This is a genomic window from Burkholderia sp. Bp8963 (assembly GCF_003854275.1).
Taxonomy (GTDB): Bacteria; Pseudomonadota; Gammaproteobacteria; order Burkholderiales; family Burkholderiaceae; genus Burkholderia.
Genome location: NZ_QTQP01000019.1, coordinates 57,672 through 113,961 on the forward strand (window position 1 = coordinate 57,672; position 56,290 = coordinate 113,961).

Here is a 56,290-nt window from a genome sequence, read left to right on the forward strand (position 1 = left end):
CAGCATGCGCGGCAAGCGCACCCGCCACGCCGCATGGCGGACGAATGCGACACCCGCAAGTTGCGATGCGCGCGCGTCATCCTGCGCGCTGCCGCACTGTTGCGGCATCCCCGTTGTTCTATTGGCCATCACTTATTTTTCTGTCGTTACGCCGGCTGTATCGCCATTGCCGCGGCTCGTGCGCCGCTTGCCCCGTGTGCGCAGATCGGCCCACAGGCGCGAGACGAGTCCCACGAAGCCTTGCACGCCGACCTGCAGCACATGCAGGAACGCGCGCGTCGGCGAATCGGGGCGACGCCCGGCCGCCCAGTCGGTCCAGGCGTCCGCGCGCGCGAAGGTGGAACTGATGAGGTCGAACTCCTGCCGCTGCGACAGGTTCGCGAACCGCATGCCGACGTGCCCCGGCGCTGCGTACTCGATCGTTCCCGGAAACGCGTATTCGTCGACGCCGCGGAACAGCGACACGGTCACCTGGGCGCCAACCGGCACGTCGATGTCGGCGGGCACGGCCACGCCGATGCCGCCTTCCGAGTAGTCGCGCGTTTCGCATGACAGCGTGCGGCCGTTCGCGAAACGAAGCATCACCGGAATCGTCATCGCGACGCGATGCGCGACGCGCACCTGCCGGCGCTCGTTCGCCGCCGACACGGCGACGCCGAGAATCAGCACGTTGTAGCACGTCCACGCGAGGTTGAACGCGGTCGTCTGCACCACGCTGCGCACATGCCAGCTGAACCCGATGTGCGCGATGCCCGCCGCGAGCCCGATCACGTTCAGGACCAGCAGGATCAGGTAGGGCTTCGAGATGGCCCAGTCGAAATAGCCCTCGTCGATTCGCCCGCCCTTTGCCGTGACGTTGAACTTGCCGAGCTTCGGATTGATCAGCGCGAGCAGCGTCGGCAGCATGATGTACGACGCGAGCACCGACTCGTAGACCTCCGCCCAGAACGAATGCCTGAACCGGCTCTGCATCCTCGAGTTCGTGACGTTCGCGTGCAGCACGTGCGGCAGCGCGAACAGCGCGATCGACATCGCGGACGCCTGGATCACGTGTGCGCCGAAGAACAGGAACGACAGCGGTGCCGTCAGGAACACGAGCCGCGGGATGCCGTAGAAGAAATGCATCATCGCGTTCAGGTAGCACAGCCGCTGGCCGACGCTCAGGCCGCGGCCGAACAGCGGATTGTCGATCCGGAAGATCTGCGTCATCCCGCGCGCCCAGCGGATCCGCTGGCCGATGTGTCCCGTCAGGTTCTCGGTGGCGAGCCCGGCCGCCTGCGGAATCGCCAGATAGGCCGTCGTATAGCCGCGACGATGCAGCTTGAGCGCGGTATGCGCGTCTTCCGTCACCGTCTCGACCGCGATCCCGCCGATCTCCTCGACCATCGAGCGCCGCAGCAGCGCGCATGAGCCGCAGAAGAACGTCGCATTCCACAGATCGTTGCCGTCCTGGACCAGCCCGTAGAACAGCTCGCCCTCGTTCGGCACCTTCCGGAACGTGCCGAGGTTGCGCTCGAACGGGTCCGGCGAGAAGAAATGGTGCGGCGTCTGCAGCATCGACAGCTTCGGATCGCGAAGAAACCAGCCGAGGCCGATCTGCAGGAACGAGCGCGTCGGAATATGGTCGCAATCGAAGATCGCGAAGTATTCGCCGTCGGTGAGCTTCAGCGCCGCGTTGATATTGCCGGCTTTCGCATGGTGATTGTGCGTGCGAGTCGTCCAGTGCACGCCCACCGATTCGCAGAACGCCTCGAATTCAGGGCGACGTCCGTCGTCGAGCACGTGGATCGACAGCTTGTCGGCCGGATAGTCGAGCGCGAGCGCCGCATAGATGGTCGGCTTTACCACCGACAGCGGCTCGTTGTAGGTCGGGATGAACACGTCGACGGTCGGCCAGTCCGCACGCGACACGGGCATCGGCAGCGGCTTGCGCCCGAGCGGCCACGCGGTCTGGAAATAGCCGAGCACCAGCACCAGCGCCGAATACACCTCGGCCAGCACGAGCAGCGCACCCCACGCCGCATCGAGCGGATGCGACCACACGATCGTCTCGGTCAGGCGCCAGTAGATGTAGCGCCCGGACGCCGCAATCGACAGCACGATCATCACGAGGGTTGCGTAGTGTCCTTCGAAGCGCCGGATCATCAGCGCGAACGCGAAGCAGCAGGCCGCGAACACGAGTTGCTGGACATTGTCGAGCGGCACCGTGCAGACGAAGAACAGCGACACGAGCGCGAACGGCGTAAGCAGCAGCGCAACCGGCAGGCCCTGCCGCAGGTGCGAGTCGATGAACCGGTCGACGCGTGACGGTCGCATGGCATCCGCCCGCGCCGTCATGCAACGCTCCGCATCGTGCCGGGCGCGCCGATCGCGCGAGCAAGCCACGCCCCGCACGCATTCAGGTCGGCAGCGGCCTGCGAGCGTGAATCGTAGCGATTCACGGTAGTCTGGTGCGCGAGCGATTCGGCCACCCCTTCGTCTGCGTGGATCACCCCGCCGAAGCGCTCCGCACCGAGGCGATCGCGCAGCACGCGCAGCACGTCCCGGCCCAGATCGCGCGACTGATCGACCTGATTGATCACGTAGCCCTCGCCGTCGAAATCCGAACGTTGCGTCGCATACTCGTCGATCATCCGGCGCATCTGCGGAATCGCCGCATACGAAGCCGCATCGGCAAGCACGACCATCACCGCGAAATGCGCGGCCGTCAGCGCGGCGCGCATGTAGACCGAAGTGCCGGGCGGCGTGTCGACGATCACGATGGCGTCGTCATCGAGCCCGAGCGCCGCGAGCCCCTGCGTGAACCACGACGGGTTCCAGTCGAGCAGGCGCTCGAAGCGGCGCTGGTCCGCTTCGCTCACCACGCCGAACGGCAGCACGGTGATCCCGTCGACGATCGTGGCCGGCCAGCGCTGCTCGTTGAGCGCGGCGCACGCAAGCCCGTCGCTCGCCTCGAGCGGCACGCCGAAATGCAGCCGCAGCCCGTTCTGCGGATCGAGGTCCACAACGGCGACACGCCGCCGTCCCGCCGCGGCAATCACCGAGGCGAGGTTTGCAGCCAGCATGGTCTTGCCGACACCGCCCTTTGCGGAAACGATCGTGACGACCTTCATGAACGGCCTGCCCGCGCCGAAAACCACGAGGTTGCGTTCGTCGAGCCGCTGCTCGCTGCATCGCCACGCAGCCGATCGAACAGCCGGTCGAGCGGCACCGACGAGTCGGGCGCACGCGCCGCTTCCGCCGCCGGTTGACTGAACATCTTTTTCAGTAACCCGAAGGGTTCACCCGACGCATCGGCACTGGAAGCCGCGACTTGCGCCCCGGTGTCGGCAGGCATCTGTTCGGATTGAGTCGGCCGGGCGGGCGCACGCTGGGGCGCTTCGGCGCTGTCGCGCAACCGGTCGTCTTCGACCGTGAGCAGCCGATACCTCGACTGCCTCGGAAAGGTCGCCTCGGACACGGCAGCGTCGCGATCGCGTTCAGCTGACGGGTCCGTCACGCGCACGGTCGCCATGATGGCATTGCGCAGGCCCGGACCCTCGCCCGGCGCTGCGTAACCCGGTTGCTCGTCACGCGCGCTCTCGCCCGGATCGACGAGGCCGAGCAACGGCCAGCGCGCACGTGCCCGTTCGGCCTCCGCCTCGGCGCGGATTTCCTGATAATGTTCCGCGTCACCGCCAAAACGCCTGAACAGCGATTCGATATCCCGTGAGGTCGACATAGCGTGCCTTTTAGTTATGGGGCGAACTTCCGCCAATCAAACGCGCTCAGTCCTTCGCACGTGCGTTCCCGTGTGCCCTCTCACGTACCGTCTGACGTGCTGCCGTTTGACGTTCAATACGCAGCTCGATCCTGGAATCGTTTTCGGGAGAAGCCTCCTGGGCCACACGCAGGCCGGCCGCGCCCAACGTATCGAACCAGGCCTGGTAAGCCCCTTGCAGGAACGCAGGGGACCACTCCAGCGCACCATCGCCAAACGCACGCAGCGGCGCCGCGTAGTGCGTGATCCGCAGGAAATCGTGCTCGTCGACAAGCTCGACGTAACCCCATTGCGCTTCGCGCCACTGCGCATTCAATGCACTCGCGAGATCGTTCGTCGATTCGCAGTGCGGCAGCGGACGCGCTGCCGCGAACCGCGCACCGACGCGCGCCATCAACTGTCGCAACTCGTCGTGATCGAGCTGATCGGCAAATTCGGTTGCCAGTGCTTCCAGGAATCCACGCCATTGCGGCGACACTCGATGCTCGAGAAGATGCTCCAAAATACCTTGCATGGCAGGCGTACTCTCCCGTTGAGCGCCGAACGACACGGTAAGACAATCAAGCTGACGATGATCGGAGTGGACCGCATTGCGCTGCGGCGGGCGAGGCACTGTTAGCGTTTTCCCGAATCTTATCGAATCGGAATTTCCGAATGTCACCCGATATCTAGTCGAAAAACGCCAAACTGTTTGACGTGAGTCAAACAGTTGTCATTGATCAAGCGCGACGGGAGAAATTCGCCTATCGCAATCTGGCTGATTGCGAAGGCGATCGCGAGCATCAGTGCACCGTTCTATGCGGCAGACGCGAGACGTTCCCGCCAAAAATCGCCGTCAGCCCCAAATACCTTGCTTTGCCACTTGGTGCCGTCCCAGTAGACCGGGAACCAGCATGGGTTACCGGGCCATCGGCCTTCACACCACATCGGTTCCGCAGGCGGATTGGTGCACGGGAGCCACGTTCCTTCCCGGATAGGACGCTGTTGCAGATCGGCTATGTTCATGGTCTCGGCTCGCTCTAATTATGTTTCCACATGAACACTATCCTACCGTTATTTTTCAATTCCATTTCAATTAAGAAATAATATCTATATTGTTGTTTTTGTCTGACAAACGTGCATCCGGGCTTGCATCCCGATCCGGTTGTAGCGAATTTCCGGCGACGCGCGTTGCATTCTCATCGCATTGGCAGTTTCGTACAGGTGTTTGGCGGCAGCCGCAGTTCGGTGTGCCATAGAATCCACTCGACACCGCCATGCCTCAGGAACTATCCCAGATCCGGGGGCACCCCGATACGGCGGCTCTTGGCCCGGCACGAAGGTGTGCCGGGCTTTCTTTTTTGACAAGCCGGCATACCGAACGACGTATCGCGCACACCGTACGCCACTTCCGGCCGGCGCGGCTACATCGCAGTCCTATATAAGTAAATGCTACATGATGCCTGGCAATGCAGGCTGAAACCTACTTCAGCCGGCAGTCGCTGTAGTAGGCCGTAGCGGATTCAGGCGCGCCCGGGAACGGCCTCGGCACGCAATTCGCATACCACCTCTCTGCTGCTGGCCAGTTCTTCGATCTGGGCCAGCGTCAGTGCGGCAATCCACGATGCGGTCTTGTCAGAGATGCCCAACTGACGGATGGCCTCCTCGCGATCGATACGCAGCATCTGCTGCACGAGCCCGAGGTACGACAGATTGAATGATTCAATCGCGTCGAATATATCGTCCTGTTCGGCCATGATCGTTCCTGATCGGACAGCGGTTGTGTTCGGCCCATCACGCACGCGGGCGCGTATCCGCCGCGTGTCCGGAATTCGCAGTCGGCTTTTCATTATTAAACTGTACGTCATACGAATGCGCGCTCGCCGACAAAATCTAGACGATATTCGCCACTTCACGCCACTTCGCGCTGCATCCGCGACACGCGTGATCGGGCTGGCCCGCAAACGTTTCAACCCCCGTTCCGTCTATCCATTCCGATGACCCGACGTTACGCGCCACGCATGCCGCTCGACCGGCGCGGATACGAACCGACTGGCGGATTTGCACTAGATTCAGTCGCTGCCCTGTTTTCGAACGCCCCTAGGATTTCCCGAATTGCAGTCGGGCCGACTGTGCGACTGCTCTCGTGCCGCGCCGAACGATTCGGCGCACACGGACAGCCGCGCCGGATATCGACGTTGTCAGCCTTTCATTTCGAACAGATGGAACCCACCACTATGTTGAAAGTGACGAAAGCTGTATTTCCGGTCGCCGGCCTCGGCACCCGCTTCCTGCCGGCCACCAAGGCAAGCCCGAAGGAGATGCTGCCCGTCGTGGACAAGCCGTTGATCCAGTATGCGGTTGAGGAAGCGATCGAAGCGGGCATCACCGAGATGATCTTCGTGACGGGCCGCAGCAAGCGCGCGATCGAGGATCACTTCGACAAGTCGTACGAGATCGAGGCGGAGCTCGAGGCACGCGGCAAGGAGAAACTGCTGTCGCTCGTGCGCAGCATCAAGCCGAGCCACGTCGATTGCTTCTACGTGCGCCAGGCCGAAGCGCTGGGGCTCGGTCATGCGGTGATGTGCGCCGAGAAACTGGTGGGCGACCACCCGTTCGCGGTGATCCTCGCCGACGACCTGCTCGACGGTCCGACGCCGGTGCTGCGCCAGATGATCAACGTATTCAACCACTACCACGCGTCGGTGATCGGCGTCGAGGAAATCGCGCCGGAAGATTCGAAATCGTATGGCGTGATCGACGGCAAGCGCTGGGAGGACAACCTCTTCAAGCTGTCCGGGATCGTCGAGAAGCCCGAGCCGGCGAAGGCGCCGTCGAATTTCGGCGTGGTCGGCCGTTACGTGCTGAAACCGAAGATCTTCGAGCATCTGCGCGGGCTGAAGCCTGGCGCCGGTGGTGAATTGCAGCTGACCGACGCGATCCAGTCGCTGCTCTCCGACGAACAGGTGCTCGCGTACCGCTACGACGGCACGCGATACGACTGCGGCAGCAAGCTCGGGTACCTGAAGGCGACGGTCGAGTTCGCGCTGCGGCATCCGGAAGTCGCGGCGGACTTCGAGCAGTATCTGCTCACGCGCATGTCGGACCTGCTCGTCGCCTGACGACGAGCATGCATCCCGCCCCTGCACGAAGCGCGGCGCGTTGCCGCATTTTGCGCGCCGCGCATTTGACACGACCGTTTCGACCAGCGGGGATCCGGGATGTGGCTCGCCATCGGCAACCTCGGTGACGCGGCGCTGACGCTGCCGCTCGCCGCCGTCTGTTTCGTGTGGCTCACGCGCTCGCTGTACGGCTGGCGAATCGCACTGTCGTGGCTCATGCTGCTTGCCGCAGGCATGCTGATCGTCGGACTGACGAAGATTCTCTATGCCGGCTGCGGGCTGGAGATTCGGTCGATCAACTTCCGCGTGATCAGCGGTCACACGATGCTTGCCGCCACCGTCTGGCCGATGGCGTGCCTGCTGATGCTGCATGACGGGTGGAACGTTCGCACCGGCCCCGCGTTGCTGCCGGGGCTCGCGCTCGCGGCAACGATCGGCGTCGCGCGCTTGTGCAATGAAGCACATACGGTGTCCGAAGTGATTGCGGGCTGGATGCTCGGCGTGGCCGTGACCGTGCTGTTGCTGAAGCGGTGGAAGGACGCGCCGATTCTGCCGCCATGGCTGCGCCCGTTTGCGGCCGGCTCCGTGCTGGTGGTGTCCGGTATCGCTTACGGACACCACACGCCGATTCAGGAAGCTATCGAGATGTATTCGCCGATTGTCTGCAACCGATTTTTGTGAATCTAACGAGCACGAAAGCGTCCACGGCATCGGACGCGCCTGCGGTCAATCAAGGCGAATCGGGCATATTGACAATGCTCGAACCACTGACACACGATTATTATTTTACGATAATTCCATCAAATTCTCAAAAATCTCAGCAAGTCAAATAAAATTCACACACCAAATTTTGAATTTCACAGCCTGACATCCTGAAATATTAATAAATTCTTGTGGAGCACCAAGCCATGAAGGTTAGCGTAGCAGCATGTGGCCGATTTCACTTTCACAACTACGTTGAACGGCTTGACGAACTTGGAATCCTTGACACGTTTTACTACTCTCACAAAATACGCAATACTGCATTCTCGTTAGTGCGTGGCCGCGCCGTCAATATTTGGGCGAAAGAATATGCTGTGCGAGCGCATGCAAAACTCCTCAAGGGCCATTTTAGCGACCTGCTCTATCCGACATATCATGATCTTTGGCAACTCGGGGTTCGATTGAACTGGCGACCGACACCATTGTTGCACGTGATGGCACATGGCACATCACGACAAATCGTCGAAACCGCGAAGCGAGAGGGTTCGACTGTAATCGGTGAGGTTGTCAACACGCACCCAATCTATCGAGACAATATCCTAACCGACGAAGAGAATAAACGAGGACTCGAGAAAGAAGCAAGAATCAATCGCCAACAACGAAGATTGATTGAGGAACTAAAAATGTACGACTACGTACTCGCGCCGTCCGCGATCGTACGAGAATCGTTTATACAGCACGGCATCTCTCCAGACATAATCAAGGTGATCCCCTACGCCGCCAACGTGAAAAGATTTAAACCATTAGAGAAGGACAAAAAATCAAAAGATCGCTTCAACATAATTTGCGTTGGACAAGTAAGCATTCGAAAAGGCCAACTCTACCTACTCGAAGCAGTCAAGCAACTTAACGACAAGCGCTTACATGTCACGCTAATCGGCCAAATCGAGCCACGGATCGAATCTTTATTGACTCCCTATCGACATCTCTTCACGCATATTCCACGCGTCGACAACGCCCTACTAAACGAATACTATAACGCGGCCGATCTTTTCGTCCTGCCCTCCCTAGAGGAAGGCTTGGCGGTAGTGTTATGCGAAGCCTTAGCTACTGGACTACCCATTGTCGCCACTCGAGAATCCGGTGCTGCGGAAATTATCGATCATGACAGAAGTGGCAAGATTATCCACGCCGGCTCCGCAACCCAACTGGCCGATGCGATAAACGAGATGGTTAGCGATCCAGATAAAATCAATGAATTTTCGCGTCAGGCGACTCTCGCCGCCACCCATACTCACAATTGGAATCAATACGTCGATAAACTGCGCAGTGTCTACTCAAGTTGCCTGCGCTAGCCGTTGCAAGTGACAGGACGAGGGGCTTTCCGCTGCAGAGTCAGCTATTCCTTAATTTTTATCCTGTCTCGCGCCTTTAATTCGCGTCGGGAACACGACAGCCAGGCAGCCGATGAGCAGCACGACGGTGACGGTCGGACGCACCCAGTCTTTCGGCTGCTGCGCGGCGAGCCGGCGTGCACCGTCGCGGTCGGCCGCCTCAGCGGTGTAGATGTCCTTCTCGTAGGTGAGCTGCGCCTGCTGCGTCTGCGCGCTGATCTGCGCGAGCTGCGCCTGCTGCTCGAGTACGGCTTTCTGGAACTGCAGAGCGAGATTCGGATCGGCCTGCAGCGCGGCAAGTGCGGCATCCGGGGCCGACTGCCCGGTAACAGCCTGCGCAACGCCGACGACCTTCGTCGCCACGTCTTCGGCTTTCGAGCCGCCGAGCCAGCCGGCAATCATCGGCGCGAACTGAGCGAGCGCCATCGCGATAGGGATCAAGGGCATCATGCGGCTCCTGTCGTGAGATTTGCGGCGATCCTGCGCGCCCAGCCTTTGCCGAACGTCACCCACGTCGCCAGAGAGGTGAAATAGGTCAGGCGCAGCGCGTTCCAGCGCATCATGAAGCGCAGCGGGTCGACCGCCTTCACCGCGGCGATCGTCGCGGGCCCGAGCACGCCATCGACGCGCACACCGGCCGCGCCCTGCATCCAGATCACCGGATGGCCGCCGTTGTAATTCGCGTCGAACACTTGGAAGGCCACGCGCGGGTCGAACTCGTCGAGGTGTAGCGGATCCCAGTACAGCTTTTTCGCGATCTGCTTGGCCGTGTCACGCGGCAGGCCGCGCATCGCGCCGGTGTAGCCGGCCGCCCGCGCGACGCGCGCCGTGACGCCCCACATCGTCTCGCCGCCCGGGTCGCGCGGGTTGTTCGAGTAGCCGCCCTCGTTTCCGATCAGGGCGTCGAATGCATCGTCGAAGCTGCTCATGTCATTCCCTCCCGATGACTGCCTTCGCCTTCCGGCGAAGCAGGATTTCGATGTACTGCGACCCGACGATGCCGAGCGCGCTGCCAATGCCGAGCAGCGCGAGCGGATCGAGATTCGGGATCTGCAGCAGCGCGATGCCTGCCACCATCGAGGTAGCAGAACCCATCAGCGCGCGGCCGACGATCACGCGAAACGTGAGTTGCTCGCTGCTGACGAGTAGTTTGGCGATGCCGATGAGTGCGCCCATGATGATCAGCTCCAGAATCGTTTTTTCATGGTCTTGCATCAAATCTCCCTGGAAATGAAAAAGCCGCTCATAGGCGGCTTTCATGAAGCGAACCAGATCAGGCTACGTGACGGAAATACGAGCCCTTCGTACCCTGAACGCTGCCAGCCTCTAAGCCAGACTGGAATGCTTGCGCATTGGTGACCCATGTCGCGCCTGATGCGGCCGGCACGGTCGAGCCGTTGATAGACACCGCGTTCGAATTGCCATGTGCCGTATATGTGTTGTTCGACGCCGTCATCCGAACCGGTGAACGTGGCATGCTGCGCAGCAGTTCCATGGCGAATCTTCAGTACGTTGCTGGCGGTCATACGATCGCTCCCATATCGAAGGTTTGCAGCGGGGCGTCGGTGATCAACCCGAGGTCGGTGACGCCCGCCGTGAAGAGATTCGCAGCCGCCGCGCTTGACGCTGCGCTCGCAGCGCTGGCCGACGCTGCATCTGCCTTCGTCGATGCGGTCTCAGCCGCTGACGTGGCCGTTGACGAGCTTTCGGCCGCAGCAGTTTGGCTTGCGGCTGCCTGTGATGCGGCCTGTTCCGCGCTCGCCGCATCTTGCGACGCACCGGACGCCGCAGCCAGCAACGCAGCCGCGGTTGCATCGGAAGTCCCGAGGTTGAAAATCTGAGTTTTGGTGCCAACCGTTACGCTTATGCTGCCCATGAATCAGATCCCCTTCGTTGCGCTCGGGGCGAGATAGGCATCCCCGGCAAATGGCCGAACGCGGCGCCCGTCTGGCGACTTGAGAAACAGATCCCACGCACCCAGCCTCAGGGCGCGCTGCCCCTCGACTACATATTTGACTTGCGTGTAATCGACGCTGAGAGCATTCGAAAGCGCGGCGAAAATAGTCGCCGCGCCACCGCCATTCGCGCCGAGCGTGATGCCGTTCCCATTGCTGATCGAGATGAGCGGAGTTGGCGATCCGTAATCCGCTCGAATCTCGAGCTTCGCTGTCCACGTCGACAAGTCGGGATTGGTCCCGTCAGCATCTGCATGATGCCGCCGAGCGCCATCGACGCGCCGAGGCCGAAGAAAGCCGCAGATGCCCCCAACCACAATGCAGCATTCAGGCCGGGAATGAACGATGCCGCGATCAGTGCGGCGCCAAGGATGAACTCGAAGAAGCCGCCCTTTGCGCCGGAAATGATCGGCGCGATCCGGATGTCGTCGTCGCCGGCCGGACGGTGAATTTCGTCGATGCTCTGGTTGCGCCGACCGTTGAAAACCGCGAACGTCAGGCCGTTGTCCTTGGCGTTCATCATGAACTTCTCGAAGCCTGGCACGACGACGCAGAGCGCGCGCACTGCCTCGGCAGTCGACCTCACGGCGAGGCGATGGACGCGCCCGAACTTCGCGCCCAGCACGCCATAAAGGCGAATGGTTCTCAGCTTTTCAGACATGGCCCATCTCCTGCATATCTCAGCACCGTGCGCAGGCAGTGCGCCCACATTCCGCCCCACACCACGCGGCCGGACAGGCGCCCGTACATGTGATGCAGCATCATCCCGTCACCCAGATAGATGCCGGCATGATTCGGCACGCCGTTCTTGCTCCGGATTTCCATCAGCGGCACATCACCAACTTCAAGCGTCGCGTCTTGCCCGACGTCGACAAAGCCGGCCTTCCCGAATTTCTCGAGGTAGAGATTCGACCGGCCGTCTTCCCACCAGCCGTCCACGCGCTCGAAATCGGGCAGTTCGGCACCTCGCTCGAGCTTGTACCAGTCCCGAACGAGTGCGTAGCAGTCGAGCGCACCATGCGAGAACTCGCGGCCGATCAACGGTGCGACGTAACCGCTCGGGGCAAACTCGCACCAGTCCTCGACGCCGATCGAGCCGCCTGCCTGCACGCCGACCGATACGATCACCCACGCCGGAATTCCGCTGCGCTCGCACATCGCCTTGTCGGCCATACTCGGCCGCGCCGGCGCGCCCGGATGGGAGTGCACGAGCGCGATGATCTCGCCGCGGTCCTTGGCGTTCGCGTAGTCCTCGGGCGACAGCGCGAAATGCTCGGACGGCGTTGCCGCGACATTGCGGCATGCGACGTATGCCTCGGTCTCGCCATTTCCTGCAATGCAGGAGATTCGATCACGCCGCGCGCAACGAGGCGCTCGATCGTCACCTTCACGTTGTCATGGCGGGATTCGACAAGATCCGCAATCTCCCGGCTCGACATCGTCAGCACTGCAGGTTGCAGGATCGCGCCCATTTACTGCCCCTCCGCCATGCCTTCGATGCGACCGACCAGGCCGAGCAGCACTTGGAAGTGTTTCCACGTGCGATCCTTCACGCGCACCACCTCATGCGGCTCCACGCGGCCATCCTCGAACGTGCGGATGATCTCCTTGCCGATCTCGCCGTTCGTCTCCCACGTTTTGGCCATTAGCTCGACGATCTCGCCGTCCGAGCAGTTCTCCGGCGACGGGATCTTGACGAGGACGTAGCCGCGCTCGCGCGCCCATGCCTCGAGGATCCGGTCATCGTTTGTCTTTTCCGTCATGTCGACGGCGTTCTTGAGCGTCAGGTGGTGCGTGTCATTGTTTGTGTTCACCTTGTTGCGCAGAACCTGAGCCGACATCCCAACGCGCGGCGCGAGCGATTCGCAGCCGCCTTGGTAGTCGAGCGCAACCGAATGTGCCGCATCTAGGATGTTCACTAATAGCTCCAAAAAAACGTGTTTATTCGTGATGAGGACTACTACAGTGCAGTCACAGATGTTCAGGGAGATAAAAATGAAACGACCGCACTACCCGGCGGGAGCCGCTTGCGTCTATGCGGCGCCCGCCGTCACTTCTCTTTTGCTGCTGGCGGCGCTGCAACCGCTTTCAGTGCCTCAAACTGCGTCGTCAGGCTCTGTCGGACCTGATCCAGCTCCTGCGGGAAGCGCGCGCCTCGAATTGCAATCGCGCAAAGTGCCTCCCGGATCTGCTTCTGTTCTGCGGCGGTGACAGCCATGTCACGCTGCCTTGGCTTGCGGCACGTAATGCTTGATGAAGCCCTTCATCGGCAGCGGTCGAACCGGTTGATCGAAGAACACTCGCGTCGACAGCGTTTCCTCTGCACCCGGCGTGCCGAGATCGACGTAGAATGCTTTGGGGTTCTCTGCGGTGATTTGCGCGATCTCCCGGAGGCGCCGTTCTTCGTCCACTACATCTACGGCCCGGATCGCTGTACCGGACCGTGAACTCATACGGGTACGACTACGCGCTCGCGCGGCACGAGCGGATCGTCGAGTGGCTGAGGAGGCGGACCGAGCGCCGGAAATGAGAAAGCCGCCCGGACTCCCTTGGCGCATTGGATCCGGGGATAGGCATCAGCACGGCGTCGGATTCGGCCAACCTTTTGTCAAGTGGACACGGCCGCCCTCCGTATTCTGGCCAGTGATCCTAAGGTGGCATCCGGCCACCAATCCTGGCGAAAAGATGAATACAGAGAACACAACACGACGAAACGCGACCCTCGACTTGATACGGTCACTGGCCGCCGCCGAGGTCGCAATAGGCCACATGCGAAACCTCGTAATGTTCGATTTCGTTTCTGGCGGCTTCGCTGCGAAGGCCTTTTATCTGCTGACCGCATTTGGAAAGCAGGCCGTCATCGTATTCTTCGTGCTTTCTGGGTATTTGGTCGGAGGATCCGTTGTTAGAGACGTACGTCGCAATTCTTGGTCGTGGCAGAAATATTTGCTCGACCGATTCACTCGGCTGTGGATTGTATTGATTCCAGCCCTTCTTCTCACGCTGTTTTGGGATCACATCGGAATATCTATTGCCAATGGATCATTTTACAGAGGAACAGAGGGGAACTGGGTCACTCGCGTGGATATATCCGAAAATCTAGGATTTAATCAGCTTATCTGTAACGCTGCATTTTTGCAAACGCTCGCCTGCAACACATTTGGATCAAACGGCCCACTCTGGAGCCTTGCCAACGAATTTTGGTATTACATGTGGTTCCCGGTTTTCTATGTTGCCGCATCGAAGGCGAGGACGCCAAGGGGGATAGCACTCATCGTTCCTGCGATCGTCGCAATGGTTGCATTCGCGGGCCTACTTGAAGGATTCTCATATTGGCTGCTCGGCGTTGTTGCATACGAAATACGCCTGCGCGTATCCATCAAGAACGGCACACCATATATCATGGTGGCAACCGCAGCCTTGGTTATCTCTCTGGTTATCGGGAAAACCAGCTCATACGGCCACGCAATAACGGCAGCCGGATTTTTCCTCCTCCTGGTTGCAATTACTACAAGCGGCGCGCAGATTATCTCGCCGACCATATCGAAAATCGCGTCAGGATTTTCTGATATGTCGTACACGCTCTATTTGACACATCTTCCACTCACAATGTTCTTGGTTGCTGTTTTATTCGGCGAACGCGTTCCGCTTGGAACGACAGGCCTTATTCGGCTCGCGGCGATCGCTATAGGTTGCTTCGCATACTCGTACGCCGTTTACTATCTATTCGAAAGAAATACGACATCACTGCGAGCAATTCTCGCCCGCGGAGTATCTATCAACAGCAAAAAGGCTGGATGATGGAATCGGGGTGTCGATCGCGCCTCGCCGAGCCAACATCAATAGCTCGCGAGGCGCTGTCGCCCCATTCAATTTGCTGGTTTCGATGCCGTCGTGTCCGGCGTTACGCTGCCCTGTGAAACCGCGAACTGAGTGATCGCCTGCGTCTGCGTCGATGCCTCCTTCGTCATGCCGAAGTCGAAGTAGAAGCCAAGCGCGGTCTTCAGCTCGTTGAACAGGTAGCCGATCACGATGCCGCGCGTCCCGGCGGCGGTCGGGTCCTTCATGACCTGCTCGGCCCGGCCCTCGAGCATCAGGAAGCCACTCGTATTCAGATTGCAAATTGAGTGCCGACGAAGTGGACGGCATGCTCGAATCCATCTTTAGACTCAGCGTCAAGGACATGGCTACCTGCCCCACCTTGATCGTTCGCGGTTCCGATCTTACCAAGTCCACCGAACTAGGCCAAGTCGCACGCACCATAGACCAATCTGCAAGATCTGACGGCGCGGATAGGATAGATGCTCGCCATCGGACACATGGGCTCCTGGAGCGCTCCCCCATCTAGCGGTCAAGGTTACAACCGCGCGCTGCGATCGCGATTGAACACGGCAGACATTGCTGTTTCCGCAGACATGTACACCGAAATCGCCATCGAAAAATTGACCGAATTGCGCAGTTCGCAAACGAGATTTGGCGGCTTGCACCAACATTCTGTCTGTCTTTCGAGTCCCGCATTGCCGACAATGCGTTTGTTACGCAGTACATCATTTCTTCAATATCGTTCCGGGGCCGATGAAGATCCTAGTCTACGGCATCAACTACGCACCAGAGCTCACCGGCATTGGTAAATACTCGGCTGAGATGGCGGAATCGCTCGTCGCCAAAGGCCACGCGGTACGCGTCGTTTGCGCCCCGCCGTACTACCCGGAGTGGCGCATCGCCAAAGGATACTCAGGTCTGCGTTACGCAACCGACAGTCGGCGCGGCGTGGAGATGTGGCGCGCACCGCTATGGGTACCGAAGCGGCCGAAGGGTATCAAGCGCATCGCACACCTTGCAAGCTTCGCGATCTCGAGTTTTCCCGTCATGCTGCGCCACACGTTCTGGCGCCCCAACGTTGTAATCTGCGTCGCGCCAAGCTTGATGAATGCACCCGCGGGTTGGCTCGTCGCGCGACTGACCGGCGCTCACGCATGGATTCACATTCAGGACTATGAGGTTGACGCTGCATTCAGCCTCGGCATGCTCAAAGGTTCGCTCCTAAAGCGCACCGCGCTTGTGTTAGAGCGCTTCCTGTTGAAGCGCTTCGATACTGTCTCGACGATTTCAGCAAAGATGGTCGAGCACGCGCTGCGCAAGGGTATCGATCCACGGAAGGTGGTCCATTTCTCGAACTGGGCCGATACCAATTCGATCTATCCACTGACGCGGATCAGCGGCCTGCGCGCCTCCCTGAACATTCCGAATGAGGCGACCGTGATTCTCTATTCGGGAAACATGGGCGCGAAGCAGGGCCTCGAAGTGCTCGCAGCCGCTGCGAAGCAGCTCGCGTCACGCAGCGATTTGATCTTCGTATTCTGTGGCAATGGCCCAGCGCGCGACGAGCTAATCGCGTACTGCTGCGACATGAGAAACTGCCGCTTCATCGATCTTCAGCCGGTCGACAAGCTCAACGAGCTGCTGAACCTCGCGGACATTCACGTGCTGCCACAACGCGCGGACGCCGCGGATCTCGTGATGCCGTCCAAGCTGACTGGAATGTTTGCGAGCGGCCGCCCGGTGATCGCGATGGCGAACCCTGGTACCGAGTTGCACGATGCGGTGTCGCGACGTGGTGTCGTAATCCCGCCCGGCGACCCGAGCGCGCTCGCGTCAGCCCTCGATCGCCTAGCCGCCAATACGGCTGAGCGCGCGCGGCTCGGCAAAGCCGGGCGCGATTTCGCTCAAGCTGTGCTTTCACGCGATGCCGTTTTACGAGCATTCGAGGCCAAGCTGTGCTCGTTGCACACCGTACCATCAGATACCTAGCAGGCTTTTGAACTGCGCCTCGTCATGATGACCGGGAGCCGGCGCGAAAGGATTTCGTATGCGTTCTGTTGTGAGTTCGGCTGTCCCACACAAGATCACGTCTGTCGTAGTCTGTGTCAGCGCCACGTATCTTGACATGTGATCATGGTATGCAATCGAGCAGCCACTAGGCGCACGAGTGTTCGGCAAAGCCATGATTTTGACGTACGGATTTTTGAACCGTTTAAGCGCTTGATTGGCCAGCCACAGGACCGGTGCCAGCGAGTGATCAACTTGAACAAAGTCGTCCAACTTGACTATCGTGAGTTGCGGTTTCTGCATCTCGTCAATTTCGCGCGCCCCACTCGCCGCCATAGCTCACGAACACAAGGTCCCTACGGTACCACTCTTAGATCCATTTATACCTGGCCCAATTCCAGGTTGATTGTTGACGATCGCCTTACTTAACCTTGAGTTTTGCACAAATCACGTGAATTTTAAGTTCAATCGTAAAGCAGACATTTTACAGTAAATATACAAATGGCCAATCGCCCTTTAGTTTCTTTAATTGTTCTGGCAATATCCATATCCATAAGTGCATCAGCCAGCGCGCAGAGCGACTTAAATGGTAAGCAAGCGCGTCGTCAGTGGCGCAACTTGGCAACGCCAGCGGCAACGTTGATGTCATCGCAATTAGGAGCCACGCGAAGCGATGCGGAATGGGGAGGCGGCGCCGTTGGTCGCGCAAATAGTCAAGCTGCGTCGGGCGACCACCGGGCGCAAAAATCCAAAAAAACTCCCCAGACATCCATGATTCCGTTGTTCGGCGCACCGAAGGACTATGACGAGAGATACGAATCGAATCTCGGTGACGAACTCGGTGATAGTCGATCTTCTAACCAGGCGGAAGGCTACAGCCGCACGCCGGAAGAACGACTGCTGTCACCTGAATCCGCTACGCGTGCTGCGAGCGCCTCAACAGGTGCAACCGACGTTAATGGTCAGAGTATCAAGGGAGGGGGCGTAGCACACAGCAAGAAATTTGACGCAAATGCGGCTGCAACATCGTCTGCGTTGTACGATGCATCACAGTTCCGCTCATTCAACGGCGCACACGGTACAGATACTGGAAGCAGCGTTTACCGTTCACCTTGGTAAGCAAACTTAGTGCGTAGGCAAAAATGACTCCTCCGAACGTTAGGCATCCGACAGCAATTGATGCGACGACTAACTCGAGGAATCATTCGTGGATTTCGACTCTTGTCCACGCAGACAACCGAAACTGTGCAGCTACGCCTAAGGGCGTTCGACTACCCCACGCACTTTGCCGATCCCGCTGTCGCGAAGCTCGTCACGCCAGCAATCAAAGCCTGGTTCTCGGCAGCATGCTGGTGCCAATAATATTCTCATGATCCAATGCGTGATCGCCATAGACCCGCTTGGACACGCGACGCGAACCTGCCGCGAACGTGCAACGTTGGCATTGGTGACGACGCAGTCTCGGCAGCGGGCCACGCACTCAGTGGGTTTGGGACATTTTTTCGCCCGCCCCAACTGCCCGAGGGGAAAAACAATCGAGAACCACGCGCGAGTTGTCTATCCGGTACGGCGTGGAGTTTCGCCGGCAAGATCCTATGCGATCGACCCCGGACATCAGTTTGCTGCCGGTCGCGCAAGCGCGTCGGCAACTGATTCCGGATCCGCGGCCTGTATCGGCACGCAGTGCGTTCCAGAGAAATCCAGCTTAGATCGCAAACAGGGGCCCTCGAGCGCGGCCCTATCCTAAGGCCGGAAGCCTCTCGCCTTTGCTATTGACGATCGATGCTCACTGCTCATAGTCGATGACCGTGTGCCGACCTCCTATGTCCGTTCGTCACAGCAGTCGGAGTGAATAGGTTGGGTCCGGAGAAAACAGTCCCAAGCCTCTCCTTTTGAATCATTCTCTAAAGCGGTTCACATCCTAGCGAAGGTGACGCAGGCTGCGTATCGTCGAGTCGGGTAGAACGGGACCTATCCTGATCTAATTCATGCAGCTTCGTCGCTGATGATCGTGGTGCCTGATGCTCCGACTTCGCATGCGCAACGTTTATTACGTGCCGGAACTTGAATTCACTCGGAATCAAGATGATCAGCATCATGAAGAACACCGATGCGCCATTTCCGAGCGCAAGAAAATATCGTGCAACAATCGATTCTGCGAGAAAAAATATAACGATTGAAAGGATCATCAGATTGACGGTGCTACCCGTCGCCCTCGATGCCATGTATGCGCCCCGAAGAGACCGAAAAACCTGATACAGCCAGAGAGCCAGACCAATAACACCAATCTCCGCGGCGATCATAAGGTATCCGTTGTCGATTGCGTCGGTTAGCTTCGTAAGCCAAGTGCTCCGAAAACCCGCCCCCCACACAAAAGGCTCATTCGCCGTTCCAAACTGGTCGAGCACAACCTGCCACATTTGTGTACGACCAGACAATCCACTGTTAAGACCGCGCTGTGAATTTGAGAGGTCTAGCAGAACATCCATCCGCTCAAGAACGTTCGGGTAGAACAGAATTGTCGCAACGATGGCCGCTGTTGCCATAACGACGAGGCCAAGGGCTCCCTTCAATGTTTTCGACTTTTCATATGCGTACACGAGCACGCAAGCGCCAATCGCGGCGAACAGCCCCCCTCGAGACGAGGCGGCGACGCAAATGAGTGCACTCGCCACCATGCCAGCCCAGAGAATGATCTTTACAACAAACCGCTCGTCGCGCGCCTGCCAAAACATCGCCACTAGGTAGCAGCCTGCAATATGACCCATCAGGTTCGGGTGGGCACCAAATGGCCCCATATAGCGCGAAAGAATGTCTTTCCCAACACCGGTCACACTGAGTGATGTGGAGATATTCGCGTGGTCTATGGCTACGAAACCGAGCATCACGATTGCGCCAGACATGGCGAAGGACTTCGTTACATCTGCAATTTCAAGCGCTCCGGCACACGCAGCGATGGAAAGCCACGTCACCAAAAAGATGACCGCGAACACCGCACTCTGTGCGTCACTTTGAAACAGGGCTCCTACAAGACCAAAGCACGCGATCGCAACACCAATGATGACCGTGCGGCCCATCGCAGTATCAGCCTTGCTGGACCGTACGACCGTGAACAAAACGGCAAGCGCCGCGAGAATCGCCGAAGGCAGAACCAGCATTGCCTCGGCGATCGAGTTCTTCGTTCCATAGCAGGACCCGCCGATGAAAGCGATCAGCAAGGGAAGATGTATCTTCCCTTCAGATTGGGGGCGCAGTACATTCACAAGAGCCAAGCGGCCACCATTTCTTCTCAAAACAAGCATTTCGCACCCCTCGCGCGAATAGAATTCGGATGCAATTATGCGTCAGCCAGCCCAGCAAAGAACAGGCCCAACATCATTGTCCGACCACTACTACCCTTTGTCCGATGCGGTCAATATTGTTTTGTTGAAAAATGCGGAGATCGAATATGAGACGATTTAGAATAAAATTCAGCGTCATGCTTCTATTTTTCACAATTTTATGCCAGCACACGAACGCCCAAGCAAGTCAGAATAATTTACCGCCTGGTGCTATGGAGTTGGGATATACAAAACTAGTAATCGACGAGAACGTTTCCACAAAGGATATATCACCGGACGGAAACGGAAGATACAAATTCTATAACGGCAAATGGTACGCCAAGACCTTGCCGTCCATGGATCTCTACTCGGATCAAGACGGCATGCTTGCGATCACTCAAGGCGGAGATCTCGTGAGCGTCGCGAGAGATTTTTCGCTTGGGAGAATTCCTCTCCTTCCTGGGCGGGACGGATTCTATGTGGAGTTCGAAGCGAGGATGACGCGCGACGACCGCGACAACTGGCCTGCACTATGGCTTATGCCGATCGAGCATGACAAAAAAAAAACCGATCACTATCCTGGAGATCCGCCCGGATTTGAACGCTGGATGGAACTCGATGTGCACGAGGGCGGGAATGGTCCCGGCATTACCGGGACTGTTCACAACTGGCAAGGTGAATGGCCAAATTATGACGGGCGCCAGAACCACAACAACGTGTCTCGTCGCCGTGTCGATCCAACAAAATTCCATACGTATGGAGTCAGCTACGATCCGATTGCGAGGCATGTGACTTGGTGGGTCGATGGGGTCAAGGAAATGAGCGCCGGAGCGCCAGAAGTTCCCGAGATCGCTTCACGCCAGCATTTCTATCTCATCATGGGTGCCCAGACACACGGAAAGCGCGTGGAGTACACGATGATTGTTCGGCGGATCCGTGCATTCGTGCCGCAGTCGTCTCAGCTTCCTGCCGAGCGTTAGTAGGCCCTGTTCATATTTTCGCGAAGGGACCAAACGCACCGGCCATCATTGATGACCGCCGCGGCCAATGAATCAACGCTTCGCTCGCGAACCCGCCAACATACTGGCGGGTTCCGCCAATCCCATTCGACCTCCATGATTTCTATGTACGATCACCACGCTGAGTCAGCCAGTCTACGGGACGCTAACACTAGCCCTCAACAACGTGTGAGCTAACGACGGCGGATGCCAGCAAGAGCAGCGTGGCGTGAACATCGAGTCGCCGCTCGATGCGGATAGGCGGATTGCCATTTCCTGCGAACCTTGTATGTGCGCGCTCGATGACTCGGCGCTGCTTTCCCAACCGCTCTTCGCTATTCACACCATGGGAAGCAATTCAAGAATTAATGCCTCGTCGCTTCAGATATTATCGAAACAGCCGAAATAGCCCATCGTTGACGGCATGAATACCGAAATCAACAGCACCAGTGGCGTCCGAAATTCTTGTCCGACCTCTTTGTCAAGCGTTGCGGGATGGCTCGCTTAATAAGCGCCGCCCGATTGTGTTAGCGGTGTAAAAGACTCGGTTCTCGACTATCTTTACAGTTTACTGGGTGCTATCAAAACTGAGTACACGAACCGTGCTGAGATGACATCCCAAGTCCAATTTACGCAATTGTAAGCCATCACTTGTCAATGGTAATTAAACATGTCTAGTCGCCCCGTCTCGCCTATTGGATCAGAAATTACCGACGACACAATGGTCGGGCAAGACAAAAGTAGCTCGGATCGCTCCCCCCCGTATACCGAACAGTACTCGTATCAAGATTTGTCCAGGTTTCGCATGCCTATTGGCTTCCGTGGACGTCCTGCGTGGCTCGTTCAACTCTGGTGGCTTGTCGAAACTATTCTCTTTCGCCCGTCTCCGCAGATTTTGTACGGATGGCGACGAATGCTTCTTAGACTATTTGGAGCGCGTGTTGGGAAAGGAGTCATTGTCCGGCCAACCGCGCATATAACATATCCTTGGAAAGTTTCAATTGGGAATTTTTCATGGATAGGTGACCATGTAACACTGTATAGCCTTGGGCCGATCGAAATTGGCGAGCACTCGGTGCTATCACAGCATTCGTATATATGCGCGGGAGACCACGATTATCGGGCCATTGATTTTCCGATTCGTGGTCATCTAACAAGAATCGGAAATCAAGTGTGGCTTGCAAGCGGTGTCTTCGTCGCACCTGGTGCACAGATAGGCGATGGGTCCGTAGTCGGCGCCCGCAGCACAGTGACAGGCAATCTACCAAAAGGGATGGTGTGTATCGGCACACCAGCTCGTGCAGTGAGGCCTAGATTGTAATTCCGCGCTGCGTGATGTCCGGATCCTGCGTCTCCTTGGCGTTATGTCTACGTGGATTACTTCCGCGAGCCGTCTCGCATCGCCTCAATCTTTCACGCTCGATTGCCAAACGTCAGGTCACCAAATCGCCCTTGCGCTCGACTCGAGTATCCACGCCAACGTAGCCAGCACCACCAAACATTACCGCCCATTCGCACGCAACAGAGCATGGGTGTGTGAAACATTAGATACGTTGGCCACCGCACCCACCATACCGTGAACGAGGCCGAAATCGACGTCAACGCCAATGCCGGCCTTCATATCGAAATGCTACGCGCTCTTCTTCCTCATCTGGATCCCACAACGAGACGCCAACTTTGCTTAACAGCTTGCTAGTCGAGTCATGGCTCGACTAGTGGGCGTCGGATCTTCAATTGCAGGTCGCGTCCGGCAGATTCTCTATAGCCAAATCTGTACGCGCAAAGGCCCGCGCCGCAATGCAGTCATACTGCGCAAACTCTAGAGCGCCGCTCGGCCGGCCGCGCTACCGTTTCAGAACGGTAGGCCCGCAACTCGCGTTCGAGGCCAATCGGTAGTCAAACTCACTCGCCATCAGGCGGTATGACAACGACTGAGAACAAACCCGGTCGAGGAGCGACCGTCTCCTCGTCGACCAGGACGCGCCGTGACGCTGCGTCACGCTTCTACTGCCCAGAGACTCCGCTTCCTCAAGAGCGGTCTACCTCTCTATCCTCATAAGCTCGGCCCGAGAATTCTCGCCCATAAGGCGCTCGGCTACGTTACCGACGACAAACAAGCATAAGAAGTCGACGTTTTCTAAAAATCGAGGCTTTGTTCGAGACAAATCGATATTGGAAATATATCCTATAATACCAATAAGCATTTATCCAATTTCAGATCCGTCAATCGATAATAAAACTAGGCCTTTTGTCGATTCCCATCATCCAGCCATATACGTCCGCCATTTGTTCCGCAATTGCGTTCCAAGCAAATTTTTCTTCAGCAAGCGCTCTTCCGAGCTCACCCATTTCTCTGAGTTCCACCTCACCAACGCGGTAAATTTCCTCAATAAAATTGCGGAGCCCTTCAACTGAATTGCGAATTTCGAAGGCAGCGCCGCGCTCGACCCCAATTGATAAATTGCACTCGCGAGTGATCGCAACTGGTTTTCTGAAAGCCCAGGACTCTAGCGGCACCATTGGCAATCCTTCACTAAATGACGGCAAAATTACACAGTCACATGCCGCATAAGTTCTCGCCTTATCTATCCCAAACTGAGGCCCAATAAAATGGACGCCGTCCGCGCTCGCTCCTTCGTTCACCATACCGCGCAATTTAGAGATATAAGATTCACTCCCCCACCCTCCGACAATCAGGTTCCAACGGGTTTTAATAGAGCCATCTTTAACACACTCCTTCCACGCCGCGAGTAAATTCTCGACGCCTTTCTTCGGATGCAATCTGCCAAAATACAGCAATAAGTTCTTGGACGAGAACCCGTCTTGCCACCAGGAGGGCAGTCCAGGACTGTCAGTGTCAGGAATCACTACGCCGTTATGTACCACTGCAATCGGCTGCTTAAGTCCGGCTGCGCGAATCGCATCGGCCTCCTCGAAATTGAGAGCGTGAAAGCAAGCAGCTCGATTCAGATGATTTCGCTCGTAGGCACGCAATGCAATCCACTTCTTTAACCTAGAACGGTTGAGAATCCATGGATCGAGCATACCGTGCGGCGAAATAATGTAGGGTTTGCTTTGTCGCCGATGCCACGCAATAACATCGGCCGACGGATGCATCCAGATTCCGTGCGTATGAATAACATCCGCGTCGGCCGCCAATAGTGCCTCCCGCAACTGGGGAGAATAGCCGAGCATCGCGGGTCCGACTGGATCGCACGCTGTAACCTGAATGCCGCCCCACTGCGCAAGATCATCCTTAGTGTGAATGTCCCGCAGAGCAAACACGTGAGGTGTCACTCCAGCCCCCGGAAGTTCGAGCGCGAGCCCACGCATTGCGTCAAAAAGTCCGCCCCCCGAGCGAGAGGCCGATGCGGTGACAAATCCGACGCGATGGCTCGCACGACGTTCGAATTTCTTTTCAGGCGATAACTTCATACGGTCTCCCGCAGTAAGTCAGCAAATCTTGGGTATTGTTCCTTATAGCGTCGAACCGCCAAATCGACAGTCTCTCGTCCCTCGGAAGGGTCGTTGTAATCGGAAATCATTCTTTCCGCGACCAGCGGGACATCGAAGGTATCTATGTCGTGGACGCGCGAACTGAGTCCCAAATCAGTCATGATACCGCTCGTCTTTGGCAAGTACGAAAGCGCAACCAGCGGTAACCCCGCGAGCAGTCCAAAAATACATGAATGAAAACGGCTTCCTAGAAATACAGCAGCGCCCGCGATAATTCTTCTGACATCCGAGACTGGACGATCTTTTTGATCCAATATCACAAACCCCGGACAACGCGTCGCTATCTCACGCCCGACAGGCAAATCGGAAGCAACCTGATTCACGATGACGACTCGGACATCGAGCGTCTTATGCAAAATATTCAAAAGCTCGCACAGCTTCCGCACATACCTTTCCTTGGCTTCCGCCCGATCGTCTGCCAGGGGGAAAGCCCATTCAATCACCGAGACAGCGATATATCTCTCATGCGGACTGATTCCAAATTCCGAGGCAACCAACTCTCTAGCTGCAGGTTCCGCGTCATGCCAGAACGCCAAATCCCCAGTCCGGACCACTCGATTTTTCGACAGCGCCAGCGTCTCGACAGCGAAGTTGTAAGACTCACTTTCGCGCGCGCAGACAAGATTTGCTTTCGAAAGAATCTTTGACGCAAACCATTGGCCAACTCGCGATCTGATGGGGCCAACGCTTTGCGGGGCGAGGATGATCTTTGTCCCGAACTTCGCTGCCACCCAAATTTGAATCAAATTGGCATAATAAGAAGGGTTCGAGTCCTCAAGATAACCACCAGGGCAACTTATCAAGAGATCGGCCTCCCTGATTGCCCGGATTGCATTTCTCTGCTCACCAGGAATCAGCAAACCCAACAGCCATGGCTGCCCCAAAAAAACGTAGCCGATCGTGACGCCTTGGCGGACAACATTACAAATTCGTCTTCGCCACACGTTTTTTGACATGCAATTTCCGAGGCGCTCATGCCAGGTAACCCGCGGAAGATGAGCACGTTGCACAGATGGCTGATAGGCGATGCCACTGACTGAAGCACCCGGAAACGCATCATAGATTTCGTCAATACAGACTTCGATCAGTGCCGCGTCCCCTTTATTCACGGCGCCAAATACATTCGCAACGACTACATTACCAACTTTCATTTTGAAAGTCCTTTAGCGAAATTCAATACGTTTTCGGAAAACCGCTGCAAATTCCAATCACGGAGATTCCACGGATAACGACTTTTTATTTTTACGTAAATGTCGTCATCTAGTAACGTTCTTACACCCAGATCTATATCGGATTCCGTTCCATCCGTCACGAAACCGTTCTCGCCGTGCCTAACTAACTCGTGCGCGGCGCCACATCGATCCGTACACAGGACCGGAGTTCCGCACGCCAACGCCTCGTTCAAACACAGACCCCACTGGTCATAATCACTCAAGAGTATTAGAAAGCGCGCCAAAGATAAAAAAATTGGCATATCCCGATTAGGCACGAGCTGCTTGAATATCACCCAATCTGCGACGCCTTGTCGGTCGCAACGAGCACGCAAATCCTGCTCCAGCGCTCCAGAACCAATGACGACCAAGAAGATACCTTTTTCCCTCGCTTGCGAGCGAGCATACGCATCTATGACCCTATCAACACGTTTACGCGCGACCAGCCGCGACACGCAAACGATATATTTTTCCGGTAACTTCAATTGCGCTCGATATTCGATATCGCGCTGACGCGCGACCCCCGCTGCCTTCATAAAAGCATCGTTATCCACGACATCATAGCCGACACGTATATTTTCTGCGGGAATTCCGAGAAATTGGAAATAATGGCTCTGCCGCCGCCCGGCTACGATCGCACCATCATACATACGGGCAAGCAATGATTTGACAATCTCTCGACTCGGTCGACGCAATCCATCGTCGAATTTACTGTCAGCGCAAAATATGATTCGATTACGTCTTTTTATTAATCTATAAATCAACCCGACGATGGAATATGAAAAATTATACCCGATTGTCGCTATTAGATCTGGAGCTTCTCGTGATATTTCGCCGAGCAGTCGAGCCGTGAATTTCACGTACCCTTGCTGTCGCCCACCTCCTCCCAAATACCTCCATTTAATTCCAACCGCATCAATTGCCTCATTTTGATATTTGCGATGGAGATTATCTTCGGAGTTTCGATTCATGACCAACACACTGAGGCGGATATTCTCTCGCGATAGCCGATCCTCAAGGTCTTTCAGGCGAGCCGTATGATAGTCGCCAATACTACCTATTAAGAACAGTACCTTCATGCTTTTTCTCGCTGTACTCTTGAGATACTTCGTGCTCACCAAACAAGACCAGGAAGATATCGAGACCCAATAAGCAAATCGCGACAGACAAAATCCCACCATGCCGAACGGCAAATAACGAAAGCAAAATCACACCAATCGCAGCAATGAGATAAGCAAAGGCAAATCGCATATGCCGATTAATCGCGATAACGAATATGGATGTCGATTGCCACAGAGAATTTGCGATCATCGAGAGCAATAGCACATCAAATAGAGACGGATCAAATGCGACGTGCTTTCCGGTCCATGACTCGTAGAATCGCTCACCGAAAATGCTCATTCCAACTCCAATTGCCACCACCACAGCAATCGTCACAAGCGTCAATCGTTTCTTTATTCTTTTCACCTCCTCCATTCTCCCAGTGGCGTACATTTTTGACACCTCTGACCAAACCGAATTTGACAGCAAGTTCATCATTTGCACGGCCACACGTGTTAGGGTTCTCATTGTCGAAAACACCGCCACCTGCGCTGGCCCGAGCGCGGTCCCAATTACCCACAGAATTCCCTGAAAATTCAATCCATTACTCAACGGAAATCCCAAAAATGCCAGCGACGGAATCAAGGATTTTCTGATCCAAGTCCAATCGACTGTAATCGGAAATAACGTAGCCCAAGGACAGTATCGATTCTTTACAATCTGCTGCGCTAAAAATCCGACTATACGGGCAATGAACATTCCCATAGCTACGGCGACCGGTGTCTTGAACACCAAAAGCGCCACGATTCCAAACACCAAGGCCGCGAATCGAGTAACATTCAGTATCGAAATTGACAGCGCATAACAATTGGCGCTGCGCAATGCCGCCGTATGAGGCCCGTACATCACACTCAAACATACGTCGCATATAAGAATCAATGCAACGAGCCTCACCTCCTCCGACGTCATGTATGTGAACACTTGAAATCCCGCTCCAAACGCCCACCACGTGACTCCCGAGACGATAAATACAAATGTAACGAAAAGCGCAACGGTGACCGTTAGTGTTCGATAGATAATTTGAAGACGATCATAGTCTCCGACTGCGGCGCGCTGGTCCATCTCGTTTGCCGCGACAGTCGATAGCCCGAGATCGCTTAACGCCAAGTACGTAGGGATCGTCGAGATAAGAATCCATTCCCCGTATTTCGCTGCCCCCCAGACAGACAGAAATAGAGGAACCGATACCACTTGCGCGAAAACACTCACTGCCTGTCCGAGACCGTGAGCAAGAAATGCCTTGATTATGCGATGTGCTGTCATGGTGGGATCGTGCGTATGCCTGGAACTATCAGCTAGTCATACCGAAACTAGATATCAATGTCGCACTTTGAATTCTTTCTGAAATTCAAATTTTCAGCTTCCGAGCGCGCAGCCGCTATTGTTAACGAGGTTGCTAGTGAAAAACATTTCGTTCGGCATTTCGCCGACCTCATTAAATTTAAGTAACATTAATCGATTTCTTTCGCCGCGCTACCCTGAAGCGCTACACCACTCGAGCAATTCCGTCCAGACACCCGATAATTGCTGAGACCGTTACTGTCAAGACCGACGCCTACAAACACGTTTTCGCATTCAGACCACCGCCCCTTCAAGCTTGCTTCGGGGTTCGAATGCAGCAGCAGGTCGGTAGCGGTAAGCGGCTGCTGGCCGGTGCGGATGAAGTCCAAACACCTGACCATGGCATCCCGCCGAATGCCCAACGTCCCAGCGTCGAAGACGAAGCTCGTAGTCAGTGCCGCACAATGCGTTTGCCGTCCACGGTCCGTCGAGGCTGGCTGATCCATCTACTCAAGCTGCAGGATCAACGCATGGCTCTGTCCTATATCAGTCGGCGTTCCGAATTTGAAACAACCGTCAAGACCGCGGTCGTCTGGTCGATCGACTCCGGTAGGCGTGCCACAAGAAAGAATTTGTGCGTCGCGAGTGGGTGCGACAATCGTTGATACGCGAACACACCGATAGGACCACTCTCATCAAGTCGCATAATTGCGGCTTACTTTCTCTACCCGATCAAACTCGTTCGACCACTTGTGCTTCGCTACGCTGCAGAAAATCCAGGTATGTGGAGGCCAGCCCGTCGTCCAGACCTATCTTCGCGGTCCAGCCCAACGCGGCGAGTTTGCCCACATCGAGCAGTTTCTGCGGCGTGCCGTCCGGCTTCGTCGTATCGAATTCGATGCGTCCACCGAACCCGACGGCCTGCATCGCGGCTCGCGCCAGCTCCTCGATCGTCACGTCCGCGCCGCAGCCGACGTTGTACAGCCCCGAATCAATTCCCTTTTCCAGGATGAAGACGGTCGCATCGGCCATGTCGTCGACGTGCAGGAACTCGCGACGCACGCGGCCGGTGCCCCAGACCTGAAGGCTTTCCCGCCCTTCCAGCTTCGCCTCGTGCGCCTTGCGAATCAACGCTGGCAGCACATGACTGGACTTCAGATCGTAATTGTCGTTCGGACCGTAGAGGTTCGTCGGCATCAGCGACACGTACTTCGTTCCGTGCTGCCGGTTGTACGACTCACACAGCTTGATACCTGCGATCTTCGCGATCGCGTACGGCTCGTTCGTCTTCTCCAGCGGCCCGGTCAGCAGATACGCTTCCTTGATCGGCTGCGGGCACTCGCGCGGATAGATGCATGACGAACCGAGGAATACCAGGCGCTCGATGCCTGCCCGATAAGCTGCGTGAATCACGTTGGCTTCGATCATCAGGTTCAGGTACAGGAAATCGGCCGGATACGTATCATTGGCCAGAATCCCGCCCACCTTGGCGGCAGCGAGCACAACGACATCGATCGCGCTGTCGCGAAAGAACGCTTCCACGGCGGTCTGATCGGTCAGATCGAGCTCGGATCGGCCGCGCGTTACGACGTTGCGGTAACCCTTCGCTGCGAGATTGCGCTCGACTGCCGAACCGACCATTCCGCGGTGTCCCGCGACGAAAATTCGCGTGTCCTTGTCCATGGCGCTCACTCGTTGTATTCGAACGTCTTGAAACCTGCGAGCGTCACCAGCGCGTCGCGCTTCGCCACCTGATAGTCTGATCGCACCATCTCAGTGACAAGCGACTCGAACGACGTGGTCGGCTTCCAGCCCAGTTTCTCGTGCGCTTTGGTCGGATCACCCAACAACGTTTCAACTTCAGTCGGACGGAAGTAACGCGGATCGACGCGCACGATCACGGTGCCAGGCGCCACTTTCGCTTCCGAACCCTCGACCTTTTCGACGATACCGATCTCGTCGACGCCTTCGCCCTCGAATCGCACGGTAACGCCAAGCTCCGCAGCAGCCTGCTTGACGAAATCGCGCACGCTGTACTGCACGCCCGTCGCGATCACGAAGTCTTCCGGCTGCTCCTGTTGCAACATCAGCCACTGCATTTCGACGTAGTCGCGTGCGTGACCCCAGTCACGCAGCGCGGACAGATTGCCGAGGTACAGGCAATCCTGCAGGCCGGTTGCGATACGCGCGATCGCACGCGTGATCTTGCGCGTCACGAAGGTCTCGCCGCGCACCGGCGATTCGTGGTTGAACAAGATACCGTTGCACGCGTAAATACCGTACGCCTCGCGGTAGTTGACGGTGATCCAGTACGCGTACATTTTGGCAACCGCATACGGGCTGCGCGGATAGAACGGCGTGGTCTCCTTCTGCGGAATTTCCTGCACGAGACCGTAGAGCTCCGATGTCGACGCCTGGTAGAAACGCGTCTTCTTCTCGAGCCCGAGAATCCGGATCGCTTCGAGGATCCGCAGTGCGCCGATGCCGTCAGCGTTCGCCGTATATTCCGGTTCTTCGAACGAAACAGCAACGTGGCTCTGGGCGGCGAGGTTGTAGATCTCGTCGGGTTGTACGCGCTGGATGATGCGCACGAGGCTCGTCGAATCCGTCAAATCACCGTGGTGCAGCACGAAGCGCCGGTCGGAAACATGCGGGTCTTGATAGAGATGGTCAATTCGGTCGGTATTGAACAGTGAGGCACGGCGCTTGATACCGTGCACTTCGTAGCCCTTGTTCAGGAGCAGTTCTGCGAGATACGAGCCGTCCTGCCCCGTCACGCCGGTAATCAAAGCAACTTTTCGATTCATGGTTCGATACTCCAATTGGGACGTGCCGCACGTGTCGATGTCTCACACACAGTCCGCGATGTTGTTCACTCTGAAACACTTTCGTACCCGTAGTAACCGGAGTAGTAACTGCCGTAACCAAATCGGTGCCGCGGCACGTCAGTCAACAGCGCCCCCTTCAGCGCCACGCCACCACCGCGCAGGCGGTTCGAGCATTCGATGAGTTCCGCGCGCGGGTGCTGACCATGCCGTACCACGAGCAGCGTGGCGCCAGCATACCGACCGATAACCGTCGAGTCGGTCACCGCAAGGACCGGCGGGGTATCGACGATGACTAGGTCGTAGCGTCGCGATACTTCATCAAGGAGCGCCTTGAACCGGTCACTCATCAGCAACTCCGCCGGATTCGGCGGCAACGATCCCTTCGGGAGCAGGTCCACGCCTGTCACGACGTCACGCTGGAGCGCTTCGTCGAGATTGAAGCCCGTGATGACGTCCGAAAGTCCCGGCTGCTTTGACACTCCGAGATATGAGTGAACGTTGCCGCGCCGCATGTCCGCATCGATCAGCAGCACACGCGTACCGCCGCTGGCGAGCACGGCCGACAGGTTCACCGAAACGAACGACTTGCCGACGTCTGGACGGGGGCCGGTAATCACGATCACGTTGTTTGAAGCGTCGAGCAACGCAAACTGCAGCGCCGTGCGCAGGCTGCGGATTCCTTCGATAGCCAGGTCTTCTGACTCGAGCGACGCCAACACGTGCGGACCGGGTCGACCACGATCCATCGCCTGCTGCAGGTTGATCTGGGCCTGACTGTGCGGAATCGTTGCGTAGACCGGCAGGTCGATGACCTTTTCGATTTCGTCGCTGTGCTTCAAGCCGCCGAACAGCGCGTGCTTTGCGAACGCCGTCACCGTGCCGAGGATGAGCCCGAGAAATGCGGCCAGCGCGATGACGAGAGGTCGCTTTGGCTTCACCGGGTCGTCGGCCACCACTGCAAAGTCGACGACGCGAACGTTACCGACCTGACCTGCCTTGACAATACGCAGTTGCTGCGCACTGTCCAGCAAGTTCGTGTAGAGCTCCGTGTTTACGCGCACGTCGCGCAACAATCGCAATGCCGATTGCTCGGTGTCGGGCAGCGTCAGCACGCGCTTGTTCAGCAGATCCTGCTGCGTGTTAAGGGCTGCGATCTGGGCCGTCAACGCTGCGAGCGCCGGGTGCTCACCCGTGAAGCGTTGCGCCATTTCAACACGTTGCTGCTCCAGATCGACGAGCTTGGTTTTGCCCTCGACGATTTGCTGCAGCAACAGGCGGCTCTCTTCGGTCAGATCGACGGTGCCCTTCTGGTTGCGGAACGCGTTGTACCGGTCCTCGGATTGATCGAGCTGCTTGCGCAATTGCGGCAACTGCTGATCGAGGAATGCCAGTGTGTGCTCCGCCTCGGCAGACTTCCGGTCGATGTTCTGTTGCACATACGCGGATGCGAGCGTGTTGAGGATCTCGGCGGTCCGCGCACTATCGGCACCATCTAGCGAAACGCCGATCACGCCGGATTGCTTAGTTTTCTCGCCAATGACGAGATCGTCCTGCAGTCGCTTAATCGTCGCCTGCGTCGATGCGCGACTGAGCACGAATTCTGTATTCGGGCGGGCACGTAGGCGCGCCACCATCAGCTCCACCGGGCCGTACTGATCCATACCGCGGGCGATCTGGCCGACCGTTCCCTTCAGGACGACATCCCCCTCCGGGTCGACCAGTTCATAACTGCTTCCGTCGCGGGCGACCAGCTCGAAATTCGCATCGTAGCGTTCCTTCGGCACCTCGAACCGCGTGACTGCGATCTTCTCGCCGCCCCATGCGAAGCGCGTCATCCCGAACCACGGCGAAGCGAGTTCCTTGCTTCCGGCCAGGCGCGCCAGCATGGCGCCAACCGCAGGGAAATAGCGTGGCTGCGCCGATATGTCGAGGTGCAGCGCGTCGACCGTGTGACCAACCACGAGGCGCGAACGAATCAATTCGATCTCTGCGTCGGCGGTCTGCTTCGTATCGAAGATCGATGCGAGCTCGCCTAGCGCATTCTGGGCCGAGTTAGCGCTATCTTCGACCTGTATCATCACGTCCGCACGATAGGCCGGCCTCGCAACGAACGCGTAGACAGTCCCAAGCAGAAGCACGAACGCTGCAATAGCGGCAATAAGTTTCCAGCTCTCGGCGACGACGGCGACATAGTCGGACAGGTGAATCTCGTCACCATCCTGCATATCGATGATTCGGGATTTGTTTACGGATTCCATAGTTAATTCTTGATCCGATTCATTTTGTGGACCCAGCGTTCCATACTCTGGTCGATTTGATTCAGAGCCAATTCAAATACCGACCGCCCTCGCCGGTAGGGATCGATGACATCGATTTTTTCGAACTCACCAATACGGAACACCCGGCCTTTCGAAAACGGGTAGCCGGCTTCGATTCTCTTGCGCTGGCTCTGCGTCATCGTAAGAATGAGGTCCGCTGAACGCATGTACTGCAGGTTCAAGTCGACAGCAATGTGCTCTCCAAGGTCAATGCCGCGTTCGGCCATCAGTTCGATTGCCAGTGGGTCCGCGCCCCGCCCGGCGAGCGCCGCACATCCCGCGGATCTCACGCGCGTCAACGGCAACGCTTTTGCAAGCAGCGCTTGCGCCATCGGGCTCCGGCAGATGTTCCCTTCACACACGACGAGAATGTTGTCGATCATTTTGCCAACACTGCGCCGGTCAGCCCTGCGTTGATCGCAGGCAGCAGCAGGCTCAGCACGCGGCTGACGCGCACCAGCCCATTGCCGTCGACATATACGACATCCTTTGGCTGCAGCTCGAACTGGTTCGCTAGCACCATCGACACTGGCGAGCGGGCGTTGAGATGGAATACCTGGGGTTTCGCCTCAGTTGCGCCGCGAATCACATACATCTGGGCAGCATCCGCGCTAGCGCTGTTCACGCTGCCTGCCTGCGAAAGCGCGTCGCTCAGCGTGAGCCGCCCGTTTCTCAGCGGCAACGCGGTGATCGGCTTGTTGACTTCGCCCATGACGAAAGCGCCGTTGTCCTCACGCGAGACGATGCGCAGCAGGTCGCCGTTCCTCAGCAATATTTCCGAAGGATTTACATTTCGCCCGAGCATTTGCGTGAGGTCCAGCCTATACGACGTCCCGTTCCGCACTACGACCATCCGACTCTGGTCAGCTGTTGGGTTGAATCCGCCTGCGCGGTTGATCGCCTCGTTCAAAGTCATCGGTACGTCGTTGATCGGCACGACGCCGGGGGTGTGCACTTCCCCGTCCACGTAAACTTGCTTCGCACGGAACGAAGACACACGCACCGAGACCTGCGGCTTCACGAACACACGCTGCAACGCGGCCTGGACAGCACGCTGGGCCTGGTCGATGCGCATTCCAGCCACATGAACGTTGCCGGCATACGGCACCTGCACGTTGCCGTTGTCATCGATGACGAAACCCTGAACAGGGTCGTAGGGTCGCGAGTTCGTTGTTTGTTGCGTGCCCTGCGCCGCGGCAAGCTCCGGGTGGTCCCAGACAGTAATCTGCAGCACGTCGCCGACGCCGAGCGTGTACGGCTGCGGCTTTCCGATCAGCGCGCTAAACTGGGTTTCGTCAGCCTTCCGCCCTTCCTCGCGGATCTGCTGAATCAACGCCATGTTGATGTCAGTGATTGGAATCTGGAGTTCCTGCTGAGGAGTCTGCTCATCGCGGCTCGTCACCGGCAACGTTGCAGGTGTCGACATGCGCATGCCCGGTGCAACGCCACACGCTGACAGCAGCGTACTCATCGTTGCCCCAAGCACGATCCGGGCGCCATGACGGCGAACTGCCGCCGTCACGCTCTCGCGCCGTTCCAAAAGACACGTCATCAAATTTTCCCCGGTTTATGTTTAGTGATGCGAAAACTCACGGCTTCGAAGACCAATCAATAAGCGTTCGTATTCACAAACCCCTTCGCCACCGTCGCCAGCACGATCCGCATATCCAGCGCAAACGACCAGTTCCGCAGGTAATAAAGGTCGTACTCAACCCGCTTCTGCATCTTCTCGAGGCGGTCGGTCTCACCACGATACCCGTTCACCTGCGCCCACCCGGTAATGCCCGGCTTTATCCGATACCGATGGATGTATCCATCGACGACCTTCTGATACAGCCGATCATGCTCGATCGCATGCGGCCGCGGCCCGACAACCGACATCTCGCCGCGCAGTACATTCAGAAACTGCGGCAGCTCATCGAGACTCGTCCGCCTGAGGAAGCGCCCGACGCGGGTAATTCGGGAATCGGTCTTCGTCGCCTGCGTCACCACCCCGGCTTCCTCGACGTGCACTCGCATCGTCCGGAACTTGAGGATCTTGAACTCGCGCCCGTCCGCGCCCTTGCGGAACTGCTTGAAGAACACGGGCCCGCGCGACGACAGCTTCACCGCGATCGCGATCATCACCATCAACGGCATCAGCGACAGCAGCGCCATCGCGGCGAATAGCCGATCGAAGATTTCCTTCTGAAGCATCGCGTGGCGCGGCAGCGGCGACGCAACGAGGTTGATTGCCGGCGCGCCCACCAGATCGATCATCGCGCCATCGAACAACGCGACGCTGCGCACATCCGGAATGAAGCGGATATTCACGAGCTCATCGCCGAATTCATTGACGAAGCGCAGGATCGTCGCCTCCTCCGACAACGGCAGCGCCAGCCAGATCTCCTGCACGCCGCTGTCGCGTACATGCTTGGCAAACTTGTCGAAATTGGTGAACGTCGGCACTCCGGGATGCGCGGTCTCCACGACCGGACGCAGATCAAAGATCGCGTTTGCTCGGAATCCGCTTGCCGGGGAGTCATCCAGCTTCCGCACTACGTGATGGCAATGCTGTCCATAGCCGACCACCGCGACGCTGCGCAGGTTGAGGCCGGCTTGACGCACGCCCCTCAGCGCCAGATGCGTGGCGATGCGTGATGCAATCAGCGCGCCGCCCGTGATCGCGGTCCAGTACACGAACCACAACCGCGAGATCACATCCGCGCGATGCAGCGAGAACATCAGGATGATTCCGCACGCCTGCACGATGAGCCATGCGAGCGAGATGGTTCCGATTAGCCGCAACATCGAACGGCCGCGCCACGATTCGTACACGCCGAATGCCGGAAACAGCACGAGCGAAAACGCAATGCTGAACGTAATGACGGCGCTGTCGAAATGATTGTCGGCCACCGACAGGAAACGAAACTGCGAAGCCACGAGCGAACCCGCGACGATCAGCACGACATCGAGCAGACGTGCCAGCAACCCTTGTAGCCCGAGCATTTTTCAATCCTCCGTCTTGATCCGAGTCACGCAATTCACCGACGCTTCACCGACGCCCGTAGGTGTCATCGAAACGAACGATGTCGTCTTCGCCGAGATACGATCCCGATTGCACTTCAATGATTTCGAGCGGCAACTTGCCAGGGTTCTCGAGCCGGTGCGTAATGCCCAGCGGGATGAACGTCGACTGGTTCTCGCTGAGCATGAATTGCTCGTCGCCACGCGTCACGAGCGCGGTGCCGCTCACGACGATCCAATGCTCGGCACGATGGTGATGCAACTGCAGCGACAGGCGTCCGCCCGGTTGCACGACGATGCGCTTGACCTGGAACCGATCGCCTTGATCGATCGAGTCGTAGTAGCCCCACGGGCGTCGCACCTTCCTGTGCGAATCCGCTTCCGGCGCCTGCTGCGCACGTATGCGGCTGACGAGCCCCTTCACGTCCTGCACGCGCGACCGGTCCGCCACCAGCACTGCGTCGTCGGTTTCGACGACGACCACGTTGGTCACACCAACACACGCGACGAGACGCCCTTCCGAATGCGCGAAGCTCGACGTGGCGCCCTCGAACACCACCTTGCCGCGGCCGACGTTGCCGTCCGTATCCTTGTCGAGCGCTTCCCACACGGCGTCCCACGAGCCCAGATCAGACCAACCCGCGTCGAGCGGCACGACCACGCCTTCGGCCAGGCCCGCCTGGGAAGCGAGACGCTCCATCACTGCGTAGTCGATCGAATCCGACGGTGACTGCTGGAACGCATCGCTGTGAGGCCGGAAGAACGGACCATCGTCGGCGCCGTGCTGGTACGCCGCGACGCACGCGGCGTGCATGTCGGGGCGCAGCGCACGCAACGTGTCGAGCCAGACGCTCGCGCGCACGACAAAGATGCCGCTGTTCCACCAGTACAAGCCGGATTCGAGATATTGCTCAGCCAGCTCGGCAGCCGGTTTCTCGACGAATCGTTCGATGCGGTACGCGTCCGAGCCGAGCTCGTCGCCGAGGCGGATGTAGCCGAAGCCGGTGTCGGCTCGCGTCGGCGGCACGCCGAGCGTCGCGATCGCACCCCGCCTCGCATGTTCGATCGCAAGCACGAGCGCGCGATGAAATGCAGCGGTATCGGCAATCGCGTGGTCGGCAGGCATAGCGACGACAATTGCATCTTCGCCATCGGCGAACGCAGCCGCCGCAGCAAGTGTCAGCGCCGGTGCCGTGTCCCGGCGAGCCGGTTCGACGACGATGCGCGCGTCGATCCGGCTCGCACGCAGCTGCTCTGCCGTCACGAATCGATGCTCGTCGCCGCAGACGACGATCGGCGCCGCCAACGTGCTCGTATCGGACGAAAACCCTTTCATGCGCTGGACAGTCGCTTGCAGCAACGAATCGGTCCCGAGCACGCCAATCAGCTGCTTCGGATATTGCTCGCGCGACATCGGCCACAAGCGCGAGCCCGATCCGCCCGCGAGTACGACGGGGGCGACACGAACGCGCGCATTGACGGCGGCACCGGCAACCGGTGCGGCCGAATCAATGTCACCCTTCGCTGCTTCGATGGACTCCGACATGATCTGCACTCCTATTCGCTAAATCAACGATTCAAACGTTTTGCCGAGGTAATGCGAGCCCATCTTTCCGCCGAAACCCGTCCTACGACTCTTCCTCTTCCGTCGCGTGTGCTCGCGCACGCATCCGGTATTCGGACGGTGTCGCGTTCATGCGCTTGCGGAAAATCTTCGCAAGTCGATCACCGTTGCCCCACCCACATCGCCGCGCAATCGTGCCGATCGGCAGATCGGTTCCGGTCAGCAACTGCATCGTCCGCACCAGCCTGACCTCCCGAAGGAACTCGGACGGCGTCGTGCCGATTTCCTGCTTGAAGCAACGCAAAAAATTCCGTTCGCTCATCGCCGCGACACGCACTGCGTCGCTTACCGATATCGCTCTTTCACAGTTCTGCTGCAACCAGCGTGCCGTCGCCCGAGCCCGTTCCGCAGCCGTCGTCCTGCGCGTATCGGGCAGGTGCTCGATCGGCTCGGCTTCGCCATTCAATGCCAGGCGTGCTGCAATCCCGCGCGCCGCTTCGCTGCCGAGGTCACGCTCAACGAGCGCCAGCGCTGCCCTTGCCGGCGCCACTCTGTCATCCGCGCCAGGCGTCGCATCGATCGCGCCGCCCACGCTCCGCTTTGCCCGCGCCGCGTCGAGCAGCATCCTGCCCTCGCCGATTGTCTGGACGATGCCGGTTTGCGGCACGACGGTCCGCAACCAGTCGATCACCCGCGTGTCGCGCGCCGCGCGCCGCGCACCTTCTCCTCCGGCAACGAACAATGCATCGAATGCCCGCGCCGAACCTGCATCGCACGCATACGTCCAGACACTGATCGCCAACGACCATGCAACACTGCCACCTTCCGACGAATAGAAGCGAACGTCGTACAGCGGTCGACCATTCGAGCGTGGCGCGTAGATCTCGTTGGCCATCTCGAACACTTCAGTTACTACGCCTGCTGCTAGCAGCGAGAATCCGTCGAACACGACAACACCAATGTCCCGAGTCTCGCGCCGCCCTTTCTTTCCCGCACCGGCTACTACTCCGTCTTCCGAATAGTCGAGACTTGTTTGCCCCATAGAGTGCTCTCGGACGTTGAACCGTATCGCCATCTCGCGTTGGTGAAGGACATTGCTGTCCCGTTGCGTCGCATCATACCGAGACCGCCGAATGGCGAAATATGGCTGGCCGATTCGAACAGAAAGTCGTCCGATTAGTCTGCGGGATTTCCCGGACCGACCATACGCGACGCTTTCGCTCTCGCTCCATTCGATCGGACGACCAACGAAGCCGGCATAGAGGCGCGAGCAGTCGCATTGAACGTGGCCGACATACGTTGGTAATGGCGCCAGATGCCGCAGCGCTTTGATCCGCGCGCCACCGCTTGCTCATTTGCAAAGAATGCGAAGCGCGATGAGCGCACATGTCGGGCGCCTCGTTGGCGACTCGACTGGCCACGCGTTCGTTCGGGAAGATGGCCGGTTCGGCCAGATGTCTTGCACGCGTACGGCTAGCGTCGATCCGCCAAATGTCCGGTCGGCGAATGGTGCAAACGATGCGGCGCAGCAAATCGATGCGGTCGGTTGTCTGAGGATTCAGGGTTCGCGCGAGCCATGCGCGCCGGCCGGCCACGTCCCACGCTCATACTGCGTTGCGATCGCTTACGACAGCACTGCGCTCGCGATGAACGAGGCGATTCCCACCGGCAACGCCAGAATCGCGAGCAGCGCCATGCGCTTCAACGTCCGCGCACGTGCCGTCTCCTTCGTGCCGCGCGCGCGATGCGACTGGAGCTCAAGCAGCAGTAGCCCCTGGTTATGGCGTGCGCCCGCCCAGAGGCCAGAGGCGACGCTGGTGATCGCATAAACGGCGATCCATACGAAACAGATCCTCGAGAGAATCAGAAGTGCGGTGTTCATGTCGGTCGTGCTCCGCGTTGTCAGAAACACAGGCCACAACGAGCGGCGGCCAGATCAATCCCGCTAGCGTACATTGCATCGCAGCATGGTGGACATGACAACATTTCCGCTGAATCCGACAAGTAAATTACCGATTGATTCCTGTCAGTGTTCAAACGGATTATCGGTATCGCCACATATCACGTCGGCGCGATCACGCGCGGACGATTGCAGATAACGGACCGTCCATACGACGGACGCGCTTCACGACTGGATGGAGGTGCGATGTGACCGGCTTCGGATCGCCGGCTTGACGGAATGAACAGGCATTGCCCGACAGGCATATGCTCTGCAGTCCTTCTTGACTGCGTTGCCGACCGAAACCGAACGGAACGCGATGCAACGAGCCGAGCATCGAAACCAGCTACGCGGCTTCGTTCATGCTCGACCCGGACGGAATAAAAAGGCCTGCGCGCAAGGTTGCGCGCAGGCAAAGTTCCGAGGAGGTTCCGGGGATGATTCTTCTCCTCGAAAGGCCAGTTGAGAGCTTAGCGTCGCTGAATTCGCCGTGCGCACACATGGCGGACGCAACCACGATCATGGCCGATTGGAAATGCTTCCTTTCAGGAACGAATGCAAAACGTGCGACGCATCGGCACACGCACCTCACATCTGCTTCCCGCAATTGGCGGAATGCTTCGATGTTTTGGCTGACTAACTTCGTGACGGTACGCCATGATGGAACGCATATGTGCAGCGGCATGTGGCGTGACGTCAATCGAAGCATGGACGTCACGCATTCGGGCCACGTCATGCTCCGATCGCCGCTCGCCAGCACGCATTCGCTGAACCGTCCGGAGCCGATCGACCGACCATGCTGCCACTCGACACCTTCCTGCGCGTTATCGACGCGACGCCGCTCATCGCGATCGATCTGATCGTCCGGAACGACGAAGGTAGCTATCTGCTCGGTCACCGCGTGAATCGTCCTGCGCAGGGCTTCTGGTTCGTGCCCGGCGGACGCATCCGCAAGAATGAACGCCTCGACGACGCGTTTCGCCGCATCGCGCGCGACGAGCTCGGGCGAAGCGATCTCGCGCGGACCGACGCGGAACTCATCGGCGTGTACGAACACCTGTACGACGACAATTTCGGCGGCGAGCCGGGCGTGTCGACGCATTACGTGGTGCTGGGATACAAGCTGCGCGAAAAGGTCGATCTCGCGGCGCTGCCGAATGCGCAGCACACCGCCTATCGATGGGCAGCCGTCGACGAGATCGTCGTCGACCACTCCGTTCATCCGAACACGCAAGCGTATTTCAGCGCGGCATCATCATCAGAAGACTGATAGTTGCTCAAGCAACCGCCGAATAACAGGAGGAGACACATGCCGGCGCCCGGCACACTGCGCACACGGACCGTCAGGCCACGGATCGATCGATCCGGGTCGGGCATCGCACCGCGCGTGCCCGACCCCGCGATTCCGTCAGGAAATCGAACCGGTCATCCATTCCGGCGCGTTCGCGGCGGATCCATCCTCCGCCAGGGCGTACATGCCGTTGCGCGCGGCCGTGCGGTATTCGGTCGGCGACATCGACAGGTGCTGGCGGAACAGCTTTGCGAGCCGGTCGCCGCTGCCAAGGCCGGTGCGGCGTGCAACCTTGTCGGCAGGCAGATCCGTCTCGACGAGCATCGAGCACGCCTTCTCGAGCCGGACCCGCAAAACGAACTCGGTGGGCGTCACACCGATTTCGTTCTTGAAGCGCCGCAGGAAATTCCGCTCGCTCATCGCGGCGGCCTGGGCGGCGTCCGCGATCGAGATGCGGTTCGCGCTGTTGACGCGCAGATGATGCGCGGCAGCACGAATCAGCTCACTCGCCCGCGCCTCGCGCGGCCCGAACGCTGCACCCGTCAGCTTTCGGTTCGCGCCCGGCATCATGCTGCCGACGATTTCCTGTGCGATCTCGTAACCCATGTCGTGCGCGACGATCGACAGCGCTGCCGCGAGCATGCCTTCGTCCTCGTCACCGGACGCGTCGGATCGCTGAGTCGCACCGGGTGCGGCACTCGTCGTGGACGGCATCAACGGCGCCGTGCCCAGATCCTTCTGATTCAGACGGATTCGCGCCAGGAGCTTTCCGCCGCCACTCGCCCCCTTGACCACACGCGCACGCTGGTGCGCGCTGTGCAGCCAGGTCACCAACCGGTCGTCGTGTTCGCTCGCGTGATCTTCGCCACCAAGGACGAACATCGCGTGAACCGCACTCGCATCGAGCATGCGCGGCGCGTCCGTCCAGATCTGCACGCCGGACGACGAGCGAATCGGGCCCCCATGCGCGGAATACAGGCGCAGCTCGTAACGATCCGCGAATGCGGATTTGACGCGACTCAGCTGATTCGCGTGTTCGAATACCGCAGCCAGCTTGCCCATCTGCATAACGGAAAATCCGTCAAGCAGAAGCACGATTACGCTTTCCCGCTGACGGCCGACGCCCATCCCGCGACCACGGCTCACGTTCAACCCCGTTCTCGATATGTTCGACATTGATTGCATCATCTCTGCCTTTTAACGTTTTTTTACATTTTCTGCAGCGCATCATATTCGTCCAAATAGGTATCTGCCGTGTCGCCGTCTGATTTCGCCTTGCTGTTGACGGAATCAGTCAAGGACGTGACCCGGCACCAATTTTGTGAATTTCGTTATGAAACCGCACATTCGTCCTAATCGTGCACGCCAATCATTGATCTAGATCATTGATTTTCTTACTTCCAGTGACCCCAGACGTCACGCGCTCGCCCCGCACGATGCGACACGCATAATGTGTGCCAAGGTAGATCTGATAAGACGGCGACGGAATTGCCCACCGAATACGGAAGAAGTATGGAGAAACGCGCGGTAATTGTTCGTAACGTCGTAGGAATGCCCGCGTTAAGCGCTTCCTGAAGAGAGCCAATAGGGTGAATCGGACAGCGGACGCACGCGAGAGAATCTCATGCAACTGCGTCGCGTAATTTCATCAATGAAATCCTGTTTAGCGTTTGCGCGGATGCAAAAGCAGAGCGCCGCCACACTATTTGATATCGAGCCTTAAGCGTGAAGCATGTGCATTTGTCTGAGTAATAAATATGTAATATTCTGCTTTGGCAGGCCGTCGCTATAGCGGATAAAGCAGACACATCGCGCGCCAGCGATTCGATTATTTATCGGCGAATGCTCAGCCAGCGTTGATGCGCGGTGACGAACGCGATGAACTCAGACGGGAGTACGTGTTCTTTCGCCCCCGTTACTATCTTCACGCCCCGATAATTGGGGCTTTGGCCAGCCAGGCCCGGCATGATTCCCGCCCCCAGTCGCAGTCATGATCCGAATTGGTAAGGACCTCCCCGATCGCCAGATCGGCACCGTCGGGTGTCATCATGGCTGGCGCTACGCAACCTTCCGCGAAGGGGGATGTCATGGACAAGATTGCTCGTGTTGGCGTGGATCTGGCGAAGAACATCATGCAAATTCATGCGGTCGACAGCGTCGAGCATGTCGTCGTACGGAAAGCGATCACGCGCGAGCGATTCGTCAACTGGTTTGCGAATCTGGAACCGTGCCTGAACGCCATGGAAGCATGCAGCGGGGCGCACTACTGGGCACGCAAGCTGAGTGCGCTCGGACACGATGTGCGCCTGATTCCACCTCAGTTTGTTGCCCCGTACCGCAAAGGCGGCGTTCATGTAAAGAACGATGCACTCGATGCCGAAGCGATCTGCGAAGCGGCAAGCCGTCCCCATATGCGTTTCGTGCCGGTCAAATCACCTGCCCAGCAAAGCGTGCTGGTGCTGCACCGCATGCGAACCAGCTTCGTGGAGGAGCGCACTGCATTGATCAATCGGATGCGCGGATTGCTGGCCGAGTTCGGCGTGTTCCTGCCGCAAGGCACTGACTCGTTGCGCAAGCAGTTCGTCGAGCGCGTCGAGGACGGCAGCAACGAGCTGGCAGGGCCGGCGCGCCAGGCGTTAATGCATGGCTGGACGCAATGGCAGGCGCTGGACGAGCAAATTGCGTGGCTCGAAAGGCAGATCGCGGAACACGCCGCTCACGACCCGCAAGCCCAACGTTGCATGGGCGTTTGCGGCGTCGGCCGGCTCACGGCATCGGCAGCAGTAGCAACGGTGGTCGACGCGCGGCAATTCAAGAACGGCCGGCAGATGGCCGCATGGTTGGGCATCGTGCCCAAGCAGAACAGCAGCGGCGGCAAGTCGCGGCTTGGGCGCATCACAAAACAAGGGGACGCCTATCTGCGAACCCTGCTGTTTCAGGGCGCACGCTCCGCGGTCCTGACGGCCCACCGACGCAACGATCGGCTCTCGCGCTGGATCGTCCAGTTGCGGGCACGCGTGGGCTTTTACAAGACGCTGATCGCGGTAGCCAACAAGCACGCACGAATTCTGTGGGCCGTACTGGCCAAGGGCGAGCAATTCGATCCGTCTTACGCGCCCGTCCGCACGAGAATGGCGACCGATTCCTGAAGCCTCCCGCGAAAGCAGAAGGCTTGCAGTTCAGCATGAATTGACTTGGTAGTCGAAGACGCAACAGGTAAGGATAGCGACAGGTCAGACCGGCAGCAGGCGAACTCGAACACCCCTCAGGCGCTACATCGCATGTATTCGCCGTGATCCGGATGGAGTCCTGCTGCGCGGTTACTATCCGGGCCCGGGCAAAGGCAATTGCGTGCCCCACGAGGCCGTTTATAGGCGTGCAGTCTGTCCCGTTCGCCGGTCCTGTTGGTCTCCGCAACAGGCTAAGCAGGGGCTAAACGAATGAACCGCTAAACCACAGCTTGCAACAATGGGGAGGTCCTTATAGGGGGGTGTTGTCACCGGGCCTGGTGGGTGGCTGGTGATCGCTGATAGGGGTTTGGCCGGGATATCCCGACGCCGTCCGTAACGTGGATGCCGAGACTTGCCACCGTTGTTGCAGGCCAATCCGTTCACTCTGCTCATACTTCGATGCAAGACACTCAACAACATGGCGCCGTCGATGTCTTCGTCGGCGTCGATGTCGGTAAAGGCCACCATCACGCCGTTGCGCTCGATCGGAACGGCAAGCGTCTGTACAACAAGGCGCTACCCAACGACGAGGTCAAGCTGCGATCCCTCATCGCCGAACTCAAGACTCACGGTCGATTGCTGTTCGTCGTCGATCAACCCTCCACCATCGGGGCGCTTCCTGTAGCCATCGCCCGCGCCGAAGGCGTACTCGTCGCCTATCTGCCCGGACTGGCTATGCGCCGCATCGCTGATCTGCACGCCGGCGAAGCCAAGACCGATGCCCGAGACGCCGCGATCATCGCCGAAGCCGCTCGCTCGATGCCGCATACGCTGCGCTCGCTTCGCCTGGCCGACGAGCAACTCGCGGAGCTCACCATGCTCTGCGGCTTCGATGACGACCTCGCCGCTCAGGTCACGCAAACCAGCAACCGCATTCGCGGCCTGCTTACTCAGATCCATCCGGCGCTCGAGCGCGTTCTCGGACCGCGCCTTGACCATCCTGCCGTGCTCGATCTACTTGAGCGCTACCCGTCACCCGCCGCGCTTGCCACCACCAGCGAGAAGACGCTCGCCAACCGCCTGGTCAAGCTCGCACCGCGCATGGGCAAGAGCCTGGCGACTGAGATCGTTCAGGCACTTAGCGAACAAGCCGTGATCGTCCCCGGCACGCAGGCCGCCACCATCGTCATGCCTCGCTTGGCCCAGCAGCTCGCTGCTTTGCGTAAGCAACGCGACGAGGTCGCCGCCGAAGTTGAGCGACTGGTGCTTGCTCACCCTCTTTGGCCGGTCCTGACCAGCATGCCGGGAGTCGGCGTCAGGACCGCCGCCAGACTCCTGACCGAAGTTGCCCACAAAGCCTTCGCCTCGGCCGCCCATCTGGCAGCCTACGCAGGCCTCGCGCCAGTCACCCGACGCTCAGGCTCGTCGATCCGTGGCGAGCACCCATCCAGACGGGGCAACAAGGTGCTCAAGCGCGCCTTGTTCCTATCCGCCTTCGCGGCCTTACGGGACCCAGTCTCACGGGCCTATTACTCGCGCAAGATCCAGCAAGGCAAGCGTCATAACCAAGCGCTCATCGCACTGGCACGGCGACGCTGCGACGTCCTGTTCGCCATGCTGCGTGACGGCACCATTTACCAACCCAAGTCAGCCCCTAACGCTTGACGAAGGACATAGGGGCACCCCCCGCCCATCACCGACCATTGAATTGATCAGGATGACGATGTATTTTCGGATCATTTCGTCTATGTGCACGGGTAGCCGCAATCGCTGCCTGCGCTGAGCGCGCCGCGATCGGTCAGAGGGGGAAAGACTCGACGAAATCGATTTCAAACATTCTTGGTCGCCTTGACCAGGCACTCGGACAGCTTGTCGAAATGCCGTAACGCGGCCGGCGTGAGTTCGATCTGTTTGCGCCGAGCGTCTTCGGTATCGCTGAGCATGATCCACCCCTTTTCGCGCATCGACGTAATGCGCGCGTGAAGCGTGGCGGGCGACCCGAATTCGGCATGCGCGATCATTTCGCGCACGGACAGCCGTTCCTTGTTCTGCGTTGAGCGGGCGACAAACTCCAGGATGCGCTCCTCCAGCGGATCGAGCGAAGGAAGCGACGGCAGGCCGCGCAATGCTTCGGCGAGTTGCAGGAATCGAAGGTAGATGTCGGCAGGGCGTGTCATGGCGTTCGCTCCATGCTCCGCGATTTTCGCCGAGGTGGACCGCAGGCTATCATGCGAAATAGTGAATTCAGAACTGTCGCAATCTTACACCGATGCCGAGCTTTCGTTTGCCTTTCATATCGATCGTCGGCACGGCCGCCGCGTTCATCCTGTCGCTGTGGTTCAACGAAGCGATCTTCACGCACAGCGAATTCGTGCGCGGTGTGAACTGGGTCTACCTGCCGTCCGGCATCCGGCTGCTAAGCACGCTCCTGCTGGGCGGCTATGGCGCAATCGGCCTGCTGATCGCGAGCTGGCTGGTCGATTTCCTCTACTTCTTTCCGCATGACCCGGTGCGCTCGATTGTGGGCGGTATCCTCGCGACCGTCGCTCCCTATGCGGTCTATCGACTGGCGCTGGAACACTACGGCCTGCGCGCGTCGCTGACCAATCTCACGCCGAGGCGGTTGCTTCTCCTTGCGGTCGCCTACTCGATCGCGAATCCATCGCTTCACTGCATCTGGTTCGCATTGCAGGGCGACACACAGCGCATCGGAGAGCGGTTCTTCGCAATGGTGGTTGGCGATCTCAGCGGCGCATTGATCGTGCTTTACGCGGTCAAGGGCGTGCTGGCCTTGCTGCCGGCTGGCGCGACGAGCCAGGCGAGACGCGGCTAACCCTCAACTCAATCGATTCCGTGGTGCCGCACGTGCTGCACGTGCCGAATCGCGCTGATTCGCGCGGTACTCGGTCGGCGTGGTCGCAAGGTGGGCGCGAAACAACTTGGCCAGCTTCCCGCCGCCACCAATGCCGCTGCGATAAGCAATCTTGTCGACCGGCAGATCGGTATCGACGAGGAGCCGGCAGCACTTGTCGAGTCGTACGAACGTCAGGTAATGCGAAGGTGTGACACCCACCTCGCTCTTGAAGCGCCGCAGAAGATTTCGCTCGCTCATCGTCGCAATCCCGGCGGCTTCGTCGATTGCGATCGACCGGTGACCGTTCGCCGCGATCCAGCGTGCCGATGCCTGGATCGGTGCGCTTACACCGGCATTCTCGGACAGGCGAACGATCGATGTGAAAGGCGTGTCGACAGAGGGTGCGACAGCCACCTCGATCTGCTTCGCAATGGCGGCGCCCATATCCCTGTTGATCACATTCAGCGCAGCGTGAAACGGGCTTGCTGTGTCTGGGTACGGGCTCGCCGCGGAAAAGCCACGGGCGGCGTCAGAGCCGAGCGCCGCACGGATATGGCCACGCCCGGAACAACGAGGTTCGGTGGTCGGCTTCCGCGCAAGTGCCGTCGTGGTCGGAAATAAGGCAACGCGATGCGGGATCGCGTGATCGAGCCACTCAATGACGCGATCGTCGTGCAACCCGCCGCGCGCGCCTGCTCCGCCTAGAAGAAACAGTGCATGGAAGTCGTCCGGCTCGCGATGCGCATCGATTCCGTTGGTCCAGACGCACGCCGACGCGGTACTCGCGATCATGCCGCCGGACGCTGACAACAGGCAGACGTCGTAATGGATGGCCGTGCGCGCGCACGGGTCCGACAACGCATTCGCCGAGTTGAACACCTGCGCGACGGAAACCAGTTCGTCGAGTTCGAAGTGTGCGGAAAGCACGATGCCAATCGATTTCGATGCCCGACGACGATTCGCGACGGCGTACGGAACGCGGTCTTCCCGATCGATGGGGGATGCGAATCCTGAGCCTGATACTCCCGCGCGTTGCTGCTGCATCTGTTCATCCTGGTGAATCGTTATAAAAATAATAACGATAAGTGCGCTGGCTTGCAAGGCCAGCACGCGATCGGTGCTGCGCGAGCCAGGCCCGCAACGCCGCCCGGCCAATGCGCCCCGTCAGCGGATCGACATGAAGCGCGAACGCAAACAGCGCAACGCACCCACAGACCAGACCAATCAACAGAATCACCATGACCGAACTCCGTGCGTCGCGGCGTGCCCCGACGTCAGGAACCGGGCTTCGCCGCCCCTTCAGCATCCGGATTCGGCGTCAGGCGCAATCGCACGCGCAGCGGCTGGCGCATATCGGGCGGCGGCGGCTCCGTCAGCGGGCCGGCAGCAGTCAGCAGTTGCCGCAACGCGGCATCCGCGCTCGCGTTGCCGAGCGTCTCGAACTCAACGCGCGTGACCGTGCCGTCCGCGCCGATCCATGCGCGCACGACAATCGCCGGCGGCGGCGCGTCGGCCGTCGCGTGCACCACGCGATCCTCGAGATACGCGTGCAGCGAGTCGGCCGCGTCCCCGTCGGTCTCGAGCCACCCCTGGAACTGGCGCCCGACCAGTTGCGCGTAGCTGATCCACGCTTGCGGCACGTCGGCCGTTTGCGCGCTCGCCGGCGCGCCCGTGACAAGCGCCCACGCGACGACGAACGCCGCCGCCGCGCCACCTGCGCGATTCCTCTGGTTTCGCTGCTTCCGCTGCATGACGACCCTCGATTGCCTCACAGTCCGCGCGTCGCGCAATCCGTCGCCGCGCACGTAACCCTACATTGCCGCACTATTGCGCGCACTGTCCGCCATCTGCCATCTGCCATCCGCCATCCGCCGTCCCGCGTCCGACGATCACCCCAGTTCGACCGGCACGTACAGCCGCGCGCCGCCGCGCTGCACGAGCAGCGCGACCGTGCCATGCGCGCGGTCGATCTCGCCGGCCAGCGCACCGGCGGTCGCGACCGGCGCGCCGTTGACGGACAGCACCACGTCGCCGGCCATCAGCCCCGCGCGCGCGGCCTCGCCGCTCGCCTGCTCGATCACGAGGGCCTGGTTCACGCCGAGCTGCCGACGCTCCTGCTCGTTCGCCGGACGCAGCGCGAGCCCGATCCGCGCCAGCCCCTGCAGGTTGCCGTTCAACGCGGTGCCGCTGTCGAACGCGCCCACCGTTGCCTGCACATGCATCGCACGTCCCCCGCGCCACACGAGCAGCTCCACCGAGCGCCCGGGCCGCATGCCCGCGACACTGCCGAGCAGGTCCGCCGAATCCGCGACTGCGTTGCCGTCGATCGCACGCACGACGTCGCCGGCCTGCAGGCCGGCCTGCGCGCCGGGCCCGCCCGGTTCGACCATCGTGATCAGCGCGCCGTCCGGATTTGGCAGGCCGAACGAGCGCGCGAGCGCCTGGCTGACTTCCTGCACGGCGACGCCGAGCCGCCCGCGCGTGACCTTGCCGGTTCGCAGCAACTGGTCCTTCACGTCGAGCGCGAGATCGATCGGAATCGCGAACGCGAGCCCCTGATAGCCGCCGGTCTTCGTGTAGATCATCGAATTGATCGCGATCACGCGGCCGCTCAGGTCGAACAGCGGCCCACCCGAATTGCCGGGATTGATCGGCACGTCGGTCTGGATGAACGGGATGTAGCTCTCGCCCGGCAGTGAACGGGATTTCGCGCTGACGATGCCCTGCGTGACCGTGTTCGCGAACCCGTATGGCGAACCGATCGCCATCACCCAATCCCCGACCTCGGTGCGCGCGGGGTCGCCGGTCACGACAGTCGGCAGGTTGCGCGCGTCGATCCGGATCACCGCGACATCGGATACGGGATCGCTGCCGATCACCTGGCCCTTGAACTGCCGCTTGTCGGTGAGCTTCACGTCGACCGTGGCCGCGTCGCCTACCACATGCCGGTTCGTCAGGATGATGCCGTCCGCGCTGACGATGAACCCAGAGCCGAGGCTCACCTCCTCGCGGTTGCCGATCACGCGGCGCGCGAAGAATGGCGCGAGCGGATTGTCCGGCGAGATGCCCGGCGGAAGCTGAATGCCCATCTGCGTCACCTCGCGCGTGACGCTGATGTTGACGACCGCCGCGCCATACCGCTTCACGAGTGCCGCAAAGTTCGGCAGCGTCACCGACGCCCCCGCGCTCGCGGCCCCGCCTTGCGCCGGCTTGTCGGCTGCAGTGGCCGCTCCGCCCGCCGTGGCCATTGCAATTGCCGCGAGCATCGCGAGCGTCGCGGCCCCCCGCTTTCCGCCGCGCGCGCTCATCTCGGCGGCACGGCCACGGGCTGCGCCGGACGCTGCGGAATCACCGATTTGCCCCAGTTCGCGCCGAACCGGTTTTGCTCCGCCGACAAATTGAACGTGCCGAGCCGATTCGACGGCGCCTTCGCGAGACCTTCCGCCGCCGTCTGCGACGCGCCCGCCTCCGGTGTTGCCGCGGGCTTGAGCTGCGCGCTCAGGCAGTCGTACGACAGCGCACGCTTGCCGTCCACTTCCGCGTCGACGCAGACCGGCTTCGACACCGGCGCCGGCTGGCTGCCGGCCGCCGGCGGTTGACCGCCCTGCGCGTGCGCGACGCTCGCCAGCCACAGGCAGGCGAATGCCATGTGTCCCTTCCACTGTCCGGTCATGTCTCGCTCCTTTCGCGCTGATACCACCTCACACCGACTCACGCCGACTCACGCCAACTCAGGCCCGCTCATACCAGCTTATACCGCCGCAAACCGGTCACCGTGGTCACCATGACGACCCTGGTCAGGCCCAGTCGCGCATCGGTGCGCGGGCGACGAAACGAGCGAATGCCGCGTGATCGGACGGCGCGATATCCGGCATCGGCGCGGCGTCCAGTTGCGCCCACGCGTCGCGCACGCCGTCTACCGGCTGCCAGGCCTGCACCTGCGCGCCCGTCGGAAACAAAGTCGTCAGCGGCTCGCGGTAGTCGACCCGGAAAAGCCGTGGCGCGTCGGTGCCGGCCGTCCACAGATCCCCGACGTCCCGCACGCGCGCTTCGAACCAGAATCGCACCCAGCGCACCGCATCGCCGTCCGGCTCCGGATCGGTCGGCGCGCGCTCGTCCCGCACCCGGATGAAGCCGGCCAGCGCCAGCAGGACAGCCGCCAGGTCGTCGTCGCGCAGCGACGGGTACGACCACAGATCCTGCACGTCCGCGCACGCGAGCACGGTCGTGAACCGGCTCATCGTGAACGCCGGCCACACGCGCCGCACGAGCACGTAATGCCGCTCCCACTGCTCGACGAAGCGCGCGCGATGGCGCGCCGACACGCGCACGTCGCGCGCGCCCCGGACAGTCAGTTCGTCGGGCTGGTGGTGGTGGGTCGTCAGCGCGCACCGCTCCGACAGCCGCGTGCTGCGGTGTCGCACATAGCCCGGCATGCCGGGCATCGGCTCGAGCGCGCCGGCACAGAGCGGACAATCAGACGGCGGCTCGCCGGGCCCGGCCGGGAATGCACCAACCGCGGCACCAACCGCGGCGTCAACAACGGCGCCAGCAGCGGCATCGGCGCCGGCCGCGCGTGCCGAGCCGGCCGCCGCGGCACCGCGCGCGCGAGCGTCGGGCGCTCCGGCGTCCGGTACGGAACTCGTCAATGTCATGGAAGAGCCTATTGCGCAGTCGCGAGCGCCTTCCTCAGCGCGTCTTCGTTGATCGGCGCATTGCCGCCGAACTTCGCCAGAGACGCCTGCACGCCCTGCTGCGTACGCTGCGCACGCAGCGTCGCGCGCACCCGCTCCTTCACGTCCGCGAGCGGACGCAGCGCGGGGGCACGCACGTCGATCAGCTTCACCACATGAAAACCGGTCGGCGTCTGGATCGGCGCGGACACCTGGCCGGGCTTCAGTGCCTCGGCCGCCTGCCGCACGGCCGGCAGCAGCATCGGCTCGGGCACGAAGCCCATGTCGCCGCCGTTGGCGGCGCTCGCCTTGTCCTGCGAATTCGCTTTCGCGAGCGCGGCAAAATCGCCGTTGCGCGCGCGGCTCGCGAGGTCGGCGGCCTGCTTGCGCACCTTGTCGACGGTCGCCGCGTCCGCGTTCGGTGCGACGGCGAGATAGATCTGCGCGACGTGCAGCGCGCGCGGCGCGGTAAACGCGTCGCGATTCTGGTCGTACACGGCCTGGATCTGCGCATCGGACGGATAGTCGGCCGGCGGCGCGTTCACCGACGTGAGATAGCTGCGCACGATGATCTCGCGTCGCGCCTGCTCGATCGCCGCCTGCACGTCGGCCTGCTTGTCCCAGCCCTTCTGCTTCGCTTCGGCGAGCACGGCCTTCTGCGCAAGGGTCGCGCGCACGACCTGATCCATCGCGGCGGGATCGGCCGCGAGGCGCGTGCGCCCCTCCTCGCCGATCGACTTCAACAGCGTCGCGATATCGGATTGCGTGACCGACGCCTGCGCCGCGTTCGCGATCACGTCGTCCTGCGCGGCCGCGACGAGCGGCACGCTCAGCATCAGGCTGCCCACGATCATTGCAAGTTTCTTCACCGTCTTTCCCATTCCTGTCTGACTGCTGTTCTCAATCCCGGACGTCGCGCACCGGGCCCGACATCCGCCTCGTCCGCCTCGTCCGCCTCGTCCGCCTGCTGCTGCCGCCGTCACGGCGCGCTCGCGATGAGCACGCGCACGACCACCGGCTGCGTCATCCCGGACGGCGGCGGCACGCCGACCGGCCGGCCGACCAGCGCCGCGCACAGGTCCGCCGCGAATGCCGGATCGCCCGCCGGCGTGCTCTCGACCCGCTCGATCGCGCCATTGCCATCGAGCCAGGCCTTCAACCTCAGCGTGGGCGGCGGCGCGCCCTCGTCGGCGCCATGCGCCGCATCGCGCTCCAGATGCGCGCGAAGCCGGCATGCGGCCGCGTCGGCGCCATCGTCGAGCGCCGCCGTCAGGTGCTGCGCGACGCGCTGCGCATAGTCGACCCAGGCGGCCGGCGCGTCACGGGCGTCGACCTGCCCGGACTTCGTCCGCAGGTCGCCCGTCAGCAGCGCCCACAGCGCCGCGCCGATCCGCCCGAGTCCGCTCATCGCCCGGCCGTTTCCGTGCGTTCGGCGCCCGCGTCGCCTGCCACCGCGGCGGCGGCCTCACCGTCACCCGTCGCACCGGCGGCCGCTGCACGCGCGGCGGCTTCCTGCTCGGCCAGCGCCGGCCGGTTGCGCAGGTGCAGCAGGAATTCCTGCACCATGCGGTCCCACAGCTCGATCGTCGAGCGCAGATGACGGGTCGACACGCCGCCCGCGACGATCACGTCCATCTCGAGCGCGAGGAACGGCCCGTGGCTCGCGAGCCGCGCGAAGCGTTTCGTGCGATTCCAGTCGGCCACCAGTTGCGCGGGCAGATCGCCCTGCACCTGCAGCACGCAACCGAGCGTGTAGTCGAGGTAGCGCGCAGCGGCGGCATCCGCTTGCACGGCCCCGTGCTGCGGCGCCAGGGTCGGCGCGACATTGCCGAAGCGCACCGCGAAGCCGACGCCCTGGCTCGCGCTCATCAGTTGCACCGCGCCGTTCTGCTCGGTGGCGGTCACCCGGTAGCCGGCGCTGCGAAACACGTCCGCAAGCTGCTCGACGCCGACCGCATCGATCAGCGCATCCTGTGCCGGGCGCTCGCCCGACGCTTCCATCTTGCTGTCCTGCATGGCTCTCTCTTCCTTTTTTTTAACGAATCGATCGGATCATCCCGCGTGCACCGCGCCAATCACTGCGTGCCGGACGGTGCGGACGCCGCAGTTGCTGCTGCAGCAGCGGCTGCAGGCGCGTTCGCCGCGACCGCCGGGCGCGCTGCCGGGTCGTACTTGCCCGCATACAGCGCGTCCCCGTAGCGCTGCGCGAGATCGTCGTATTTCACGCGCGCGGCTCGCGCGAACGGCTGTCGCGACGCGAAGAACGTGCCGATCCCGACATGCTCGTACGCATCGAGAATCTCGTGACCCACGCGGTACAGTTCTGCATTGTGGGCCGCGCAGGTTTTCAGTTGCGTGTCACGCGCGCTGATTTCGGTCTGCATCTGCGTGTGCTGCGCATCGCGCGCACGCGACACCGTCAGCAAGTCCTCATAGGACGACTTGTATTTCGCGAGCGCCTGCGCATCCTGCTCCCGTGCGGACCGTTCCTGCGCAAGCGCGCGCTTGGCCGCCGCTTCGCCGCTCGATTCGCCTTTCGCTGCCGCGGCTTGCGCCTGTGCGGCCTTCAGCTGCGTGAGCGCGGCGTCGCGCTGCTGCTCGGCGGCCGTCTTCTCCGCCTGCAGCTGCGCCTGCGCGTCCTGCAGCTGACGCAATTCCTGCACGGTCGAGCGCAACTGGCTGCGCAGCTTGTCCTCGATGCTCTGCGCGCCGGCGGAGCCGGCGGCAGACAGCAGCGCGCCGGCGAGCGCCGCCGCGAGCAGTGCGTGTTGAGCTGTGTTCATGCGGCACTCCATCAGAAGCGGGCGTTGAGCTCGAGCTGCAGCACGTCGATCGACACCGGCGGGCCGTACACTTCCTTCGCGCTCAGGTATCGTGCCGACACCCACGCGTCGCGCGCAACCGCGTAGGCCGCGCCGATCACGTAGCCGCGCGCGTTGGTGCCGCCCAGGTGGAAGTCGGAGTCGTTGAACGCATCGAGCACGGCATCGGGCTGCAGGTACTTGTACGCGACCGAGAAATTCCACTGCCCCTTCGCACGCGGCTCGGGTTCGCCGAATGTCGCCTTCGCGAGGAAGCCGTTCGGGCCGCTGCGGTAGTCGGCACGCGTCGCGTTCACCGACGTCGACTCGTAGTTGTTGACCGGCAGCGACGCCGCGCTGAACGCCTTGTTGTCGTTGTACGCGAGGTTGCGCACGTATTCGCCGTCGAGTCGCAGCTTGAAGCGGTCGGCGACGACGGTATCCCACTGCGCCTTCAGGTCGAGCAGCCGGTAGTTGTATGCGAGACCGAACAGCTGCGGCTGCGGCGTGAGGCCCGGCGCAAGGTTCGGGTTCTGCACGATGTTGCGCAGCGCGATCAGCGTGTTGCCACCCTGCATGAAGGTCGGCGCCTCGTTGTCCGTGCTGCAGCTCGTCGCGCCGAGATACAGCGCGCACGGCGACGACAGCGTGCCGCGCATGTTCTGGAAGTCGTAGTAAGCGACCGAGCCCTTCAGGCGGTTCTTCGCGTCGATCTTCCAGTCCGCGCCGAACTGCGCGCCGAGCATCCACTTCGTGTCGCTGCCGGCCTTGTCGGTGCTGTTCGACGGGAAGTTCTCGCTCGTGTACTGGATCGGGAACACGCCGAGCGTGCCGAACAGCGTGACGTCCGGGGCCGCGGGCAGCGCATGGCGCAGGTTCACCGCGAGGCCGTCCATCATCAGGTCGTCGGAGAAGATCAGGTCCGACTTGAAAAACGGGTTGTCGAACCGGCCGGCGGTCAGGTTCAGCCAGGTCGTCGGCTTGTACGAGAAGTACGCCTTGTTCAGCCAGATGTTCTTCTTGCCCCAGCCGCCGCCAGCCGTGCCCGTGGTCGACACCGGGCCGTTGTCGTTGCCGCTCGCGAGCTGCAGGCCGGCCGTCAGTTCGTCGGACAGCACCGCCGTCACGCCGAGCCGCGCGCGATAGCGCAGCAGGTTGTTGCGGTTCTGCGTCGTGTTCTGCGTCGGCAGCTGCGTCGTGTTGGTGTTGCCGTTGACGTCGAAGCCGCCGCCCTGGTTGATCGCCGCGAAGTTCGTGATGTTGTTCGCGTTGCGGCTGCCGTAGAAGTGGTATTCGTCACGCACGCGCATGTCGCCGTCGAGCGTGATGCGCGACACCCAGTCCGGGAACGTGTTCGGCTGCGCCCAGTTCTCGGCCTTCGCCTGCGCGATCACTTCCTGCTTCACCTGGTCGCGAATCTGGTCGCGCACGACTTGCGGCACGTACGGCACCGACACGTCGCCCGGCTGCGTTGGCGCGTTGACGACCGCGGCCCCGCCGGCGACCGGCGCGCCGGATGCACGAGCGGCCTTGGCCTGCGCGGCTTCCGTGCGCGCTTCGCTGATCAGCCCGTTCGCGTTCTGCTGCGTGAGCACGCCGCGCTTGACCAGCAGGTTGATCAGGTTGATCACCACGCTTTCGGTCGGCGCGGCCTGGCCCGTGGCCGCCTGCGTCTCGA

56 protein-coding genes and 1 pseudogene (2 of these 57 only partly in view) are annotated in these 56,290 nt (G+C 60.0%); 14 read left to right on the forward strand and 43 right to left on the reverse strand.

From position 1 onward, the window contains the following. The 6 genes from bcsB to DID96_RS17860 form a co-directional block, all read right to left on the reverse strand. On the reverse strand, positions 1 to 129 hold the beginning of the coding sequence (gene bcsB, locus DID96_RS17835) for a cellulose biosynthesis cyclic di-GMP-binding regulatory protein BcsB (RefSeq protein ID WP_124600604.1). The gene continues 2,403 nt to the left of window position 1, outside the view; 129 of the gene's 2,532 nt are visible here — the first part of the coding sequence; the start codon lies at positions 127 to 129; its stop codon lies beyond the left edge, outside the window. 3 nt (positions 130 to 132) lie between these two features. Further along, a complete protein-coding gene (bcsA, locus tag DID96_RS17840; RefSeq protein ID WP_409333785.1) occupies positions 133 to 2,316 on the reverse strand; it encodes a UDP-forming cellulose synthase catalytic subunit in 2,184 nt (727 codons plus the stop codon). 17 nt (positions 2,317 to 2,333) lie between these two features. Further along, positions 2,334 to 3,113: a cellulose biosynthesis protein BcsQ gene (gene bcsQ / locus DID96_RS17845; protein WP_124600606.1), complete on the reverse strand. Its 780-nt coding sequence runs from the start codon at positions 3,111 to 3,113 to the stop codon at positions 2,334 to 2,336. Next, positions 3,110 to 3,721 carry a cellulose biosynthesis protein BcsP gene (gene bcsP / locus DID96_RS17850; RefSeq protein WP_124600607.1) on the reverse strand — a complete coding sequence of 204 codons (612 nt, stop codon included), beginning with the start codon at positions 3,719 to 3,721 and terminating at the stop codon, positions 3,110 to 3,112. Before bcsP ends, bcsQ begins: the two co-directional genes overlap by 4 nt. Positions 3,722 to 3,767: 46 nt before the next feature. Continuing rightward, complete coding sequence (bcsD, locus tag DID96_RS17855; protein WP_124600669.1) at positions 3,768 to 4,274, reverse strand: cellulose biosynthesis protein BcsD; 507 nt, start codon at positions 4,272 to 4,274, stop codon at positions 3,768 to 3,770. A 988-nt stretch (positions 4,275 to 5,262) separates the two neighbouring features. After that, entirely contained in the window at positions 5,263 to 5,496 is a 234-nt protein-coding gene (locus DID96_RS17860) for a flagellar transcriptional regulator FlhD (protein WP_124600608.1), read from the reverse strand. 480 nt (positions 5,497 to 5,976) lie between these two features. On the opposite strand from DID96_RS17860, the gene galU reads away from it, so the two are divergent. The 3 genes from galU (at position 5,977) to DID96_RS17875 (ending at position 8,918) form a co-directional block, all read left to right on the forward strand. Continuing rightward, a complete protein-coding gene (gene galU, locus DID96_RS17865; RefSeq protein ID WP_124600670.1) occupies positions 5,977 to 6,861 on the forward strand; it encodes a UTP--glucose-1-phosphate uridylyltransferase GalU in 885 nt (294 codons plus the stop codon). 99 nt (positions 6,862 to 6,960) lie between these two features. Then, complete coding sequence (locus tag DID96_RS17870; protein WP_124600609.1) at positions 6,961 to 7,542, forward strand: phosphatase PAP2 family protein; 582 nt, start codon at positions 6,961 to 6,963, stop codon at positions 7,540 to 7,542. 227 nt (positions 7,543 to 7,769) lie between these two features. After that, positions 7,770 to 8,918, forward strand: a complete 1,149-nt coding sequence (locus tag DID96_RS17875) for a glycosyltransferase family 4 protein (protein ID WP_124600610.1) — start codon at positions 7,770 to 7,772, stop codon at positions 8,916 to 8,918. Between the two features lie 51 nt (positions 8,919 to 8,969). On the opposite strand, the gene DID96_RS17880 is transcribed toward DID96_RS17875, so the two are convergent. Genes DID96_RS17880 through DID96_RS17890 form a run of 3 tightly spaced genes read right to left on the reverse strand, consistent with a single transcriptional unit; the run spans position 8,970 to position 10,172 of the window. Next, positions 8,970 to 9,404: a hypothetical protein gene (locus DID96_RS17880; RefSeq protein WP_185732286.1), complete on the reverse strand. Its 435-nt coding sequence runs from the start codon at positions 9,402 to 9,404 to the stop codon at positions 8,970 to 8,972. After that, the gene (locus DID96_RS17885; RefSeq protein ID WP_124600611.1) at positions 9,404 to 9,886 is read right to left on the reverse strand and encodes a glycoside hydrolase family 108 protein; all 483 of its coding nucleotides are present in this window, start codon (positions 9,884 to 9,886) and stop codon (positions 9,404 to 9,406) included. The genes DID96_RS17880 and DID96_RS17885 overlap by 1 nt, the downstream gene beginning before the upstream one ends. Position 9,887: 1 nt before the next feature. Beyond that, positions 9,888 to 10,172 carry a phage holin family protein gene (locus DID96_RS17890; RefSeq protein WP_124600671.1) on the reverse strand — a complete coding sequence of 95 codons (285 nt, stop codon included), beginning with the start codon at positions 10,170 to 10,172 and terminating at the stop codon, positions 9,888 to 9,890. Positions 10,173 to 10,309: 137 nt separating this feature from the next. Between DID96_RS17890 and DID96_RS17895 the strand changes: the two genes are divergently transcribed. After that, a complete protein-coding gene (locus DID96_RS17895) occupies positions 10,310 to 10,798 on the forward strand; it encodes a hypothetical protein (protein ID WP_124600612.1) in 489 nt (162 codons plus the stop codon). Positions 10,799 to 10,961: 163 nt separating this feature from the next. Here the strand turns inward: DID96_RS17895 and DID96_RS17900 are convergent, their stop codons facing one another. The 5 genes from DID96_RS17900 to DID96_RS17920 all read right to left on the reverse strand — a co-directional run bounded on the left by DID96_RS17900 (position 10,962) and on the right by DID96_RS17920 (position 13,323). Then, the gene (locus DID96_RS17900; RefSeq protein ID WP_124600613.1) at positions 10,962 to 11,573 is read right to left on the reverse strand and encodes a tail assembly protein; all 612 of its coding nucleotides are present in this window, start codon (positions 11,571 to 11,573) and stop codon (positions 10,962 to 10,964) included. Further along, positions 11,558 to 12,259, reverse strand: coding sequence for a C40 family peptidase (locus tag DID96_RS17905; protein WP_124600614.1), 702 nt, complete (start codon positions 12,257 to 12,259; stop codon positions 11,558 to 11,560). Before DID96_RS17905 ends, DID96_RS17900 begins: the two co-directional genes overlap by 16 nt. A 125-nt stretch (positions 12,260 to 12,384) precedes the next feature. Beyond that, positions 12,385 to 12,831: a phage regulatory CII family protein gene (locus DID96_RS17915; RefSeq protein ID WP_124600672.1), complete on the reverse strand. Its 447-nt coding sequence runs from the start codon at positions 12,829 to 12,831 to the stop codon at positions 12,385 to 12,387. A gap of 131 nt (positions 12,832 to 12,962) precedes the next feature. Next, positions 12,963 to 13,130 carry a hypothetical protein gene (locus tag DID96_RS38330; RefSeq protein ID WP_185732287.1) on the reverse strand — a complete coding sequence of 56 codons (168 nt, stop codon included), beginning with the start codon at positions 13,128 to 13,130 and terminating at the stop codon, positions 12,963 to 12,965. Position 13,131: 1 nt separating this feature from the next. Continuing rightward, a complete protein-coding gene (locus tag DID96_RS17920) occupies positions 13,132 to 13,323 on the reverse strand; it encodes a hypothetical protein (RefSeq protein ID WP_260463929.1) in 192 nt (63 codons plus the stop codon). A 274-nt stretch (positions 13,324 to 13,597) separates the two neighbouring features. On the opposite strand from DID96_RS17920, the gene DID96_RS17925 reads away from it, so the two are divergent. Continuing rightward, on the forward strand, positions 13,598 to 14,713 hold the full coding sequence (locus tag DID96_RS17925) for an acyltransferase (protein ID WP_185732288.1): 1,116 nt from the start codon (positions 13,598 to 13,600) through the stop codon (positions 14,711 to 14,713). Between the two features lie 68 nt (positions 14,714 to 14,781). Here DID96_RS17925 and DID96_RS17930 read toward each other — a convergent pair whose 3' ends face one another. Next, positions 14,782 to 14,979, reverse strand: coding sequence for a hypothetical protein (locus DID96_RS17930; RefSeq protein ID WP_124600617.1), 198 nt, complete (start codon positions 14,977 to 14,979; stop codon positions 14,782 to 14,784). Positions 14,980 to 15,487: 508 nt separating this feature from the next. Here DID96_RS17930 and DID96_RS17935 point away from each other — a divergent pair. Next, positions 15,488 to 16,723: a glycosyltransferase WbuB gene (locus DID96_RS17935; protein WP_124600618.1), complete on the forward strand. Its 1,236-nt coding sequence runs from the start codon at positions 15,488 to 15,490 to the stop codon at positions 16,721 to 16,723. A gap of 519 nt (positions 16,724 to 17,242) precedes the next feature. Then, positions 17,243 to 17,860 (forward strand): hypothetical protein, encoded by a 618-nt coding sequence (locus DID96_RS17940; protein ID WP_124600619.1) that lies wholly within the window; start codon positions 17,243 to 17,245, stop codon positions 17,858 to 17,860. Between the two features lie 785 nt (positions 17,861 to 18,645). Here DID96_RS17940 and DID96_RS17945 read toward each other — a convergent pair. Further along, complete coding sequence (locus tag DID96_RS17945) at positions 18,646 to 19,959, reverse strand: O-antigen ligase (protein ID WP_185732289.1); 1,314 nt, start codon at positions 19,957 to 19,959, stop codon at positions 18,646 to 18,648. A 230-nt stretch (positions 19,960 to 20,189) separates the two neighbouring features. Between DID96_RS17945 and DID96_RS17950 the strand changes: the two genes are divergently transcribed. Both DID96_RS17950 and DID96_RS17955 read left to right on the forward strand, forming a co-directional pair. Continuing rightward, positions 20,190 to 21,041, forward strand: a complete 852-nt coding sequence (locus tag DID96_RS17950) for a hypothetical protein (protein WP_124600621.1) — start codon at positions 20,190 to 20,192, stop codon at positions 21,039 to 21,041. 739 nt (positions 21,042 to 21,780) lie between these two features. Next, positions 21,781 to 22,380, forward strand: coding sequence for a putative colanic acid biosynthesis acetyltransferase (locus DID96_RS17955; protein WP_124600673.1), 600 nt, complete (start codon positions 21,781 to 21,783; stop codon positions 22,378 to 22,380). Positions 22,381 to 22,569: 189 nt separating this feature from the next. Here the strand turns inward: DID96_RS17955 and DID96_RS39560 are convergent. The 5 genes and pseudogenes from DID96_RS39560 to DID96_RS38335 form a co-directional block, all read right to left on the reverse strand. Continuing rightward, positions 22,570 to 22,689: pseudogene (locus tag DID96_RS39560) on the reverse strand (IS5/IS1182 family transposase); the annotation flags it as partial. A 593-nt stretch (positions 22,690 to 23,282) separates the two neighbouring features. Further along, the gene (locus DID96_RS17960) at positions 23,283 to 24,494 is read right to left on the reverse strand and encodes a glycosyltransferase (RefSeq protein ID WP_124600622.1); all 1,212 of its coding nucleotides are present in this window, start codon (positions 24,492 to 24,494) and stop codon (positions 23,283 to 23,285) included. Next, on the reverse strand, positions 24,491 to 25,726 hold the full coding sequence (locus DID96_RS17965) for a polysaccharide pyruvyl transferase family protein (RefSeq protein ID WP_124600623.1): 1,236 nt from the start codon (positions 25,724 to 25,726) through the stop codon (positions 24,491 to 24,493). The genes DID96_RS17960 and DID96_RS17965 overlap by 4 nt, the downstream gene beginning before the upstream one ends. Next, positions 25,723 to 26,865: a glycosyltransferase gene (locus tag DID96_RS17970; protein WP_185732290.1), complete on the reverse strand. Its 1,143-nt coding sequence runs from the start codon at positions 26,863 to 26,865 to the stop codon at positions 25,723 to 25,725. The genes DID96_RS17965 and DID96_RS17970 overlap by 4 nt, the downstream gene beginning before the upstream one ends. Further along, complete coding sequence (locus DID96_RS38335; protein ID WP_185732291.1) at positions 26,840 to 28,150, reverse strand: lipopolysaccharide biosynthesis protein; 1,311 nt, start codon at positions 28,148 to 28,150, stop codon at positions 26,840 to 26,842. Before DID96_RS38335 ends, DID96_RS17970 begins: the two co-directional genes overlap by 26 nt. A gap of 350 nt (positions 28,151 to 28,500) precedes the next feature. On the opposite strand from DID96_RS38335, the gene DID96_RS17975 reads away from it, so the two are divergent. Beyond that, positions 28,501 to 28,833 (forward strand): hypothetical protein, encoded by a 333-nt coding sequence (locus DID96_RS17975; RefSeq protein ID WP_124600625.1) that lies wholly within the window; start codon positions 28,501 to 28,503, stop codon positions 28,831 to 28,833. Between the two features lie 67 nt (positions 28,834 to 28,900). Here the strand turns inward: DID96_RS17975 and DID96_RS17980 are convergent, their stop codons facing one another. The 9 genes from DID96_RS17980 to DID96_RS18020 form a co-directional block, all read right to left on the reverse strand. Then, a complete protein-coding gene (locus DID96_RS17980) occupies positions 28,901 to 29,851 on the reverse strand; it encodes a GDP-L-fucose synthase (RefSeq protein ID WP_124600626.1) in 951 nt (316 codons plus the stop codon). A gap of 5 nt (positions 29,852 to 29,856) precedes the next feature. Then, on the reverse strand, positions 29,857 to 30,975 hold the full coding sequence (gene gmd / locus DID96_RS17985; protein WP_124600627.1) for a GDP-mannose 4,6-dehydratase: 1,119 nt from the start codon (positions 30,973 to 30,975) through the stop codon (positions 29,857 to 29,859). 65 nt (positions 30,976 to 31,040) lie between these two features. Further along, on the reverse strand, positions 31,041 to 33,254 hold the full coding sequence (locus DID96_RS17990; RefSeq protein WP_124600628.1) for a polysaccharide biosynthesis tyrosine autokinase: 2,214 nt from the start codon (positions 33,252 to 33,254) through the stop codon (positions 31,041 to 31,043). Between the two features lie 2 nt (positions 33,255 to 33,256). Then, positions 33,257 to 33,697, reverse strand: a complete 441-nt coding sequence (locus DID96_RS17995; protein ID WP_124600629.1) for a low molecular weight protein-tyrosine-phosphatase — start codon at positions 33,695 to 33,697, stop codon at positions 33,257 to 33,259. After that, positions 33,694 to 34,785, reverse strand: a complete 1,092-nt coding sequence (locus DID96_RS18000) for a polysaccharide biosynthesis/export family protein (RefSeq protein ID WP_260463930.1) — start codon at positions 34,783 to 34,785, stop codon at positions 33,694 to 33,696. Before DID96_RS18000 ends, DID96_RS17995 begins: the two co-directional genes overlap by 4 nt. Positions 34,786 to 34,922: 137 nt before the next feature. Then, the gene (locus DID96_RS18005; RefSeq protein ID WP_124600631.1) at positions 34,923 to 36,302 is read right to left on the reverse strand and encodes an undecaprenyl-phosphate glucose phosphotransferase; all 1,380 of its coding nucleotides are present in this window, start codon (positions 36,300 to 36,302) and stop codon (positions 34,923 to 34,925) included. A gap of 46 nt (positions 36,303 to 36,348) precedes the next feature. Beyond that, a complete protein-coding gene (locus DID96_RS18010; protein ID WP_124600632.1) occupies positions 36,349 to 37,866 on the reverse strand; it encodes a mannose-1-phosphate guanylyltransferase/mannose-6-phosphate isomerase in 1,518 nt (505 codons plus the stop codon). 82 nt (positions 37,867 to 37,948) lie between these two features. Next, positions 37,949 to 38,959, reverse strand: coding sequence for a GlxA family transcriptional regulator (locus DID96_RS18015; protein ID WP_260463931.1), 1,011 nt, complete (start codon positions 38,957 to 38,959; stop codon positions 37,949 to 37,951). Positions 38,960 to 39,508: 549 nt separating this feature from the next. Then, entirely contained in the window at positions 39,509 to 39,766 is a 258-nt protein-coding gene (locus DID96_RS18020; RefSeq protein ID WP_124600633.1) for a hypothetical protein, read from the reverse strand. A gap of 853 nt (positions 39,767 to 40,619) precedes the next feature. On the opposite strand from DID96_RS18020, the gene DID96_RS18025 reads away from it, so the two are divergent. Beyond that, the gene (locus DID96_RS18025) at positions 40,620 to 41,093 is read left to right on the forward strand and encodes a GDP-mannose mannosyl hydrolase (protein ID WP_124600634.1); all 474 of its coding nucleotides are present in this window, start codon (positions 40,620 to 40,622) and stop codon (positions 41,091 to 41,093) included. Positions 41,094 to 41,231: 138 nt separating this feature from the next. Here DID96_RS18025 and DID96_RS18030 read toward each other — a convergent pair whose 3' ends face one another. Next, positions 41,232 to 42,209 carry a GlxA family transcriptional regulator gene (locus tag DID96_RS18030; protein WP_260463932.1) on the reverse strand — a complete coding sequence of 326 codons (978 nt, stop codon included), beginning with the start codon at positions 42,207 to 42,209 and terminating at the stop codon, positions 41,232 to 41,234. Between the two features lie 992 nt (positions 42,210 to 43,201). Between DID96_RS18030 and DID96_RS18035 the strand changes: the two genes are divergently transcribed. Beyond that, entirely contained in the window at positions 43,202 to 44,263 is a 1,062-nt protein-coding gene (locus DID96_RS18035; protein ID WP_124600636.1) for an IS110 family transposase, read from the forward strand. A gap of 480 nt (positions 44,264 to 44,743) precedes the next feature. Next, complete coding sequence (locus DID96_RS18040; RefSeq protein WP_185732292.1) at positions 44,744 to 45,949, forward strand: IS110 family transposase; 1,206 nt, start codon at positions 44,744 to 44,746, stop codon at positions 45,947 to 45,949. A 164-nt stretch (positions 45,950 to 46,113) separates the two neighbouring features. Here DID96_RS18040 and DID96_RS18045 read toward each other — a convergent pair whose 3' ends face one another. After that, a complete protein-coding gene (locus DID96_RS18045; protein ID WP_124600638.1) occupies positions 46,114 to 46,461 on the reverse strand; it encodes a winged helix-turn-helix domain-containing protein in 348 nt (115 codons plus the stop codon). Positions 46,462 to 46,553: 92 nt separating this feature from the next. On the opposite strand from DID96_RS18045, the gene DID96_RS18050 reads away from it, so the two are divergent. Beyond that, positions 46,554 to 47,117: a hypothetical protein gene (locus DID96_RS18050; protein ID WP_124600639.1), complete on the forward strand. Its 564-nt coding sequence runs from the start codon at positions 46,554 to 46,556 to the stop codon at positions 47,115 to 47,117. Positions 47,118 to 47,120: 3 nt separating this feature from the next. Here the strand turns inward: DID96_RS18050 and DID96_RS18055 are convergent, their stop codons facing one another. The 11 genes from DID96_RS18055 to DID96_RS18105 form a co-directional block, all read right to left on the reverse strand. Next, positions 47,121 to 48,182 (reverse strand): helix-turn-helix domain-containing protein, encoded by a 1,062-nt coding sequence (locus tag DID96_RS18055; protein WP_124600640.1) that lies wholly within the window; start codon positions 48,180 to 48,182, stop codon positions 47,121 to 47,123. Between the two features lie 4 nt (positions 48,183 to 48,186). Beyond that, positions 48,187 to 48,378 (reverse strand): hypothetical protein, encoded by a 192-nt coding sequence (locus DID96_RS18060; RefSeq protein ID WP_124600641.1) that lies wholly within the window; start codon positions 48,376 to 48,378, stop codon positions 48,187 to 48,189. Between the two features lie 34 nt (positions 48,379 to 48,412). Next, on the reverse strand, positions 48,413 to 48,889 hold the full coding sequence (locus DID96_RS18065; RefSeq protein ID WP_124600642.1) for a YbaB/EbfC family DNA-binding protein: 477 nt from the start codon (positions 48,887 to 48,889) through the stop codon (positions 48,413 to 48,415). Between the two features lie 138 nt (positions 48,890 to 49,027). Further along, positions 49,028 to 50,446, reverse strand: a complete 1,419-nt coding sequence (locus DID96_RS18070) for a Do family serine endopeptidase (protein WP_124600643.1) — start codon at positions 50,444 to 50,446, stop codon at positions 49,028 to 49,030. After that, positions 50,443 to 50,787 carry a hypothetical protein gene (locus DID96_RS18075; protein WP_124600675.1) on the reverse strand — a complete coding sequence of 115 codons (345 nt, stop codon included), beginning with the start codon at positions 50,785 to 50,787 and terminating at the stop codon, positions 50,443 to 50,445. Before DID96_RS18075 ends, DID96_RS18070 begins: the two co-directional genes overlap by 4 nt. Before the next feature lie 148 nt (positions 50,788 to 50,935). Beyond that, a complete protein-coding gene (locus DID96_RS18080; protein ID WP_124600644.1) occupies positions 50,936 to 51,793 on the reverse strand; it encodes a hypothetical protein in 858 nt (285 codons plus the stop codon). 8 nt (positions 51,794 to 51,801) lie between these two features. Then, positions 51,802 to 52,665, reverse strand: a complete 864-nt coding sequence (locus DID96_RS18085) for a peptidylprolyl isomerase (protein ID WP_409333788.1) — start codon at positions 52,663 to 52,665, stop codon at positions 51,802 to 51,804. Between the two features lie 125 nt (positions 52,666 to 52,790). Further along, positions 52,791 to 53,219, reverse strand: coding sequence for a hypothetical protein (locus DID96_RS18090; protein ID WP_124600646.1), 429 nt, complete (start codon positions 53,217 to 53,219; stop codon positions 52,791 to 52,793). After that, positions 53,216 to 53,827 (reverse strand): YbjN domain-containing protein, encoded by a 612-nt coding sequence (locus DID96_RS18095; RefSeq protein WP_124600647.1) that lies wholly within the window; start codon positions 53,825 to 53,827, stop codon positions 53,216 to 53,218. The genes DID96_RS18090 and DID96_RS18095 overlap by 4 nt, the downstream gene beginning before the upstream one ends. 59 nt (positions 53,828 to 53,886) lie before the next feature. Next, positions 53,887 to 54,594, reverse strand: a complete 708-nt coding sequence (locus tag DID96_RS18100) for a hypothetical protein (protein ID WP_124600648.1) — start codon at positions 54,592 to 54,594, stop codon at positions 53,887 to 53,889. Between the two features lie 11 nt (positions 54,595 to 54,605). Then, positions 54,606 to 56,290, reverse strand: the 3' portion of a protein-coding gene (locus tag DID96_RS18105; protein ID WP_124600649.1) for a putative porin. 130 nt of this gene lie beyond the right edge of the window; 1,685 of the gene's 1,815 nt are visible here — the last part of the coding sequence; the start codon falls outside the window, past its right edge; the stop codon is at positions 54,606 to 54,608.

What these genes read in the sequence shown, in the direction of transcription:
- DID96_RS18015 (WP_260463931.1), bottom strand. Translation starts at nt 38,959, where the DNA reads ATGGCGATACGGTTCAACGTCCGAGAGCACTCTATGGGGCAAACAAGT.
- DID96_RS17935 (WP_124600618.1), top strand. Translation starts at nt 15,488, where the DNA reads ATGAAGATCCTAGTCTACGGCATCAACTACGCACCAGAGCTCACCGGC.
- DID96_RS18060 (WP_124600641.1), bottom strand. Translation starts at nt 48,378, where the DNA reads ATGGTGATTCTGTTGATTGGTCTGGTCTGTGGGTGCGTTGCGCTGTTT.
- DID96_RS17940 (WP_124600619.1), top strand. Translation starts at nt 17,243, where the DNA reads ATGGCCAATCGCCCTTTAGTTTCTTTAATTGTTCTGGCAATATCCATA.
- DID96_RS38330 (WP_185732287.1), bottom strand. Translation starts at nt 13,130, where the DNA reads ATGGCTGTCACCGCCGCAGAACAGAAGCAGATCCGGGAGGCACTTTGC.
- DID96_RS17930 (WP_124600617.1), bottom strand. Translation starts at nt 14,979, where the DNA reads ATGAAGGACCCGACCGCCGCCGGGACGCGCGGCATCGTGATCGGCTAC.
- gmd (WP_124600627.1), bottom strand. Translation starts at nt 30,975, where the DNA reads ATGAATCGAAAAGTTGCTTTGATTACCGGCGTGACGGGGCAGGACGGC.
- DID96_RS38335 (WP_185732291.1), bottom strand. Translation starts at nt 28,150, where the DNA reads ATGACAGCACATCGCATAATCAAGGCATTTCTTGCTCACGGTCTCGGA.
- DID96_RS18070 (WP_124600643.1), bottom strand. Translation starts at nt 50,446, where the DNA reads ATGAGCGCGCGCGGCGGAAAGCGGGGGGCCGCGACGCTCGCGATGCTC.
- DID96_RS18040 (WP_185732292.1), top strand. Translation starts at nt 44,744, where the DNA reads ATGCAAGACACTCAACAACATGGCGCCGTCGATGTCTTCGTCGGCGTC.
- DID96_RS17955 (WP_124600673.1), top strand. Translation starts at nt 21,781, where the DNA reads ATGGTCGGGCAAGACAAAAGTAGCTCGGATCGCTCCCCCCCGTATACC.
- DID96_RS18005 (WP_124600631.1), bottom strand. Translation starts at nt 36,302, where the DNA reads ATGCTCGGGCTACAAGGGTTGCTGGCACGTCTGCTCGATGTCGTGCTG.
- DID96_RS17950 (WP_124600621.1), top strand. Translation starts at nt 20,190, where the DNA reads ATGAGACGATTTAGAATAAAATTCAGCGTCATGCTTCTATTTTTCACA.
- DID96_RS18020 (WP_124600633.1), bottom strand. Translation starts at nt 39,766, where the DNA reads ATGAACACCGCACTTCTGATTCTCTCGAGGATCTGTTTCGTATGGATC.
- bcsD (WP_124600669.1), bottom strand. Translation starts at nt 4,274, where the DNA reads ATGCAAGGTATTTTGGAGCATCTTCTCGAGCATCGAGTGTCGCCGCAA.
- DID96_RS17990 (WP_124600628.1), bottom strand. Translation starts at nt 33,254, where the DNA reads ATGGAATCCGTAAACAAATCCCGAATCATCGATATGCAGGATGGTGAC.
- bcsA (WP_409333785.1), bottom strand. Translation starts at nt 2,316, where the DNA reads ATGCGACCGTCACGCGTCGACCGGTTCATCGACTCGCACCTGCGGCAG.
- DID96_RS18025 (WP_124600634.1), top strand. Translation starts at nt 40,620, where the DNA reads ATGCTGCCACTCGACACCTTCCTGCGCGTTATCGACGCGACGCCGCTC.
- DID96_RS17870 (WP_124600609.1), top strand. Translation starts at nt 6,961, where the DNA reads ATGTGGCTCGCCATCGGCAACCTCGGTGACGCGGCGCTGACGCTGCCG.
- DID96_RS17890 (WP_124600671.1), bottom strand. Translation starts at nt 10,172, where the DNA reads ATGCAAGACCATGAAAAAACGATTCTGGAGCTGATCATCATGGGCGCA.
- DID96_RS17965 (WP_124600623.1), bottom strand. Translation starts at nt 25,726, where the DNA reads ATGAAAGTTGGTAATGTAGTCGTTGCGAATGTATTTGGCGCCGTGAAT.
- DID96_RS17900 (WP_124600613.1), bottom strand. Translation starts at nt 11,573, where the DNA reads ATGTCTGAAAAGCTGAGAACCATTCGCCTTTATGGCGTGCTGGGCGCG.
- bcsQ (WP_124600606.1), bottom strand. Translation starts at nt 3,113, where the DNA reads ATGAAGGTCGTCACGATCGTTTCCGCAAAGGGCGGTGTCGGCAAGACC.
- DID96_RS18075 (WP_124600675.1), bottom strand. Translation starts at nt 50,787, where the DNA reads ATGGCATTCGCCTGCCTGTGGCTGGCGAGCGTCGCGCACGCGCAGGGC.
- DID96_RS18000 (WP_260463930.1), bottom strand. Translation starts at nt 34,785, where the DNA reads ATGAGTACGCTGCTGTCAGCGTGTGGCGTTGCACCGGGCATGCGCATG.
- DID96_RS18035 (WP_124600636.1), top strand. Translation starts at nt 43,202, where the DNA reads ATGGACAAGATTGCTCGTGTTGGCGTGGATCTGGCGAAGAACATCATG.
- DID96_RS18080 (WP_124600644.1), bottom strand. Translation starts at nt 51,793, where the DNA reads ATGACATTGACGAGTTCCGTACCGGACGCCGGAGCGCCCGACGCTCGC.
- DID96_RS17980 (WP_124600626.1), bottom strand. Translation starts at nt 29,851, where the DNA reads ATGGACAAGGACACGCGAATTTTCGTCGCGGGACACCGCGGAATGGTC.
- DID96_RS17975 (WP_124600625.1), top strand. Translation starts at nt 28,501, where the DNA reads ATGCAGCAGCAGGTCGGTAGCGGTAAGCGGCTGCTGGCCGGTGCGGAT.
- DID96_RS17875 (WP_124600610.1), top strand. Translation starts at nt 7,770, where the DNA reads ATGAAGGTTAGCGTAGCAGCATGTGGCCGATTTCACTTTCACAACTAC.
- galU (WP_124600670.1), top strand. Translation starts at nt 5,977, where the DNA reads ATGTTGAAAGTGACGAAAGCTGTATTTCCGGTCGCCGGCCTCGGCACC.
- DID96_RS18010 (WP_124600632.1), bottom strand. Translation starts at nt 37,866, where the DNA reads ATGTCGGAGTCCATCGAAGCAGCGAAGGGTGACATTGATTCGGCCGCA.
- DID96_RS18100 (WP_124600648.1), bottom strand. Translation starts at nt 54,594, where the DNA reads ATGAACACAGCTCAACACGCACTGCTCGCGGCGGCGCTCGCCGGCGCG.
- DID96_RS18050 (WP_124600639.1), top strand. Translation starts at nt 46,554, where the DNA reads ATGCCGAGCTTTCGTTTGCCTTTCATATCGATCGTCGGCACGGCCGCC.
- DID96_RS18090 (WP_124600646.1), bottom strand. Translation starts at nt 53,219, where the DNA reads ATGAGCGGACTCGGGCGGATCGGCGCGGCGCTGTGGGCGCTGCTGACG.
- DID96_RS18085 (WP_409333788.1), bottom strand. Translation starts at nt 52,665, where the DNA reads ATGATCGTGGGCAGCCTGATGCTGAGCGTGCCGCTCGTCGCGGCCGCG.
- DID96_RS17970 (WP_185732290.1), bottom strand. Translation starts at nt 26,865, where the DNA reads ATGAAGGTACTGTTCTTAATAGGTAGTATTGGCGACTATCATACGGCT.
- DID96_RS17995 (WP_124600629.1), bottom strand. Translation starts at nt 33,697, where the DNA reads ATGATCGACAACATTCTCGTCGTGTGTGAAGGGAACATCTGCCGGAGC.
- DID96_RS18095 (WP_124600647.1), bottom strand. Translation starts at nt 53,827, where the DNA reads ATGCAGGACAGCAAGATGGAAGCGTCGGGCGAGCGCCCGGCACAGGAT.
- DID96_RS17925 (WP_185732288.1), top strand. Translation starts at nt 13,598, where the DNA reads ATGAATACAGAGAACACAACACGACGAAACGCGACCCTCGACTTGATA.
- DID96_RS17860 (WP_124600608.1), bottom strand. Translation starts at nt 5,496, where the DNA reads ATGGCCGAACAGGACGATATATTCGACGCGATTGAATCATTCAATCTG.
- DID96_RS17885 (WP_124600611.1), bottom strand. Translation starts at nt 9,886, where the DNA reads ATGAGCAGCTTCGACGATGCATTCGACGCCCTGATCGGAAACGAGGGC.
- DID96_RS17960 (WP_124600622.1), bottom strand. Translation starts at nt 24,494, where the DNA reads ATGAAGTTATCGCCTGAAAAGAAATTCGAACGTCGTGCGAGCCATCGC.
- DID96_RS18045 (WP_124600638.1), bottom strand. Translation starts at nt 46,461, where the DNA reads ATGACACGCCCTGCCGACATCTACCTTCGATTCCTGCAACTCGCCGAA.
- DID96_RS18055 (WP_124600640.1), bottom strand. Translation starts at nt 48,182, where the DNA reads ATGCAGCAGCAACGCGCGGGAGTATCAGGCTCAGGATTCGCATCCCCC.
- bcsP (WP_124600607.1), bottom strand. Translation starts at nt 3,721, where the DNA reads ATGTCGACCTCACGGGATATCGAATCGCTGTTCAGGCGTTTTGGCGGT.
- DID96_RS17880 (WP_185732286.1), bottom strand. Translation starts at nt 9,404, where the DNA reads ATGCCCTTGATCCCTATCGCGATGGCGCTCGCTCAGTTCGCGCCGATG.
- DID96_RS18065 (WP_124600642.1), bottom strand. Translation starts at nt 48,889, where the DNA reads ATGCAGCGGAAGCAGCGAAACCAGAGGAATCGCGCAGGTGGCGCGGCG.